The organism is Legionella sp., assembly GCF_049790535.1.
GTDB lineage: Bacteria > Pseudomonadota > Gammaproteobacteria > Legionellales > Legionellaceae > Legionella.
The window spans coordinates 1-46,834 of the sequence record NZ_JBAQZB010000136.1; the positions used below are offsets into that span (position 1 = coordinate 1).

Below are 46,834 nucleotides of genomic sequence, written 5' to 3' on the forward strand. Positions count from 1 at the left end.
GTCTGATTCATTGATTTTTCAGGTCTAAAACTGACAGCTTGTTCACGGTTTGCAGCATAGTTACTGGAATCACTATAGAAAATTAAATCTTCACCAGAATCTGCTAATACTTGGAACTCATGAGAAGCGAAACCTCCAATGGCTCCCGTGTCTGCTTCTACTGCACGATATTTCAAACCCATGCGATCAAAAATACGGCAATAAGCCTGGTACATTTCTTCATAAGTATTCTGTAAACTTTCCAAATTTAAATGAAAAGAATAGGCATCCTTCATAATAAATTCTCGTGCACGCATAACACCAAAACGGGGTCTGATTTCATCACGGAATTTAGTTTGAATTTGATAAAAACACATTGGCAATTGTTTGTAAGATTGTAATGCATTGCGCATAATATCGGTAATCACTTCTTCATGTGTGGGACCATAACAATATTCTCTATCATTTGAGTCTTTCATGGTGAGTAGTTGTTCACCAAAAGTTTCCCAGCGTCCTGTTTCTTGCCAGAGTTCCGCAGGTTGTATCGCTGGCATGAGTAGTTCCATAGCATTAATGCGATTCAATTCTTCACGGACGATTTGTTCCACTTTGCGAAGCACCTTCAGACCTAAAGGCATCCAAGTGTAGAGGCCTGAGCCTAGTTTATGAATCATGCCTGTTCTTAGCATCAGTTGATGAGAAACAATTTCAGCATCGTTAGGCGTTTCTTTTATAGTCGTTAAAAACCAATGTGAGGCACGCATTTATGTTCCTGAATTTAACTGCTTACAGATGAACGCATTATACATTAGTTCATGTTCAAAACCAGTTTGGAGTAGAGCCTAGAGGCTAATCTTTGCCTCTTTTAACACATGCGCTATTTTAGATGCTAGATTATTATTCTTTTTGCTATCTAATTGATTAAGCTCGTGTTCATAGTCACTGTAATGCACCGAACCACTTTGTACATCATAAATCGCGCCAACCAGTGCAATTTCATTGTGGTCAATTAATTGATTCAGACTTGAACTGCGCTCATATATATTTTGCATGGTATTAGCCACATTTAGTTTGGTAACATGATTAACAAACGTTATATTTGTACTGTTGCGATCATTTTTTGTTATTGTTTCAGCAGCAATGGCAGGCTTTATTTTTTCCAACAATTGCGTAATATGTCCTTGTTTAACATCATCACAGGCGGATTGAATAGCGCCACAACGCGTGTGTCCTAGTACCACAATTAGTTTAACTCCAACGACGTTGCAAGCATATTCGATACTGGCCAAGATGTCATTATTGACGACATTCCCAGCAACACGTACACAAAAGATATCGCCAAATGTCATGTCAAAAATTGTTTCTACAGGTACACGTGAATCAATACAGCCCACTACCACAGCAATAGGATGTTGTCCCTTTGCAGTATATTTTACGTCCATGTGAGTCATCCTGTGGATTCGTTCATTATTTAAAAAACGTTGATTTCCTTCATTAAGTATATTTAACACTTGTGCTGGAGACAGATGTGTTTGTACGTCATAGGTAGTCACATTAATAAAATCAATGTAATTATGAATTTTATAATGCTCTTTGAATCCAGTTAAATTCAAAGCAATTTTTTTATTAACTGCTTGCTCTTCTTTAAATTCTTTTAATAATTCTGAAATTTCTTTATCAATATATTGAGTATAGTGTGCATCAATAATTAGCTGGGAGCCTTTAGGAATAGAATTCAGTTCCGCAATTAAAGGGGCTTTATTAAGAAAAGTCACCTGTTGGGGAAGTATCAGTCGATTAGTTACGCCATTAGGATAAATTTCCTTGATGATGTTAATACGAGTTTGGCTGTTTAATTTTAATATATAAAAGAGACTGACCGCCAGACCTATCAAAATACCAGTTAATAAGTTAAAGACAATAATACTAACAACTGTAGCTAGAAACGGAATAAAACGATCCCATCCTTGAGCATAAACGGAGCGATAAATCGAGGGTTGATTCAATTTATAACCGGTATACATCAGAATGGCAGCTAAAGAAGATAATGGGATTTTATTTAAGGCACCAGGTATTAGCATCACGGCAAGCAGAATGAATATACCGTGCAAAATAATAGACATTTTAGTTTTGGAGCCTGCTTGGATGTTAATAGATGTCCTAACAATTACAGAGGTAATAGGAATACCACCGATAAAGCCTACGGTCATATTGCCCACCCCTTGGGCTATTAATTCACGGTTAGTTGACGCATGTCGTTTTTGCTTATCAAGTCGTTCACCTGCTTTGAAATTGAGCAAGGTTTCAAGGGAGGCAACAATAGCTATGATGCATGCATAAACATAAACTTGAATATTAGTCCAAGCAGCCCAGTTAGGATATTCCAGTTTATCGAATAAATCCTGGAAGTTACTTGTTTGAGGGATATTTACTAACTGTGGTGAGTTCTGCATTAATGCAGAATTGGTCCAAATGTAGAATTCATTTAAAATTACTCCGAAGATTACTACGATGATAGGGGCTGGTATTTCTTTTAGTATTTTATTTTTGGTCTTATCAAAATAAATTAAAATTGCCAAAGAAATTACTGTAATGATTAAGGCCCCAGTGTTTATATGATTATATAAGGCAAGAATAGGACTTAAGGTAATTACATCAGTCGTTTCTAATAAATGAGTTTTTAATTCATTAAAATCTGCGGAAAGGGTAAATGCCAAAGGTAACTGTTTGATTATTAACAAAATGCCAATCGCGCAAAGCAACCCTTGTACTACGTTAGAAGGAACATAATCTGCCACAAATCCTGCTCGGAGACTACCAATAATAATTTGTAATAAACCAGCAAGTAGTAGGGCAAGTAAGAAGGTGTTAAAGTCGCCTAGCTGGGTGATGGCAGTTACTACTACTGCGGCCATGCCTGCTGCAGGGCCACTAACGCTGACTTGTGATCCACTTAACCAACCAACAAGCACGCCGCCAATAATGCCACTTAGAATACCAGAAAATAATGGTGCTCCTGATGCTAAGGCAATGCCTAAGCATAATGGAATAGCGACGAGAAATACTACTATTCCGGCAACAAAATCAAATTTTAAATAGTGTTTAGTGTAAGTTTGAAATTTACCCAAATCAAATGTCGTTTCTGTTTGCATGGGATAGCTCCTATATTAAAATTTATTTCTTCTTAGTTCTCTTTTCGTAAGAGCATTAATCTTTGCATTACGACTAAAATATTGTTAATTTTAGACGAGAATTGTAGTTTATTAAAACATAAATGTAACAAAAACGTAACAAAAATGTAACGCTTTTGTTAAGATTTTTTAAAAGAAGAGATTTATGGTGACAGGATAAGTTTTACAAAAAACTAGGATTCTTCAGTTAAATCAAATTCTTCCACAGAAAAAAGCTCGTCTGATTCATTTGTATTCGTAATTAACTCATGTTCAAGATTTTTAAAATTCCATAAGCTTTGATCCATAAGCTGGCTGGGTTTAATGCTTTGTAATGCATGAAGGATATTACTTGGAACTTTAGGATTTTCCTCTGCAAGTTGATCAATTAAACGCGTTACTTTTTTACGCATTAAGTTTTCTTGTGAACCGCAAAGAGTGCAGGGAATAATTGGGAATGCTTGTTCTCTAGCAAATGCTATAATGTCTTTTTCTTGAACATAACTGAAAGGTCGGATGACAATATGTTTCTTATTATCACTTAACAACTTAGGTGGCATGGATCGAATATCGCCATTATATAAAATGGACATCATTAATGTACGCACTAAGTCATCGCGATGGTGGCCCAAGGCTATTTTATTATAGCCATTTTCTTCTGCATAACGATAAATAATGCCGCGGCGTAAGCGAGAACATAAGGAACAATAAGTTTTACCCTCGGGAATTTTTTCTTTAACAATGCTGTAGGTATCACGAGTCAAAATCTCATATTTAAATGAACGCTCTTCCAACCATTGGCGTAAAGAAGAATCATCCCAACCAGGTTGAGCTTGATCCAATGTAAAAGAAAAAAGTTCAAATTTATTGCCTGAACGACGACGTAACTGATCCAAAATCGTTAACAAGGTGAACGAATCTTTTCCCCCTGATAAACAAACCATTACGCGGTCCCCACGTTGGATCATATTAAAGTCTGCAATAGCTTTACCAGTATAATGCAATAATTTTTTTTCAATTTGAGCAGGATTGGACATTATAAAACCTTGTTTAGAATGAGGGGGTTGGCTTGATGAAGTTCTTTTCTCTTATTTGCCCAAAAGGGCTTGATTGCTTAAACTTATTTTTTAAAATTCAAATTCTTTTGTTTTACAGTTGTTAATTAGTAAAGGAATACAGGTTTCAAAAACTAAAGATTGATGCCATTTTTCTTGATGATCTAATTGATGTACACGAGCTTGCATTATAGGAAGTTTGCCTTCAATAGCAAAAAGTTTTCCACCAGGTAATATTTGCAACATATGCGTTTTAGTTAATTTTTCTAGTGCACCGGAAAATATAATAACATCATAAGGGGCATTTTCTAACCATCCTTGACTTGCATCACCAGTAATTAATTCTACATTATTACAGTGATGTGCTTGAAGTTTATGTTTTGCTTTAGCAGTAAATTCAGAATAGTAATCTATACTAATTACTTTTTTACATAATTTACTTAACAAAGCAGTAAAAAATCCACTACCCGTACCTATCTCTAAAACAGTTTCATTTCCGTTGAGTGCCAATGTTTGTAAAATTGTTCCTTCTTCCGTCGGAGTAAGCATACGTTGACCGTGACCAAGTGGAATTTGCATATCTGAATAGGCAAAATGGCAGTATTGTTCGGGAACAAACTCATGTCTTGGCATAATATAATACAAATTAAGTATTGATTCCTCTAAAACATTACCGGTGCGTAATTGCTGTTTGATCATATTAGTGCGCGCATTTTGATAATTCATTTTCTTTACCATCTTAATTGTTTTTATGATTTAAAACTTTGCGTCAATCTTAGCAAAAAATTAACTCAGGTGCTAAGAAATAATGTTCTCTTCCTTAATTTCATGGTGACTGTGCTTAAAATTTGTTATGATTCACGCCCTTGGGGAAAGTCTTTGCTTATGAGTAATTAATAAATTTGACGTATAGGAGGATACTGTGCTTGAGCGATTTAGCGATTTTTTGCAAACTGAATTAGAAACATTGAAAAGTGAAGGTTTATATAAGTCAGAGCGAATTATTACCAGTCAACAACAGGCTGATGTCACAGTGAATCACAAAGAAGTGATTAATCTTTGTGCAAACAACTACTTAGGGTTGGCTAATGATCCGCAATTAATTGCAATAGGAAAAAAAGCTCTGGAACAATACGGTTATGGAATGGCCTCTGTACGTTTTATTTGTGGAACACAAATGCCACATAAGCAACTTGAGCAAAAAATAAGCCAATTTTTAAGTAAAGAAGATGCCATATTGTATTCTTCATGTTTTGATGCGAACACTGGTCTTTTTGAAACTCTGTTAGGTGAAGAGGATGCAATTATTAGCGATGCCTTGAATCATGCAAGTATCATTGACGGAGTCCGTTTATGTAAGGCAACCCGTTACCGTTATGCTAATAACGACATGAAGGCATTAGAAGAACAACTTATTGCTGCCAAAAATGCTCGTTTTCGTTTGATTGCTACTGACGGTGTTTTTTCAATGGATGGTATTTTGGCTGATTTGCCAGCAATTTGTGAATTAGCCGATAAATACGATGCGATGGTAATGGTGGATGACTCACATGCCGTTGGCTTTATGGGTAAAAGTGGACGTGGAACGCCAGAGCATTTCGGTGTTCTCGATCGTATTGACATTATTACGGGTACTTTGGGTAAAGCTTTGGGTGGCGCTTCTGGTGGTTATACAGTGGCAAATGCAACGGTGATTGATTGGTTACGTCAACGTTCCAGACCCTATTTGTTCTCCAATACACTCGCTCCGGTGATTGCGCATACGTCATGCACAGTTTTAGATAATTTAATGAAAGATAATCATTTGTCCGAAAAATTAAAACGTAACAGTCATTACTTTCGTGACGGCATGACACGTCTGGGCTTCAACTTGATTCCTGGGGAACATGCAATTATTCCAGTAATGTTGGGTGATGCAAATTTAGCAGGGCGCATGGCGAATCGTTTGCTGGAATTAGGGATTTATGTAGTCGGTTTTTCTTACCCAGTAGTACCTAAAGGATTAGCACGAATTCGCACTCAAATGTCTGCTGCTCATGAATTGCACCATTTAGACAAAGCGATTCGGGCCTTTGAAATCGTAGGTAAGGAATTTTCCGTTATTTAAGTAACTACTCACTCAGTAGCATCATGCGACAAATCTGGCCGTTCGCCAAGATTTTTATCTAGCGACTGAGTAGTTACATTGAAGTTAAGACAATCACATCCATACACTTTCAATGATTGTATGAGCTGTAAAATAATTTATTATTTTGAGGTATTTTAATGAAATCTTTAGTCAAAGCAAAAAGAGAACCTGGCATTTGGATGGAAGAGGTTCCTATTCCTAATTATGGCGTGAATGATGTTTTGATTAAAATAAAAAAAACTGCAATTTGTGGTACAGACATTCATATTTATACTTGGGATGAGTGGGCGCAAGCAACTATCCCCGTTCCCATGACTGTAGGTCATGAATTTTACGGCGAAATTGTTGCAATAGGTAAGGAAGTTCAAGGATTGAGTGTTGGGCAGCGTGTTTCAGGTGAAGGACATATAACTTGTAGCTATTGTCGTAATTGCCGCGCGGGAAAACGCCATCTTTGTCGTAATACGTTAGGTGTTGGAGTCAATCGACCTGGATGTTTTGGTGAGTATTTCTCTCTTCCTTCCTCAAACGTTATTGTACTTCCTGATAACATTACTGATGATCAGGCAGCAATTCTTGATCCTTTTGGTAATGCCGTACACTGTGCTTTGTCCTTTGATGTAGTTGGTGAAGACGTTTTAATTACTGGTGCTGGTCCTATTGGTATTATTGCTGCAGCAATAGTTCGTCATATTGGTGCTCGACATGTGGTAATTACTGATGTGAATGAGTACCGGTTGCAATTAGCGCGTCAAATAGGTGTAACCCGTGCTGTAAATGTACAGCATGAAAAACTGTCTGAAGTAGTTGCTGAATTAGGAATGTTGGAAGGTTTTGACATAGGTTTAGAAATGTCGGGTAATCCAATGGCCTTAAACGAAATGATGGCGGCAATGACTCATGGTGGACATGTAGCCATATTAGGTATTCCACCACATGAAACCTCAATCGATTGGAGCCAGGTTATTTTTAAGGGCCTGATGATTAAGGGGATTTATGGACGTGAAATGTTTGAAACCTGGTATAAAATGATTGCTATGTTACAAAGTGGATTAAGTATTTCTGCAGTAACTACACACTATTTCAAAGTGGATGATTATCAACATGCATTTCAGATTATGGCATCCGGTCAATCAGGAAAAGTAATTCTTGATTGGTCCTAACAAAGCAGATTTAAAAGAAACGGAGTATTTATGTCACAATATATTTTTACTATGAATCGGGTTAGCAAGATGGTTGAGAATCAGCGATTTATTCTAAAAGACATTTCATTAAGTTTTTACCCAGGCGCCAAGATTGGTGTGCTCGGTTTAAATGGATCAGGTAAGTCCACATTGTTGCGTATTATGGCTGGTGTGGATAAGCAGTTTGAAGGGGAGGCAAGACCACAATCTGGAATTAAAATTGGTTATCTTGAGCAAGAACCGCAATTGCATCTGGATAAAACAGTACGTGAAGTGGTTGAAGAAGGTGTGATTGAAATGAAGCAGCATCTAGCCCGTTTCGATGAAATCAGCATGTGTTTTGCAGAGCCAATGAGCGATGATCAAATGAATGATTTGCTTACAGAGCAAGGCGAGTTGCAAAATCTTATTGAATCTGGGGGGGGTTGGGACTTGGATAGAAAATTAGATATTGCGGCGGATGCTTTAAGATTACCTGATTGGGATGCTGTGGTAAGCAAATTATCTGGAGGAGAACGTCGTCGTGTTGCCTTATGTCGTTTATTGCTCTCTACTCCTGATATGTTATTACTTGATGAGCCAACAAACCATTTAGATGCAGAATCTGTGGCCTGGTTGGAACATTATCTGGAAAGCTTCGCTGGAACAGTAGTTGCAATCACCCACGATAGATACTTTCTGGATAATGCTGCGGAGTGGATTTTAGAATTAGATCGAGGTGAAGGTATCCCTTATAAAGGTAATTATACTTCTTGGCTTGAGCAAAAAGAAGAACGTTTGAACATGGAAAAGAAACAGGAAGATTCTCATCAACGTGCGATCAAAGCTGAATTGGAATGGGTACGTACGGCACCTAAAGGTCGTCACGCTAAAAATAAAGCGCGTCTTGATCGTTTTGAAGAAATGAACTCCAAAGAATTCCAAAAACGTAATGAAACCAATGAAATTTATATTCCGCCAGGCGAGCGTTTAGGTGATTTGGTGCTTGAAGGGGAACAGATTAGCAAATCATTTGGTGATCGAATCCTAATTGATAAATTGGATTTTAAACTTCCTAAAGGGGGTATTTTGGGAATCATTGGTCCTAATGGTGCAGGTAAATCTACTTTTTTGAAAATGATTACCGGTCATGAAGAACCAAATAGTGGCACTATTCGTATCGGTGAAACGGTGAAATTGGCCTATGTAGATCAGATGCGTGATCATCTAGATCCCAATAAATCAGTATGGCAAGAAATTTCTGATGGTCATGACATGATGCAGGTAGGAAGCTATCAAATGCCTTCACGTGCTTATGTAGGGCGATTTAATTTTAAAGGTACTGATCAACAAAAGAAAATGTCACAGCTTTCAGGAGGAGAGCGTAACCGCGTGCATTTAGCCAAATTGTTAAAGAGTGGTAGCAACGTTTTATTACTCGATGAACCTAGTAATGATTTGGACGTTGAAACATTACGCGCCCTAGAGGAGGCGATTCTTAATTTCCCTGGTTGTGCCGTAGTTATTTCGCATGACAGATGGTTTTTAGATAGAGTTTGTACTCACTTAATGGCATTTGAAGGTGAGTCACAAATTACCTTTATTGAAGGAAATTATAGTGATTATGAGGCAGATAGAAAGCGTCGTTTGGGTGATGCCGCAGAGAGACCATCACGAATTAAATATAGGAAGTTAGAGTCTTAAATTGTGATTTCTCAATTTTAGTTCCCTACTATAGATAGAAGAGAAGAGGTTTTTTACTTTGTTGGAGATAAAATCTAAATGAATAAGATATTTTGGGCAGGTTTATTATTATGCCTTGGCTTAACATCTTGCGTTGAATATGATGAATCTACTTTAATTACTGACGACGTAGGTTATGTGCATCGAACAATTCATTATACCAGAGACAAACGTGGGCGTGGTAATTTCCCCACGAAGATTAAAGCAACTGGCGAGAAACGTTTTGTGTTTGATCCTAAAATTTCTGCGTGGGCAGCTTATGATGAAGAAGGAAATCGCTTATTAACTGGAGGTGGTTCCGCAGGTGTGGATAAATGTGAAGAAAACTTAACTCAGTCCTGTAGAACGGTAACGGGTACATTCCGTATTTATAATAAGAGAGGGATTAATTGTCGTTCTGGAGAGTATCCGGTAGCTACGCAAGGGGGAGCCAAGATGCCTTATTGTATGTATTTTTATCAAGGATTTACAATCCATGCGGCATTTGAAGTTCCTGAGCACCCATCAAGCCATGGTTGCGTACGTGTCTTTCCGAGTGCTGCTAAATGGTTAAACGAAAACTTTATGAATATTGGTACTAAAGTAATCATTTTGGCATATCCTGATCAAAATGGTGTGTATAATCAGAATATTCAATCTTATTAATTGTTGACAATTTATCATTAGGCAGAGGAGGCAATATTTGATATGCCCCCAAAAATTCAAGCTAAATTACCAGCCTTCTTACTTTATTGAGATTGATTAATAGGAGGCTGTTTTTGCGGATCGTTAGGACGTGCATCCAGATTTGTATTTTCTGGATTTAAAGGCGCTTGAACAGGTTTCTTCGTAGTCACTGTGCCGCCCGGAGTGGCGATCATTTGGGTTATGCCCAGATCGCCATTGGGTTTGCGAGCCACTATTAAATTTACACTCAGTAATTGACTCACTTTCTCTTTCTCATTCTGATAAGTAACCATCAAAGGCAAAGTTAGTTTCCATTGATTATCTTTTGCTTCATTAATTAAAATTTCTCCAACAATCTGGCTAGTTACTGTTAGTTTTTGCGATTTAATTGTTTGCATATTTCCTGATTTTTGCAGAGCAGTATTAAAGCCGGTCCAACCTTGCTCAGTAAAACACGCTTGCAGTTTTTGCATTTGCAGATCTAAAGAGGCAGGATCGAAATTAAATGCTTGCATGGTTGCGTTCTTTGACCAAGTTAAGATTACTGTCTGTTCTATTTTTTTTGTTTGAGCTGGAATCTTATAATCACAATCAATTACTGGTTCTGAAGAAGAGGTTGAAACGGGCGCATTGGGTATTGACTGATTAGGTTGTGGGTTTTGAGGTGCAACAGGTTGCATTGCGGTTGTTTGTAGTGGAGTTGTTACGGGTAGTGTTTGTTCGGCATATACTTGAGTAACTATTAGAGTGAAAAGTGCACTCCGAAGTAAGGTGTTCTTCATGAAATAAGCTCCTTTAAATAGTATGCAGTAATTCTGCGATAATAAGAGCCGCCAGTCTCGCTGTTTTTTGATCTTGATCCAGCGGTGGCGACAGTTCAGTAATATCTAAACTTACCACTTTGCCACTTTGTATGATGTATTTCAAGAGTGGTAGTATTTGCCAGGGAGTTAATCCTAATGGCTGAGGGGCGCTAACCCCAGGAGCAAAGCACTCTGCAATAACATCCAGGCAAATTGTTAAATAAATATAATCAAGGTTTAACATGAAGTTATCTAGAAATGTCAGATGCCATGCAAGGTTTTGCTCATAAAGATCTTCTGCAGATAAATAACGAACATTTAATTCCGCTGCGCGCTGGAACAAAGACAAGGTGTTTCCCATTTTTTGTATGCCCAGACAACAATATTCAAAGCGGCGCTTATTTTCGCTGCACCACGCTGCGATTTGTGAAAAAGAAGTTCCAGAGGTTCCAGGTTGGTTTTTTTGATTGGGGCGTATGTCAAAATGAGCATCAAAATTAATGATACCTAATTTAGAATAATGTGGTGCTAAACCTTGAAAGTGAGCCCAGGCAATTTCATGCCCACCACCCAAAGCAATGGTTTGATGGCCTTGTTGATGACAAAAACTGATTAAACTTGCGAATTGGCTTTGAGCTAATTCGAGTTCATCTTGTTCACAAACGATAGTACCCAAATCACAATATGTTTTATTAGTAGCACAAGGTAATTTGGCTAATTGGGTTTTTATTTGATCCGGACCCAATTGAGCTCCTGGACGTCCTTGATTGCGTCGGATTCCAGCATCACAGGCAAAACCAAGAAAAATTGTTTTTTTCTCTTCACAAATTAAATCAGTTTGTCGTAGTGGAAAAGTAATTTTTTGAAAGAAACGTTCTGCATTGACAGTATCTTGCCTACCTTGCCAAAGAGAGGGATTAGCGTGTCGATAATTGGAAAGACTTTCAAACATTTAATTTCTCCAGGCGTTTTTCTAAGTTCCAAAATTGATTAGGAGGACAATAATTTTATAATAAAGTATTTGCTATTTAGGGTCCATTATTAGATTGAATCAATTTTAAGCCTGCCTCATCATTGATCTATCCTTTAATCATAATAAACGACAAAAAAGGGAGGGGCTGATTGGAGCTTTTAATTTCTTTTTAAGAGTCAAAATTAAAAAGTTCATAAAGTGTCTCAAAATATCTTCCTAAATTTGGGGGGTAAAATTAGGAAATTGCACTGAGGTTTTTATGCGAATTGTTGTACTTAAAATTGTGCCAACTTGACCTAATGTCTGGTATTATCAAGTCACTTTAAAAAAATGCAGAGGATAGTGTGTTTATTATTACGGGTGGGGGAAGTGGAATAGGGCGCTCCTTAGCTTTATCTTTGGCTAATCGTGGTAAAGAGGTATTAATTATAGGGCGTCGCGAACAAATGCTTCAAGAAACAGCCGCCGCTGTTCCAAATATCCGTTATCTTTGTGCTGATGTGGCAACTCCAGAAGGTTTAAATAACATTAAGCATCATCTAAATTCTGTCTCCCAACTCCATGCTTTAATTAATAATGCCGGTACGTTACATCCTTTGGCTGAATTAAAGGATATAAACCCCACAGAATGGCAAAATGCTTTAAATACGAATGTAAATGCAGCACTTTTTTTGCCACAGATGTTGTATGATAAGTTAATACACGGTCGAGTGTTAAATATTGGTTCGGGAGCAGCTTATTTTGCGATAAAAGGTTGGGGGGCTTATTGTGTTTCGAAAGCTGCTTTAGCCATGTTGTCTAAATGTTGGCAATTAGAGTCTAAGTCAATTGCTTTTGCTAGTGTGATGCCTGGTATTATTGATACCAACATGCAAATATTAGCTCGAAGTAGTTCCAATCCAGATCATGACAAAAGTAATTTTTATCAACGTTTGAACGATCACGGCCGTTTGCTTTCACCCGAAACAGTTGCTTTATTTTTAACCTGGTTGTTATTAGATGTTAATAATGACCAGTATATTTCCAAAGAATGGGATATTTATGATACCAGACATCATGCTGCCTGGTTGAAACCACCACATCAAGTTCTTCACTGGGATTTTTAATGTTTGTTTGCGATAAATTGTTACTTAATGCCACCAGCATTGATGCATTGGGAAATCAGTTACAACACCAGGCTATTGCTATTAGCAATGGGTTAATTTCCTGGTGTGGGGATGAATCAGCATTGCCAGCGCAGTTTAATAGAGCAAAAGAAACGCAAGATTGTCAGGGCCAATTAGTAACCCCAGGACTTATTGATTGTCATACTCACCTGGTTTATGGAGGCAATCGAGCGTTTGAATTTCCCTTGAAATTGGCAGGAGCAAGTTATGCTGAAATTGCTTATGCAGGAGGAGGTATACTGTCCACGGTACAAAGAACGCGTGCTCTCTCTGAGGAGGAACTAATACGTCAATCATTACCAAGAATTCTTGCCTTAAAAAATGAAGGTGTTACTGTGGTTGAAATTAAATCAGGCTATGGTTTGGATTTGCCTAATGAGCTGAAAATGCTAAGGGTTGCCAAACGATTGGGTGAAATGACTGGCTTAAGAGTAAAAAAGACTTTTCTCGGAGCTCATGCCGTAGCCCCTGAATTTAAAGGAAATAGTCAGGCTTATATTGATGTCCTTTGTCAGGAGATGTTGCCTGCATTAAATGAGGCTAATTTAGTTGATGCAGTCGATGTTTTTTGTGAATCCATTGCGTTTTCACTCAAACAAACCGAGCAAGTTTTTCGTGCAGCTCAGGCATTAAATTTACCTGTTAAATGTCATGCGGCGCAATTATCCAATTTAGGTGCTAGTGAACTTGCCGCTGAGTTTGGTGCTTTGTCTTGCGACCATTTGGAATTTCTCGATGAACAAGGCGCTTATGCAATGGCAAAAGCAAATACAGTAGCTGTTTTACTGCCAGGAGCTTTTTATTTTCTTCGTGAACAATGTCTACCTCCAATAGAGTTATTACGTCACGCCGGAGTGGGTATGGCCATTGCTACAGACTGTAATCCTGGATCATCGCCAACGGCTTCTTTACGTTTGATGATGAGCATGGCGTGTCAGCTTTTTTCATTATCTGTACCTGAAGTATTAGCGGCGGTAACCAGCCAGGCGGCCAAAGCATTGGGTCTTCATAAAGAATTAGGGCAGATTGCTTCAGGAATGGCAGCAGATTTGATAGTATGGTCTGTTAATGAAAGTGCAGCACTTTGTTATTATTTTGCACATCCCTTAGCGCATCAGACGATGATAGCGGGGGAATGGATATTCATGAAGGATGGTGACTGATGATTGATCCCCCTTTTATTGCTGCTGATAAAAAAGTAGCTGAATTAACTGTTCGTGCAATTATTTTGGCAGTACTACTGACCGTATTATTAGCCATGTCTAATGCTTACCTTGCTTTGAAGTTAGGGATTTTAACTTCTGCGTCTATTCCAGCAGCGATTATTTCTATGGGAATTTTACGTTTCTTTAAAACATCGACTGTTCTTGAAAATAATGCGGTGCAAACGGCGGCTTCTGCCGGAGAAGCAGTTGCTGGAGGGATTGTTTATACCATACCGGCATTGATTATTATTGGTTATTGGAACCATTTTGATTACCTTACTAATTTTTTTATCGCCGTAAGTGGGGGAGTTCTAGGTGTACTCTTCTCTATTCCTTTACGTTGTATTTTGGTTAATGATCAAAATTTAAAATTTCCCGAGGGGCGAGCTATTGCTGAAGTATTAAAATCTTCGGTTGAAAAAACAGGGATTAACGACATACTACTTGGTGGGATAATTGGTGGTCTTATTGAATTATTGCAAACTGGTTTTAAGCTCGTTGCTGCTGACTGGAGTTATTGGTTTGTAATAAAACGTTCATTGTTTGGCATAGGTGCCGGATTTTCAGCAACAATGATTGGTGCTGGATATCTTGTTGGTTATGATATGGCAATGAGTATTTTTTTAGGAGCTGTGATTTCTTGGTTTCTTGCTATGCCTGTCGTGAGTAAATTTTACCCTGAATATTTGCATCATTATCCTACAAAAGAGGCTGCTTCATTTTTGTGGAATAGCGAATTGCGCTATTTAGGAATAGGGGCAATGTTGTTTGCTGGTGTATGGACTTTTCTAAAGTTAATTAAACCTTTATCTAAAAGTATTCAAACTTCATTCAGCATATTTACATCTAAGGGTAGCATCAAGGCACAATTGCTTCGCACCGATAAGGATATTCCTCTTCCCTATATTTTAATGGGAATAGGTACTATGGCTTCTCTATTGTTTTTATTTTTCCAACAGGTTCTGCCTTTAACGCAAGTAGGATTGGATAATGATTATGCACCTACCTTAATATTTTTAGGGGTGCTTTATGTTTTGTTTATCGGTTTTATCTTTTCGATAATTACTGCTTACTTTTCAGGAATGGTTGGCGTTACTGCAAGTCCTGGAAGTTCTGTGGTTATTTCAGGGATGCTGTTTGCTGCCTGGTTGTTATTGGTTGCTATTGATCATTTTCTACCTTTACCATTGAGTTCCACACAAATACAAGCGGCAGAAGCAATAACGATTATGATTGGTTCTGTTGTTACCGGCATTGCTGCAATTGCCAATGATAATACTCAAGATTTAAAAGTAGGACAATTGGTTGGTGCTACACCATGGAAACAACAATTAATGCTCTTGTTGGGCGTTGTAATTTCCTCTTTGGTTATTCCGCCAGTCATGCAGTTAATGTTTAATGTTTATGGTATTGCTGGGGTAATGCCTCATTCCGGTATGGACATTAGTCAATCTTTACCGGCACCAACAGCTGCTTTAATGGCGGCTATCACAGAAGCAGTATTCAGAAATTCATTACCCTGGGGGATGATGTTGATTGGTTCTTGCATTATTTTAGCGGTAATTTTTTTGAATTATATTTTTAAATTAAGATATTATTTAAACCTGTCCATGCTCGGTGTAGCTATAGGTATGTATTTACCTATTTCTTCTTCTTTCCCTTTGTTCATTGGTGGAATGATTGCGTTACTGGTACAAAAACGTTTAAAACATAAGCAGATGAATAAAAAGGAAGTGATAACTAGGAGACAAAAAGGAACACTCATAGCTTGTGGTTTGGTTGCAGGCTCTGCAATTATGGATGTAGTACTCACCATACCTTTTTCTATCGCCCAAAATCCTAATGTAATGCAATTAGTAGGGCCTGACTGGAAGGGGACGAGTGTTTACCTAGGAGTGTTGTCTACTTTGTTGTTGGCTTTTTGGATTAATCATAGAGTGTGTATTGGTAAAATTTGACTCTTTTTATGAGCGAATATAAATAGGGGAAAACTGTAAAGGAAAAACAAATTATGAAAAACAAAAGCAGGATATTGTGTATATTAATATTCTTTTTCACTCTTCTTTCTGCATGGTCAACCGCATTGGTGCCCACCAGAAAAATAAGTGTATGCCGAACGCTCTTGTTGATTTAGTAATGCGTGGCATCCTCTGCTGATTCCAATTTTCTGACGTATGTAGTCCAAAATAATGGTTGCCCTACGACATTAACACCAGGAGCTAGTTGCTCCATTGCGAGAAAGCTTGAGTTTTCTTGTAACATGAAATTTTTTCCTGTTGCCGTTGGTTCTGGGCTTGGTTTCGATTTTGCTTGCTATAGTTACATCGGTTGCTGGAGGGTGTCGCATGTCCGGGATTCTGGGGCTGGTATCGTGTCCCCCCTACTCAACTATGCTGAAAAATTATGTGGAGAAAAACAAGACGCGCTTGTTGGACTTAGGGAGTCACTGGAGCAAGGCATCTTTTAACAGTGTTTACTTTATTGTGGTGAGCAAATCCATGTGATTCACCTCTACCTCGATCTGTTCGAGCTGAGATGCGGCTAAAGCTGCTCCTCAGTTCGAACGGATTGAAGAAGTAATAACCAAGGTATTAAAAGGCGCGTATTGCAGTAATTAAAGCAAGGCGATTCTAGCTTTATGCTGTATTAGTTTTTCCTTAGCTAGATGAGCCTGAGCTAATTTCTCTTTTTCCTTTGCAATAATTTCAGCAGGTGCTTTATCTGCAAACTGAGGATTATTTAATTTACCTTCAGCAAGGCTAATGTCTTTTTCTAACTTTGCTAATTCTTTAATTAAACGTGCTAATTCTGCTTCTTTATCGATTAAATCAGCCATTGGGATAAGTAATTCAATTTCACCTAATACTGCAGTTGCTGATACGGGTACTTTGTCGTTGATATTTAAGTAATTAATTTGTTTTAATTTACTCAAGGCCTTTAAAGTATGCTGGTATTTCTCAATTTGCTGTTTAAGTTCAGGCGTGATATGGCGAATATACAAGGGGATGAGTTTACCTGGAGGGATAGACATTTCACTGCGAAGAGTACGAATAGTCTGAATCACCGATTTAATCCATTCTAATTCTTCCTCAATAGTGTCATTAAGGAATTCCTCGTTGACTTGAGGATAAGCACTCAACATAATACTTCCCCCATTTTCACTGGTGAATTTTGTAGTTCGTTGCCAAATTTCTTCTGTAATAAAAGGCATTAAGGGATGCAATAATTTAAGAATTTGATCCAATAGATGAATTAAAGTTTGCCGTGTTCCTCTTTTCAATGCACTAAGTGCTTCTTCGTCTTGTAAAATGGGCTTGGATAATTCCAGGTACCAGTCGCAATATTCATGCCAGACAAATTCATAAATGGTGTTTGCTAATAAATCAAAACGATAAGTTTCAAAATAGTGATGTACTTTGCTAGTAGTTCTCTGTAAGCGCGATAAAATCCATTGATCCGCTGGGCTGTATTGAAATGCACCATCGCCAAAGTCAACCTGTTCTTCATCTGTATTAAGTAGTACGTAACGAGCTGCATTCCATAATTTATTACAAAAATTTCGATATCCTTCAACTCGGCTTACATCGAAGCGCACGTTGCGTCCCGTTGATGCCAGCGCGAAATAAGTAAAGCGTAGGGCATCAGTTCCATAAGCTCGAATCCCTTCTGGAAATTCTTTGCGGGTAGCTTTGATAATTTGGTCGCGTATTGATGGTAACATCAGGTTGGAGGTACGCTTTTCTATTAGAGATTTCAGATCAATTCCATCAATAATATCGAGTGGATCAAGTACGTTTCCTTTTGATTTGGACATTTTATGTCCTTCACTGTCGCGGATTAAGCCAGTAATAAATACATCTTTAAAAGGAACTTTTCCCGTAAATTTTAAACCCATCATGATCATGCGGGCCACCCAAAAGAATATAATGTCAAAACCAGTAACTAGCACGGAGGTAGGATAAAATTGTTCCAATTCTGGTGTACGTTCAGGCCAACCTAAGGTTGAGAAAGGCCATAGAGCTGAAGAAAACCAGGTGTCTAGTACGTCTTCATCCTGTTTCAACAGCGTACTTTCTTTAATTTTATATTTAAAGCGTACGTCATTTTCACTATAACCCACATAAATGTTTTTATTGCTGTCGTACCAGGCTGGAATACGATGTCCCCACCATAATTGTCGGCTGATACACCAATCTTCAATATTTTCCATCCACTGAAAATAAGTTTTAGTCCAGTTTTCAGGAATAAAGCGAATCTCGCCGTTCTTAACTGCTGCGATTGCAGGTTCTGCTAAGGATTGGATTTTTACATACCATTGATCCGTTAAAAAAGGCTCAATAACTACATTTGATTTTTCACCGCGTGGTACTTTTAACTTATGTGCTTCTGTTTTGACAAGAAAGCCTTCTGCATCCAGATCTTTGATAATTTGCTCACGAGCAACAAAGCGATCCATGCCCTGATATTTTAAAGGGGCATTTTTGTTAATGGATGCTTTTTTGGTAAATATATTGATTAGAGGTAATTGATGACGTTTACCTACTTCATGATCGTTAAAGTCATGTGCTGGAGTAATTTTCACACAGCCGCTAGCAAATTCTTTATCTACATAATTGTCGGCAATGATGGGAATTGTGCGATCACATAAAGGTAACTGCACCTGTTGGCCAATTAAATGGTTAAAGCGTTCGTCGTCTGGATTTACGGCGATCGCCGCATCACCTAATAAAGTTTCAGGGCGTGTGGTTGCTACCACCATAAATTCAGAAGAATTTACGAGTGGATAACGGATATGCCATAAAAAACCCTCTTCTTCTTCGTACAAAACTTCCAGATCGGAAACAGCTGTTCCTAGTTTTGGATCCCAGTTAACTAACCGTGTACCGCGATAAATAAGTCCTTCATCATAAAGTTGCACAAATACTTTTTGTACAGCAGCCGATAAGCCTTCATCCATGGTAAAGCGTTCTCTGCCCCAATCTACTGAATCACCCAAACGTCGCATTTGCTGGGTAATGGTAGTACCGGATTCATTTTTCCATTGCCAAACATGCTCCAGGAATTTTTCTCGACTTAGGTTTTTGCGCGAAAGGCCGCAAGCCTCTAACTTTCGTTCGACAACGAGTTGTGTTGAAATCCCGGCATGGTCAGTACCAGGCTGCCATAAAGTTCTATCGCCTAACATCCGATGATAACGAGTTAGGGCATCCATAAGGCTGTGTTGAAAACCATGCCCCATGTGCAGATGACCTGTGACGTTAGGGGGGGGTAGCATAATGCAGTATTTTTTACCGTCACCGTGTGGTTGAAAATAGTGATGACTTTCCCATTTATTATAACAAGCGCTTTCAATCGCTTCTGGGGAATAGACTTTATCCATGGTTTTGACCTGTACAAACAAAAGAAAAAAATTTTATCATACATTACATCAGTTTTAAATTTTGGATGGCCAAAAGACATAGATAAACCGTACTTAGATTAAGTGAGAACGGCCGATCTTTGGTGGTCTCGTGAAAATCTAAAGCGACATGGGTTTAGTTGTTCAATTTCTTAGTGGCCCTCTATTAGCTTAGTTGTTTTAATTTTTATTTACCTATGGTTATAAAAATATCCTATTGACTAAATACAACACTTTGTTACTATGCCTCTTTCATCACACAAAAAGGGAGAAACCATGAAGTTGAAGTCCTTGGTGTTTGTTATTTTCATAGGCTTGTTTAGCAATCTTTTCGCAGCAAATGTACATTTGAACTCAAAAGCGGATACTGCAGACAAAAAATCCATTGCTAAAGAAGTAATGTATCCAGGTTACTGTCAAATCGAAATTATTAATGACAGTTTTACCGATGTATATGTATATGGTAATTTTGATGATGGTAGTAGCATCGATTTTAGCATTTACCGTTATGAAGCGCCTCATTACATTAGCTTGTTTTATTATTTCTATTGCCATAGCGGTATGTACCTGACTATTCAATCTCCTTATGGAGTTGTTTATTCGGGTTGGACTAATGTAGACAGTACTGTACATATTGTTCCTTTCCTGAAAAAAGGTGTTAAAGCTCAAATATCAATGAGATAAGTGAATAAGGGGTTGCATGTATGTGTAGCCTCCTTTTTTATTGAGGAGTTGTAAAATGAAACACGTAATTCCTGCACTTTTATTATTGTCTTTGTTTAGTTCCTCCAGTATAGCCCAAGAGCGATATTACGCTCCCGGCTATCCTTCACCACATAGTGAAACTTATCATTATGGTGAACATTGGTATAAGCATTATCATCCTCATTATCCACGAGTGCCGCAGGCAAGAGTGTATCAACGCCATGCTAATAATCATGGGACTGTTCATGGCAATGTTTCTGAGAATACTCGTCTAGGAGGAGCTGCGGCAATAAAACAACCACGGCAAGCTCAAATACAACATAATGTGCATGAGAATGAGGGTACTAATGGTCCGGTTGTTAAGTATCCGACAGAATCGCGACCCAAAATTATTGTTCAACCGAATAGATAAATAGTAAAAGTGGAGAGAATAGGCCCTCACTATCATTAAGTAAACGTGATTTTTGCATAAGAAATCTATTTGGATTCAGTCCCTAGCTTATGAGCGTAAGAGTATGCCTGTAAAACAGGCCTGGATTCGTATCCAACTAAATTTTGTGATAGTCTATTTCTCTGGATCCGCAGGTAAACTTTTAGCGCGTGGTTTTTAAAAGATGAATTGTCAACAGACTCCATTTTTATGTTTAAGGATTACTTATGTTTGGAAGCCATAACTTAGAAAATTTTGATAAAGAATTATTTCAGGCTATTATTGATGAGCAACAGCGGCAGGAAGATCATATTGAACTGATCGCATCGGAAAACTATGTGAGTCCGTGTGTTTTGGAAGCACAGGGTTGTGTGCTAACTAACAAATATGCAGAAGGTTATCCTGGGAAGCGTTACTATGGAGGTTGCGAGTATGTTGACGTAGCGGAAAACTTAGCAATTGCTCGTGCAAAAAAACTTTTTGGAGCCGACTACGTCAATGTGCAGCCGCATTCAGGTTCACAAGCGAATGCAGCTGTGATGATGGCTTTATTATCACCTGGTGATTCAATTTTAGGTATGGCTTTACCTCATGGTGGTCATTTAACACATGGTTCTAAAGTTAATTTTTCTGGAAAAATCTATGAAGCAACTTCCTATGGGGTGGATGAACATACCGGTTTAATTGACTATGATTTTTTGGAACGTTTGGCCATAGAAAAAAAACCCAAGTTAATTATTGCAGGTTTTTCAGCCTATTCGCGAGTTCTTGATTGGCCACGATTTAGAGCAATTGCAGATAAAGTTGGTTCTTATTTAATGGCGGATATAGCGCATGTAGCAGGTCTGATTGCTGTTGGTTTATATCCATCGCCTGTGCCTTACGCCGATGTGGTCACTACAACAACGCATAAAACCTTAAGAGGTCCGCGTGGTGGGTTAATTTTATGCCGTGCGAATGAGGAGATTGAGAAAAAGTTAAATGCCTCGGTATTTCCTGGTACGCAGGGAGGCCCATTAATGCATGTAATTGCAGCTAAAGCCGTAGCTTTTGCTGAGGCATTATTGCCTGAATTTAAAACTTATCAGGAGCAGGTATTGGTGAACGCGAAAACAATGTGTTCTGTCTTAAGAAACCGTGGGTACACCATTGTATCAGGGGGTACAGATAACCATTTGTTATTAGTTGATTTGATTAATAAAGACCTAACGGGGAAAGATGCTGATGCTGCTCTAGGTAGAGCGCATATTACCGTGAATAAAAATTCAGTACCGAATGATCCACGCTCACCTTTTGTAACCAGCGGTTTACGTCTTGGAACTCCTGCAGTGACTACGAGGGGGTTTAAAGAAAAAGAAATCACTCTTCTATCGAATTGGATAGCAGATATTCTTGATGATATTAACAATGAAGCGACCCTAGCCATGGTAAAAGAACATGTAGTGAGTTTGTGTCGTGAATTTCCGGTTTATAGGTGATCATGTATTGTCCATTTTGTCATGAAGAAGAAACTAAAGTTGTTGATTCACGTTTAATGGCTGATGGTGCTCAAGTACGTAGAAGACGAGAGTGTCTTGAGTGTCATGAGCGTTTTACTACATTTGAAACAGCTGAATTAATCATGCCATCAATTATTAAACGTGACGGCACACGTGAGTCATTTAATATTAATAACTTACGTTCTGGTATGTTGCGTGCTTTAGAAAAAAGACCTGTTAGCATTGATGCATTAGAAGAATCAATTATCACGATTACTCAGAAAATCCGTCGTCGTGGGGAGCGTGAAATCGATTCTCGTCTTGTTGGAGAATTAGTAATGCAGGCATTGTTTAGTCTGGATCATGTCGCCTATGTACGTTTTGCTTCAGTGTACAAGCGATTTCAGGACGTGAGTGATTTCAGACAAACAATTGATCAGATGAAAAAAGATTAGAGATAAACCTTGATATTAAATTTTGAAAAATCCCCCGTTTTCTATACACAAAGAGTTCATGAGGTTATAGTGGAAAAGCAGTCAATAAATGGTAAAAGAAAAGCCCGAAAACTAGCCCTGCAGGCACTTTATCAATGGTTAATGTCAGGTAGTGAGCTGCTTGAAATAGAGGCGCAATTTAGAATTATAAACAATATGGATAAAGTGGATGTCGTCTATTTTTGTCGTTTATTACATGGTGTTCCAGAGCATGTTAATGAATTGGAAGGAAAATTTGCTCCCTTTTTAGATAGAGAAGTCCGGGGATTAAATCCAATTGAATTAACGGTGTTACGTATAGGTTCTTTTGAACTCGTTCATAGTCCGGAAATTCCTTATAAAGTGGTTCTTGATGAAGCTATATCTCTAACTAAAGAGTTTGGTTCCCAAGATGGGTATCGTTATGTCAATGGGGTGTTAAATAACCTGGCACAACAGGTTCGTTCCGTAGAAATCAGTCTTGGCAATGGATGAGTTCTCACTGATAGAACAGTTTTTTAAACCTTTGTGTTTAAAGCGCAAGGATGTTTTGTTGGGCATAGGCGATGATGCAGCTTGCTTGCATATTCCCCAAAGCATGAATTTATTGGTGAGCACAGATACACTGGTTGCAAACGTGCATTTTCTTGCTGAATGGGACGCTTATAATATTGCCTACCGATCTGTTATGGTCAATGTCAGTGATTTAGCAGCGATGGCTGCTCAACCTTGTTGGGCAACTTTAGCATTAACCTTGCCAGAAATGAATAGTGATTGGCTTGAGGCATTTGCACGAGGTTTAAAAGATTCTCTGCAACAATTTAATATTGCTTTAATTGGTGGTGATACCACGCGTGGCCCATTATCAATTACGCTGACAGTGTTTGGTCAAACACCTTGTGGTCAAGAGCTTCGTCGCAGCGGTGCGATGCCGGGCGATGTTATTCTAGTTTCTGGGATGTTGGGTGCTGCTGCTTTAGCAGTCAAATTTTTTGATGTAGACCGTATTTCTTCAGCAGATAAAAACGAATTAATGGATAAATTACTTTACCCTAAACCTCGTATTGATTTAAGTAGTTTTTTGCGCACGTATGCAACTGCTGCGATTGATATATCTGATGGATTAAGTGCGGATCTTAATCATATCTGTGTTGCTAGTGGTGTGGGTGCTTGTCTAAATAAAGAAGCAATTCCCATTCACCCCTTACTTAACAAATATTATCATAATGATGCAGTTGACTTAGCTCTTACAGGGGGCGATGATTATGAGTTATGCTTTACTATTCCAGAGCATCAACTTGATTTATTGATAAATGCATTGAAAAAAGCTGGATTGATGTGCTATCCCGTTGGGATAATTGAGGCAATACCCGGATTAAGAATTAAAACAGCCGATAATCAGTGTGAAGCACTAATTCCGCAGGGTTATTCGCATTTTTAACTTAATATGTACCAGCTATGAGAATAATTATGAAACAAATAAATTTAACGCAACGTGTTTGGCAAGATCCGGTTTATTTTGTTGCCTTTGGCTTTGGTAGTGGATTAATGCCTACAGCACCAGGTACTTGGGGAACTTTAGCTGCTTTTCCAGTTTATTTGTTGTTAATGAACTGTCATTGGATTATCTATCTTTTTTTAACTATGATGGCTTTTATTTTAGGCGTATGGGTTTGTGATAAAGTCAGTAAAGAAATGGGTGTTCATGATTATAAAGGAATTGTCTGGGATGAAGTCGTTGGCTATTTATTGACTATGTTTTTGGCACCCAAAGGACTATTTTGGATGCTCTGCGGTTTTATATTATTTCGAATTTTTGACATTTGGAAGCCTCAACCAATAGGTTATATAGACCGAAAAGTGCATGGGGGTTTTGGAATTATGCTTGATGATGTAGTGGCGGCAGTTCCTGCCTGGGTAATAATGCAACTTTTAGCATGGAGCTTTATACGATGAATGAGAATCATAAAGAACTAATGAGTATCGCATTAACGGTAGGAATTATATGTTTTACTTTGTTTATTATTCATCGTTTTATTCCATCGATAGTTTGGGCTTCTATTATCGTTATTGCTACCTATCCTTTATATAAAAGATGGCGTCGTCTGTTTGGTACTCAAGAAAATATATCTGCTTTTCTATTCACTTTACTAATTGGTTTATTATTTTTGTTGCCTTTAAGTGGGTTAGTTAGAATTCTTGTTAAAGAAATACAATTATTTATTAATTTTTTACAAGAAATAAATCAGCAAGGTGGGGAAGCGCCTGCATTTTTAAGAAATTTTCCATTCATTGGGAGTGATTTAGTATCTTATTGGGATGATAACTTTGGTAAGCCAGGGAAAATTAGAGACTTTTTGTCTAATGTGCATATCTCATTAACACCTACTAGCTATTATGTAAAACAAATAGGAACTAACTTGGCACGTCGCAGCGTGCAAGTAGGCTTTACTTTATTAAGTTTATTCTTTTTTTACCGTGACGGTGATAAATTATTAACCCAGGTTTATCAAGTAGGGGAATATTGTCTTGGACAAAGGTGGTTTCGCTATGCGGACCGATTACCTAAAGCGCTTAGTGCCACAGTGAATGGAACAATTGTTGTAGGACTTGGCGTTGGTGTTCTGATGGGGGTATGTTATGGATTAGTGGGTTTTCCTGCGCCTACCCTTGCTGGATTTATTACTGCTCTTGCTGCAATGATTCCTTTCGTTGTTCCCATAGTTTTTGTTACAGTGGCCATGATTTTATTTTCTGTGGGTGGTATGGTTGGCGCGATTATTGTTTTGATATGGGGGACCTTAGTCATGTTTATTGCCGATCACTTTATCAAACCTGTGCTTATTGGCGGTGCTATTGAACTACCCTTTTTAGCTGTGCTGTTTGGCATTCTTGGTGGTGTTGAAACTTTAGGACTACTGGGGCTGTTTTTAGGGCCTGTAGTGATGGTTCTATTTGTTACTTTATGGCAAGAACCTCAAGCGACTCATTACATTAAAAAGCCTGTTAAATTATAATTAAAAAAAGGTCGGGTATCTGCCACCCTAACCTTCCTCCAAGAGTCAAGATCTCTTCCTGAACCAATACTTCAAGCCATACGTGTTATATATAATTGCAGCCGTCAAAACGATAAATAACCCCTACATTACCCATTTGTGCCTGTAATGATCTACCGAAACGGTTACTATTTGTGGTTGTTGTATAGCGATAACTTGCATTAATTGCATAGCTTTCTGAGAAATTATAAGTCAATCCTGCAGTTCCTTGATAAGCAAATGCATTTCCGCTTACGTCAAAGAGTGTTATTCCATAGGGACCAGTACTGTTTAATGTGGTTTTTATGAATGCATAGCCGATACCAACACCTAAAAAAGGTGAAATCGCATTGAGCATATCAGGAAAATCATAATAAAGATTTGCCATAACAACATTAGCTGTAGCACGACCAGAAACACCTAATTGTGATATATGATTTATGCGATAACGCTTAGGCGTTGCATTGATGTAAGTGTATTCGAATTCGTAACGAATAGGATTACTTTGGAAGCCTATTCGTCCGCCCGCGTTATAACCATTGTGATATCGTACATCAGAGTGGAATGCTCCAAAGTAATGGGTATTAACATTTGAAGATAAATAGGAATAACCACCAAAAGCGCTGAGATACCATCCATCGATTGCTACTGAAGCAGAAGCAATACCAGAAGCTAATAAAGCAGTAGAAAAAAGTGCAAATTTCATGATGTCCCTTTATTATTATTTTTTTATCAAGTCATGTTATCGTTTTACTTTAAATTTGCAAGTCTTTCGTGTGCAAATACTTTATTCTGATGTAAAAGCTCTTCACTAAGTTTTTTCATGAGACAAAATTATCTGTCTTCATTTGCAATGGAATTATTTTCTTCAGCTCACATTGTTGCTGTAGTTCCACATGACTTCTATTTAAATTAGATAGGGTTCCTTTTTGGTCACGTTTTAGCAGTTTTAGGTACTTTAATTGCTATTGACCTAAAAAATCACCTATTTCTATAGAGGTATATCTTAATGTTTTCTTAAGTATGATATTCTTGCCACGACCATTCACTATAACAGGAGAAATAGCATATGACTGTCTTAATTAAACCCTTACTACCTAAAAAACCTTTTGAATCAACAATGCATCGCTACAAAAGTCTGTTTACACCTATTCAAAAAACCAAAGAGAAAGAGTCAGATTTTCTAGCCTTCATAGCTACTCCACTGTTGGATTATTTTGTATTAAATGCAGCATTTACTTTGGATGCGTTAATTCGTATTATCAATGTTACTGCAACTTTATTAAAGGCAGTTTATTTATGGACTATGAATCAACAAAGATCAGAAGAATTAATTGATAAGAGGACCAACGATGAGCTGGAGGACGTCATTAAAAATGTGATTTGTATTGCTTCCTCAATGCTTGCACAATTTGCCAATATTCTTCTTTCTACGGCTTGTTTGTTTACCAGACCGATTGCCAGTTTTTGTAATGCAGCTGGGGATTGCGTGGAAAATGAGCACAATATAAGCATGCACTTGACCTAAACCTCTAGAACATCCTTTAGTAGCACAGTTATCAAACTCGCTAACTGTGCTGTAAATTACTAAATTTTTCGATCACAACTATACCGAAAAGTTACCTCGAAATTAATTCATCAAGGTGGTTATCGATATACTTTTATCCTTATTAATATTCAATTTAAACAAATAATTATCTATTTATTTAAAAATATTAATACAATGATAAATTTTCTATTTTGAAACCTTTATTAGTGATTTCTAATGATTTTGTCGAAAAAGTTGTGCATCTTATCACTGATGACTCCGTTGAAGGAGCGCATTTGGAACAATTAAAACTTCATCTGAGAAATGTAAATACATCTCAAGCACTCAGCCCAACTGAAGTAAATGTACTCAATAGTTTAATAGCTCATCGATTTAAAAAAACATACTCGGAGCAATCAGCACAATCTTCTCCTGCGTCATTAATAGAAACTAGGCCGCAAGTTTAGCAAAATTACCTTCTTTATTGCAAAAGAAAAGACAAATGGATCATCAAAAAGAGAAGCTGGAAAATGATGACGTACAATTATTTTCTACAATGGAGTAACTTGAGGGTTACTCCTCATTATAAATTTTTAGTTAAATCCATTTGTTATGGGGTAGCGCCAATCTTTACCAAAAGCCATAGAACTGATTTTAATACCTGGAGGAGCTTGGTGTCGCTTGTATTCATTTTGTTTGATCAACTGAATTACTTGGGTGACCTCTTCAGGCTTGAAACCTTGCTTGATTAGCTCATCAGGACTTAGGTTCTTTTCCATGTAAGCGACAATGATCGCATCTAAGACTGCATATTCAGGCAGACTATCTTGATCGGTTTGATTAGGCCTTAATTCAGCAGAAGGTGCACGGGTTATTACCCGCTCAGGAATGATGTTTGATAGAGTATTGCGGTAGCGTGCTAGTTCGTAAACTTCGGTTTTAAGTACATCTTTTAATGCAGAAAATCCACCACACATGTCTCCGTATAAAGTAGCATAACCTACAGCAGATTCACTTTTATTTGAGGTATTCAGTACCATTTTACCACTTTTATTAGACATTGCCATGAGCAATAAACCCCGTATCCTGGCTTGAATATTTTCTTCTGTAGTATCCGTAGGTAGATCATGAAATAAGGGCTCAACCATTGCTATTAACGTATTAAATGCAGGTTCAATAGACAAAACAGAATGCGATACACCCAGTTGTTTTAATTCTTTGATGGCATCTTCATAACTAATATCAGTAGTATACCGTGAAGGCATTAGTACTGCATGAACTCTTTTTGCTCCTAAAGCATCTACTGCGATTGCCAAAGTTAATGCGGAGTCAATGCCTCCCGAAAGTCCAACTAAAACACCAGGGAAATGATTTTTAGTAACATAATCCTTTGTTCCACAAATTAACGCTTCATAAAGTAAAGCCTCTTTGCTAAGCAGAGGAGCAAGGGGTCCTACGACTCGTTTTCCTTCTAATTTAACGGTGCATAAATCTTCTTTAAAAGCAGGTGCTCGCGCACAAATAATACCATCGTGATCCATTGCTAATGATTGTCCATCGAATAACAACTCATCCTGGCCGCCAATCTGATTGACATAAATAATAGTTACCCCACGTTGGGCATAAGTTTTTAATAATTCTTCTCGTTTTTGATATTTATGTTTATCAAAGGGAGAAGCATTCAAGCTAAGTATTACAGTAGCTCCATGGTCAATTAAATCATCCACGGGACCTGGTTGCCAGGCATCTTCGCAGATGCAAATCCCTATTTTGTAATTGTTAATTTGCAGAATACATGGATTTTTGGGACCGGGGGTAAAATAACGTGCCTCATCGAAAATTTCGTAATTAGGTAAATTCTGTTTATGGTATTCACTAATTATTTTTCCTTGATAGAGAATGCTGACACTGTTGTAACAAATACCTTGGTCTACACTTGAATGACCGATTAATACATGACAGTCTTTCGTTACTGCTTCGATTTGTTTTAAATTGTCTCTAACCGCTTGTTGAAATTCTTTGCGAAAGAGTAAATCTTCTGGTGGGTAACCAATTAATGCTAATTCAGGAAAAATAATAACATCATGATCTTCTTGTTTGCTTTTTATAATTTCAATGATTTGATTGCAGTTGGCTGTCAAAGCACCAACAGTTGGGTTGGTTTGTGCCATAAGAATTCTAAGCTTATTTTGCATGATGTTTAGTCATCCTAAAGGAAAAGTGCCTTAAATTATTACAAAGTTCTTAAAATTGGAAGATATAATTGTTAATTAGATGCAAAATTGAATAAAATAAACCCTTTTTCTCAGGTAATTCAACATTATGTTAAACGAAGCACTATCTAAAATGCCGGAAGTTTTTGAGGCGAAAGTATTATTACGTGGGCAAGAATACTTTGAAAATGGTCATGTGCTTAACATTCGTTTTAGTGATGGGCTGTTAAAAGGTCGAGTTAAAGGTGGTTCCAGTCAAATTTATGATGTACATATGGATTTGAAGGCCTGGCCCAAAAAACGTGCTAATTGTACTTGCACATTTCAATCGAATTGCAAACATGCTGTGGCATGTTTATTTGCTTTGCGTGATCGTGAACAAGTAAACACTATCTCACATCCGGCGCATAAATTAGATAAACGCTTGGATACTTGGTTAAAAAATCTGCGTGTTCAAGAAGCTGCAGTGGTTAAGACCCACGAATCCACCTATCATTTGATATATCTTATAGAGATTAAAATGATCGGCCATAGCCATAAGGTAGTGATTAAATTAGCCTTAGCCAAGTTATTAAAACGCGGTGGCTATGGAAAAATGATTATCTTTAATACACTTTCTGACTCTAAGAAACAACATTTTATTGCTGATGATAATGATTTGGTGGCGCAATTATTATTTAAGTGTAATGTTTCTAGTTGGTTTGATTCTTTAACTATTCGAAATAGTGAATTATTAGCACGAATTATTGCTACGAAAAGAGCTTTTTTTATCAAGGACCAGGTAAATGCAATTCAAATGGGAGAACCATTAGTTGGCATTTGCCGATGGATCTTATCACCTAATGGCAGTCAAAATTTATTATTAATGAATGACGATAAGGTAATTACGCCTTTATTGTTGGATGACAGTTGGTATTTTGATTATGTTAAGGGAATGATGGGTTTTTTACAAACACCTTATCCAATCAAACAATTAGGATATTTGTTGGAGGCGCCAGCAATACCGATTGATCAAGCGGCGTTATTAGCAAAAAAAATGACCACAACGTGCCCAAAGTTCCCTGTGCCACAAGTTTTTGATACACAGGAGTTACGCCAGGTTACTCCTATACCGGTACTGATTCTCGACGCAATTAGTGAGCATAGAGATCAGCTATCCTGGCTTTATGAAGAAGAATTTCACACTTTATTTACTGCAAAAATTTTTTTTGATTATTCCGGTATAGTAATTGCCAGTACTGAAGAAGGTGACACGGTAGTTTCTCAGCAGAATGATGTGTTAATCCAATACCAACGTGATCATGAATTTGAAAGAGAAAAATTAGATGAAGTACTGCAGATAGCGCAATTAAGAGCGATTAAAATTTCGGAAAAGACCCAATGGGATGTCCCTAAAAATGCTGATTTCATTTTGGAGAATATCAATCAATCAGCGGATTTGGAGTTCCTTTATAATCAGATAATACCTCAATTAAAAAATCAAAATTGGCAGGTAGAGTTTGCCAGTTCTTTATATCAGAAAGCAGTCAAAGCAGATGAAGTGGAATGGTATTCTGATCTGCAAGAGGTGACGACGGATTTCTTTTCATACCAATTAGGGATTTTAGTAGAAGGCAAACCGGTTAGCATTGTGCCTTTGATTGCTGACTTGATTCATCGGTATCGTAATGATGATCTGGATAATCTTTCTGATGAGCAATTAGTGCAATTCCTCTTAGATGATGGACGTGCTTTGCGATTGGAAATGGGACGGATTAAGCCACTTGTTCGTTTACTGTTGCAATTTGGTTTACGCCATATCGATGAAAACCAAAATCTACAAATTAATAAATACCAACTTATATTAATGCAGGAAGCAGAGTTAGCTCTCGAGGCCACAAAGTCACGATGGCAGGGCGTTGAAACATTAAGAGATAAATTAAAACGCTTGGTTAAAGCAATGGATATTCCTGAAGTAGAGGTTCCCCAGGGTTTAAAGGCGCAATTAAGAGACTATCAACGTTATGGCTTAAATTGGTTACAATTTCTGCGTGCCATCCGGTTTAGTGGTATTTTAGCTGATGATATGGGCTTGGGAAAAACGGTTCAAACGTTGGCACATTTACAATTTGAAAAAGAACAAGGGCGTTTAAAAACAGCAACATTAATCGTGGCTCCCACTAGTCTGGTGGGAAATTGGCAGGCAGAGGCCAGACGTTTTACCCCTGAATTAACTGTTTTGGTTTATCATGGAAGCGAACGCCATCAGGATAATTTTGATGATTATGATTTAGTAATTTCGACGTATGGATTAATTCATCGCGATAAAAAGAAATTTGTTAGTTACCCGTTTTACTATCTTATTTTAGATGAAGCTCAATTTATTAAAAATTCGCGCACCAAAACAACACAGATCATTCAGCAATTGCACGCAGTTCATCGTTTGTGTTTGACTGGTACACCGTTGGAAAATCATTTAGGTGAATTGTGGTCTTTATTTCATTTTTTAATGCCTGGTTTGTTGGGTGATGCAAAACAATTCAGACTTTGGTTTAGAACACCTATTGAAAAATATGCAGATTTGACTCGCCGTGAAGTACTGGCAAACCGAATTAAGCCTTTTATTTTAAGAAGAACAAAAAATCAGGTTGCCAGTGAATTGCCACCTAAAACGGAAATGACCAGGACTGTGGAAATTGTTGGAGTACAACGCGACCTTTATGAAGCCATTCGCATGAGTATGGAGAAAAAAATTCGTTATGCCATTGGTAAGAAAGGCCTCGGTAAAAGCCATATTATTATTTTGGATGCCTTATTGAAGTTGCGGCAGATTTGTTGTGATCCACGTTTATTATCGTTACCAGAAGCAACAATTGCCCATGGAACCTCTGCTAAACTTGAGACTTTGATGGATCTTTTAGATAATTTAGTAGAAGAGGGTAGGCGAGTATTAGTATTTTCACAATTTACATCTATGTTGAAATTAATAGAAAGTGAGTTACAAGCACGACGTTATGAGTATTTAAAACTAACCGGACAAACGCAAAACAGACAGTCTATGGTAGAGAAATTTCAGGAAGGGAAGATACCTGTCTTTTTAATTAGCATGAAGGCTGGGGGGACTGGATTAAATTTAACTCGTGCTGATACGGTAATTCATTATGATCCTTGGTGGAATCCTGCAGTGGAAGCTCAGGCTACGGATAGAATGCATCGAATTGGACAGGAAAATCCTGTATTTGTTTATAAATTAATTACTTCAGGTACGGTTGAGGAAGCGATTTTAAGTATGCAGAAACGAAAACAACAGCTAATGGATGGAATTTTATCTGCACATCCTGCTAAGGCGATAAGTTTGAGCGAAGAGGATCTTGAGAAATTCTTTATGCCATTAAGATAAATAAAGGCTGGTGAGAAATCCTTGTTCACTCAAGAAGCATTCAAGAACAAACAAATATATCTTCATAAGGCAGTCTGATATCAAGTATTAATTGTATGCAAAAACAAGTGGGTTTTAAATCCCTCTGAATAGATTTGCAAACTAGCAAATAGATGCCTGCTAAAGAGAGTTTCTCTCTATTTAAATCGTGTTTATTTTTAATAATGTGTTCTGTTTTTGAGTGCATGTTATTTCTGGGTATTATTTATATCTGGGGTTATCGCATGTCAGTATTTTAAATGAGTTTTTGATGAGCAATACTTTTTATAGACTTGATAATTTTGTTTAACCAAACAATATGGATAGAAAAGAATGATAAATTTTATCAAGAAATTTTTTAATTAAAAACTAGCATAGTTTTTAATCCTAGCATAAGCTATAAGTTGATTTTATTCATGGAGAAAATTATGAATTTAGGGAAAACAATTTGTGCTTTAGTTTTAGCCGTGTTTTGGATATCAGGTACAATTGCAGCATCGGAGTCTCCATTAGGTAACTGGACAACAATTGATGACAAAACTGGGGAAAAAAGAGCAGTTATAACTATTAGTGAATCGGATGGTACTTTAAGCGGAGTAATTGATAAAATTTACCCACAACCTGGCGATAGTGGAATGTGCGATAAATGCCCAGGTGCGTTTAAAGATAAAAAAATTGAAGGTTTGCGCATTTTATGGGGTTTGAAAAGTGAAGGAGATAAAGAATGGGGTGGTGGTTCTATTCTTGATCCTAAATCAGGTAAAATTTATAAAGTAAAAGCAACTCTGGAAGGGAATAAATTACATGTTAGAGGGTATTTGGGTGTGTCTCTATTAGGCCGTACTCAAATCTGGGTTAGATAATCTTTTTTCATCCTCTCCTGTCAATAGGAGAGGTATTATTATTGTTACTTTCCTGCTGTTCAGGATGACAATGTCCTAAAAGACTATTACAATAGTTTTCGTTTCAAACTGTCATTGTGTATCTAAACTATGCTCGAGTTGAAAAATTCTCAAAAAACTGTCGATCCATTAAAGCGACCTCCCCATTCTGTCGAGGCAGAACAATCTATTATTGGTGGCTTAATGCTTGACAATCAGGTTTGGGACAAAATTAGTACCAAGTTATGTGAAGCTGATTTTTATCGTACAGAACATCGCATCTTATATAGAGCAATTGCTGCTTTATCAAAAAAAGATCAGCCTTTTGACGTGGTTACCTTACTGGATACTTTAAAGTCTCATAATGAATTAGACGATGCAGGCGGTGAAGCCTATTTATTTGAATTAGCTAATAATACACCCAGCGTTGCTAACGTAAATGCTTATGCGAACATAGTCAGAGAGAAATCAGTACAAAGACAGCTTATTTCGGTAGCTACTGAAATTGCGGATTCAGCATATAATCCGGCTGGTCGAGAGGTGCCGGAATTGTTAGATATAGCTGAAACCAAGGTTTTTGCAATAGGCGAACAAACTGGGGGAGATGGTGGTCCCGAGAATATTAAATCAATTTTAGTGCGTACTGTAGAAAAAATTGATGCACTATACCATAACAGCGAAGCACTTACAGGTCTTGCGACAGGACTATCTGATTTAGATGAAATGACTTCAGGTTTGCAGGCTTCGGATTTGGTTATCGTTGCTGGTCGTCCTTCTATGGGTAAAACCACTTTGGTAATGAATATGGCAGAACACGCAGCAATTAAATCAGGAAAACCGGTGCTTGTCTTTTCTATGGAAATGCCAGCTGATTCCTTAGCAATGAGAATGATGTCTTCTTTGGGACGTATTGATCAACACAGGATTAGAACGGGTAAGTTAGATGATGATGATTGGCCTCGTGTGACCTCTGCGGTACACATGTTGTCTGAAGCCTCTTTATTTATTGATGATACTCCAGCATTAAGTCCTTCAGAAATGCGGGCTCGCGCTCGTCGCTTGGCAAAAGAACACGGTTCTCTAGGTCTTATTGTGGTGGACTATTTGCAATTGATGAAAGTACCGGGATTTAATGCTGAAAATCGAACTGCTGAAATTTCAGAAATTTCACGTAGTCTTAAGTCACTTGCCAAGGAGTTGCAAGTGCCTGTAGTTGCTTTATCGCAGTTAAATCGTAGTTTGGAACAACGTGCAGATAAACGACCAGTGATGTCTGATTTAAGGGAATCGGGTGCGATTGAACAGGATGCGGACTTAATTTGTTTCATTTATCGAGATGAAGTTTATAATGAAGAGAGTCCTGATAAAGGTACGGCAGAGATTATTATTGCCAAGCAAAGAAATGGCCCGATTGGCAAAGTCAGGGTGGCCTTTATTGGTAAATATACTCGTTTCGAAGATTTAGCTTTTAATGGTTATCAAGGGGTAAAATAGTGTCAAGACCCACCAGATTAGTCATTGAACCTACTGCTTTGTTACATAATCTTGCGCGAATAAGGCAATTTGCGCCTGGAAAGAAAATAATTACTATGGTCAAAGCAAATGCCTATGGCTGTGGTTTGCATACAGTAGTGCCAATTTTAGAAGGAAAAGTTGATGCATTTGGCGTGGCGTGTATTGAAGAGGCTATGGTTATTCGTAAAATGGGGAGCCGGACTTATTGTATTCTTTTTCAGGGGGTATTCAGTCCGGAAGAATTTAAACTGGTTGCTCTATATCAATTAGGCTGTGTCCTTCATCAACGTCATCAAATACAGTGGCTTTTAAGTACCCCTTTAGATACGCCTATTAAATTATGGATAAAAGTAGATACAGGGATGCACCGTTTAGGGTTCAAACCTGATGAATTGCAGGAGGTAATGAATGCATTGCAAAATTGCCCTTGGATCGATAAAGATATTGGTTTGATGACACATTTAGCTTGTGCAGATGAACCGGAACGCATCGAGAATTTTCAGCAAATTTCCATTTTTGACAAAATTTCAGTGACGGGTTTTAGTCAGCGCAGTATCGCCAATTCAGCAGCGATTATATCATTTCCACAAACTCATGCAGATGTGATAAGACCAGGTATTATGCTTTATGGGGTTTCTCCTTTTGCTAATCAGACGGCTATAGATTTGGGATTATTGCCGGTAATGCGTTTTGTATCAGCCATTAGTGCGGTTCATGATAATCCTCCTGGGGTACAGGTAGGTTATAGTGGTACCTGGAGCAGCAATAAACCTTCACGAATTGGTATTGTTGCGGTGGGATACGGTGATGGTTATCCACGCCATATTGCAAAGAATACACCTGTTTGGATCCAGGATAGAGAAGTAATGATTGTGGGCCGCGTGTCAATGGATATGTTGGCTGTTGATTTAACGGATCATACTGACATAAAGCAAGGAGCTTCTGTGGAACTTTGGGGACCTCATATTTTAGTGGAGCGTATAGCACATGCTGCTGGAACTAGCGGATATGAGCTGTTGTGTCAGATTTCAGAGCGAGTGCGTCACAATTAGCTCTTCCATTTAGGGTATAGATACTAAACTCATGTGGTGTTAAAATGACCTGTTTTTAAAATTTTTCAATCTGGTGATAATCATGAAAAAGTTAACTGTTACATCATTATCTTTATCTTTGTTGTTGGTAGGTTGTGCTAACATGAATAATGAAGGTGTAGGTACCATTTCAGGTGGTGTTATTGGTGGTTTGCTGGGAAGTCAGTTTGGTGGTGGTTCTGGAAAAGTTGTAGCGGCAGCTGGCGGTGCACTGGTGGGTGCCTTTTTAGGTGGCCAAATTGGCAAAAATATGGACAAAGTAGACCGGATGGAAATGCAACGTGCCTTAGAAACTGCACCTACAGGTAGGGCCGTCGTTTGGTCAAATCCAGATACTGGGTATCGTTATACTGTTCAACCAACCAGAACTTATTATCGTGAACGCCTACCTTGTCGTGAATACACTACTAAGGCTTGGATCGATGGCCGGACCCAAATCATTCGTGGTAGCGCATGTCGTCAACCTGATGGTTCCTGGCGTGTTGTAAGTTAGGGCCCATTTATCTAGCTATTTGTGGTTAAATCGGTTAATTTTCTCTGTTCCGAGGTTCGAATACTCCAGTATATCGAGCTTCGGTAGTTGAACATTACCCGATTTTGGTAATAGCTAGCAAAAACTATTCCGACGTACACATAAAATCGTATACGAGCTTTTCGTAAGTAAGTAGATTGAGCTTTGCAGCTCAATCAGAAAAACTTATTTTTTTGTGGTCTTTTTTACTTCTTTAGTGTCTTTATAACAACAGGGGCAATAACAGTGACTAAATTTATTGTATAACCAGCCAATCAAAAAGCCCATAATAAATGCATCAATAAATGCTATAATCCCACCTAACAAACTACCTTTGATTGAGGGAGTATAGCCCGGATATAAATTTCCCATGGATGCAACAAATTCATGTCCATAAGCATAATAAGTAGCAACTAACCCCAAGAATAATATGCTTATCCCCCAAAGTACTCCAAATGCCAGACCTAAACCAACAGGACTTAATTTGCAACCGCTCATAATTATCTCCCTATAAAATTGTTTTTCTGATTGGTAAATTAAGGTAATTGAATTAGTACTAATTCAATTACCTTTTAAGATTATAGATCGACTTGTTGTTAAGTAATAGCTTTTGACAAATTGAAAAATAGAGTGACTCTAATTGATGCAGACTGGCCAGGGAAACGCATTCATTGGCTTGATGTATGGTTGCATTAATGGGTCCTAACTCAATGACCTCAACCCCGTAAGGAGCAATAAAACGAGCATCAGATGTTCCTCCACTGGTAGATAGTTCGGGGGAAATGCTTAAATTCTCAATAATGGCTTGTTGTGAACTTTCTAATAAAAATCCCTTGGCTGTTAAGAAAGGTTCGCCACTTAAATGCCATTCAATGCTTGGATAGAGATTAAATTCATTAAAAGTAGCAATAACTTTTTCTTTCAATAAATGGTGTGTGAGTTGAGTTGAGTATCTGAAATTCAAATGCATTAGCAAATCGCCGGGAATAATATTACTTGCAGTTCCGCCAGAATTAATATAAGTGATCTGCATTGAGGTTGCTGGAAAATAAGCATTGCCTTCATCCCAAATTGTAGACGTTATTTTAGCTAATACCGGACTAATTTTATGAATGGGATTTTCTGCTAAATGTGGATAAGCTACATGTCCTTGTTTTCCCTGTAGTTTGATTTTTGCACTTAAAGAACCACGCCTACCAATTTTAATTACATCACCAACCTGAGTTGTACTGGATGGCTCACCAACTACGCAATAATCAATATGAATCCCTTGATTTTTAATTTGCTCCATTACATAAGGTGTGCCTAAATCATAATCATCGCCTTCTTCACCACTCGTAATAAGTAAACCCAATCGTCCTGGAAAATCGGGATAGCTTTGGGTGAAACGTTTTGCCATGAGCATCATGCATGCAAGGCTTCCTTTCATATCAGCCGTTCCTCGGCCATAAAGCAAGTCATCTTCTTCCTTCATAATGAATGGATCAGTCAGCCATTTTGTAACATCACCCACTGGCACAACATCAGTATGGCCAGCAAAAACCAGCAAAGGACCAGTTTCACCATAGATGGCAAAGAAATTAGAGACAACTCCTTGATTCATTCGTTGACAACTAAACCCTATATCTTGCAAAAATTGAATCATGAACTCCTGACAACCTGCATCCTTAGGAGTAATGGATGGAAAACGTATGAGTTCAAAGAGTAATTGTTTTAATTCGTCCATGTTAATTAGCTCTCAGTAGTTCATTAATACTTACTTTAGCCCGAGTTTTTTCATCTACTTGTTTAATAATAATGGCACAATACATACTGTGACTTTTATCCTCGCTAGGTAAGTTTCCGGCAACCACAACAGAGCCGGCTGGAATGCGGCCATAGCTGATTTCCCCAGTAAGACGATTGTATATTTTGGTACTTTGTCCCAGATACACACCCATGGAAAGCACCGAGTTACTCTCGACAATTACCCCTTCAACTACTTCAGAACGTGCGCCAATAAAACAATTATCTTCAATGATTGTTGGATTAGCCTGCAAGGGCTCCAAAACTCCGCCAATCCCAACGCCACCAGAGAGGTGAACATTTTTACCTATTTGTGCACAAGAGCCTACCGTGGCCCAGGTATCAACCATAACTCCTTCATCAATATAGGCACCTATATTCACATAAGACGGCATTAAAATACTGTTCTTAGCAATATAAGAACCTTTCCGTACTATGGCATGGGGTACTATTCTCACCCCTGATTTTTGGAGTTGTTCTTCAGTATAATTTTGATATTTTAGAGGAACTTTATCATAAAATTGACAAAATCCAGCGTCGACTATTTGATTAGGAAATAGCTTAAAAGATAAAAGAACTGCTTTTTTGATCCATTGGTGCACTACCCATTCATCATGTATTTTTTCTGCGACACGATATTGACCACTGTCAAGGCAAGAAAGTACTTCATTAACAGCTGCAAATAATTCGGGTGTCGCAGTATTTATAGATAAAGTTTGGCGTTGTTCAAAAGCTTCCTCGATAATCGTTTTTAATGAGTTCATATGTATTCCTATTTAAATTATGCCGTAAGGGCCTGTTGTAAATCCGCCTGTAAATCATCTACATGTTCAATACCTACAGAAAGTCGAATGAAGCCATCTTCAATTCCTAGCGCTTTACGTTGAGCAGGTGGTATCGAGGCATGGGTCATGATGCCTGGATGTTCAATTAAACTTTCTACACCACCTAGGCTTTCAGCCAAGGTAAATAAGTGACAATGAGATAAAAACCGTTTTGCATCTTCTAAATCACCATTGATGACCATAGAAATCATGCCGCCAAATCCATGCATTTGTTCTTTGGCTAATTGATATTGTGGATGATTGGCAAGGCCAGGATAAATGACTTTTTTAATTTTCGGATGACTACTAAGCCAATTTGCCAAATAGTACGCATTTTCGCAATGTTGTTCCATACGTAATGGAAGCGTTTTTAAACTTCGCAGTACGAGAAAACTATCAAAAGGACTGGCAATACCTCCGCATGAATTATGCAAAAAAGCAATTTGGTCCGCTAAATCAGTATTATCACCAACAACAACGACACCACTGATTACATCTGAGTGTCCATTTAAATATTTTGTTGCTGAATGCAGAACAATATCAAATCCTGATTCTATAGGGCGTTGAATCCAGGGAGTAGCAAACGTATTGTCGACCACACTAATGAGGTTATGACGTTTTGCTATTGCTGCTATTTTCTGTAAATTAACCAATTTTAACATGGGGTTTGAAGGTGTTTCTACCCATAGTAAACGTGTTTTAGGAGTAATTGCTGCTTCAATGATGCTCGGATTGCTCATATCAATAAAAGAAAAAGATAAATTGGATGAACGAGTTTTGACTTTATCAAATAATCTGAATGTACCACCATAAAGATCATCCATAGCGAGTACATGATCCCCTGCATTGAGCAAATCAATCACTGTGTTGATTGCAGCCATACCTGAAGCAAAAGCAAAACCACGTTGTCCTGACTCTAAATCAGCGATGCATGCTTCATAGGCAGCGCGAGTAGGGTTGTGGGTACGAGAATATTCATAGCCTAAATGCTCACCTGGGGCACTTTGTTGATACGTTGAGGTGGCATAAATAGGGGTCATTACGGCACCGGTACTTGGGCAAGGTGTTTGACCTGCATGAATGGCACGAGTATCAAAGTGATTTTTTTTCATTAAGATAAATTCCTTATATTTTTAACTTCAATTTATGTGCTGAGATTAAATTTTTTGTTCAGTTGCCAGAGGTTATATGGGGTATTCGTAACTTCTTAATAACATGGGACAAAGTATCATCTAGAATCTGCGGACAAGCCGTTAAACTTACATATCTTGGTATTGCCACTTAGAAGTTACAGATATTCTAGTCGGGGTTCTAAGTATAGGCAAGGTATCAATTTATGCTAAATTCAGAGAGAATAGGACTAATTTAAAAAACTAATCAAAGGTATTTTAAACATGAAATTGGATATTCATTATTTATTGTCAGATAAATATGCTAAATGGATTGGTTTTGTTTTAATTGTTCTTTTTTTAGGATTAATTATTGGTGAATTTTTTTCTTTGCGCCATTCATCCGTTCCTGTTACAACGATACCGGAAAAAAATATACCTGTGAGTACAAAACAGGATTCTTTCAATGCTATTTTAACCTCATCTTTATTTGGTGTATATGTTTCTAATGATTTAAATGTGCGTAGTGTTAAACAATCTTTGTTAAATGTTACTCTAGTAGGAATATTATTTTCAGGTAACATAGATGACTCACAAGTGATAATTCGTTATGCGAATGCCGAAGAAAAAACTTACGGGCTAGGTGATACGATACCAGGAGATGCGCTGATTAAACGGATTATGGCTACTGGTGTACTTGTAGAACGACAAGGTGCTTTAGAGAGTTTAAGTTTACCTCAAGATGTATTAACCTTTATACCTGTTGCAGAGCCGTTAAGAGAGGAATAAATTTTTTATGAAGCATTTATTTAAGTTATTAATTGTTGTAATTTTTATCCCTTTATTAGCTGCTTGCATGTCGCGTGCTGTTAATTTCCGTGAAGGCGTCAATAGTTTTCGGGTTGAGGATTACCGTACAGCTTTCGTTCGTTTGAAGCCCGCGGCTGAAAGAGGGCAGCGTGATGCTCAATATGCTGTGGGTTATATGTATTATTATGGTAAGGGAGTTGTTGAAGATCGTAAAAAAGCCTGGTTTTGGATTAAGGCCGCTGCGAATTTAGGGCAACCTGATGCAAAAGTAGCAGTTCAAATTTTAGATGGTAATATGAACACTAAATGACGAACATGATGGGTATTCCCTATGCACAGGGGTGAACGATTACAATAAAGATAAGATCTTACTTGTAGGTTTAGCTAATCCGAGCGAACATAATTTATTCTTAGCAAACCATTGTCCTTTTGCTTCCCCTAATTTATTTCCTAGAACCTGAGTTTTTATAATAAAGGAATTAATTTCCAAAAGAAAATGGCTAAAACGGTGCTTGAACGCAATAAGCTGTTGGGGATTTTCACCAATCAAATCGTATTTTTCCCGTATAAAATCAAGAGGACATGCTCCTTCATCTAAAGCAGGTAAACACCATAAACCGCCCCATAATCCAGCCGGCGGCCTTTTTTCCAAATAAATGTGACCGTGATTATTACATAAAACTAAAAACTGTTGTTGTTGTACCGGCACTGGCTTTTTTATTTTTTTAGTTGGGTACAGATGTTGTTCTTGATGCTTAAATGCCAGACAATTATTCTGTAAGGGGCAATTAGGACAATCAAAATTTCTGGTGGTGCAACAGATGGCTCCGAGATCCATAATGGCCTGTGTATAGTCAGCACACTGCGCTTGTGGCATACACGCATTAGCCAGTTCCCATAATTTTTTTTTCACTTTAGCTTGTTCAGGATGACCTTGAATTCTAAAAAAACGAGTTAATACTCTTTTAACATTTCCATCTAAAATTGCAGTAGGTTGATTAAAGGCTTGTGACAAAATGGCTGCTGCAGTAGATGGGCCTATTCCTGGTAATTCATTGACTGATTTAAGATCTTTCGGGAAGTTACCTTGATACTTTGTGGTAATTATTTTAGCTGTATGATGCAGATTTCTGGCGCGACTGTAATAACCTAGTCCTGACCACAAAGAAAGTATTTCATCGTCACTAGCTTGCGCTAAATCCTGAATGTTGGGAAAACGTTGTATAAAGCGTTCAAAATAGGGAATAACGGTTTGTACTTGTGTTTGTTGTAGCATAATTTCTGAAATCCAAACTCGATAGGGGCTACGTGGTAATTGCCAAGGTAAATTTTGGCGTCCCTTAATGGTAAACCAGTGGAGCAAAGGTTTGCTAAATTGTTCGGATAAGTTCTGCATTTTAATAGGTACTTGTTTAAATTAGGGAAAATAGTACCTTAATTTTTATATGATTAATACATGCTCATGATGAAGAAAAAATTTGAACTGCTTACTTTGTTCGCTAAGATTTTTATATAAGCAGTGCTCATTTATTCTCTTATTCTCTTTTATCACCTTACGAAGATATTAACGTAGATTTGCATTCTCATACTAATGAACTAGACAACCAAGAAACCTTCGTCTGAAACATAACCGTTTTTGACTCTTTAATGTGGGATGTGATAAGTAATTTGTTGTAATACGGATTTGGTGTTCATAGTCTAAATTCAATATTAAATTGAGTAGAGAGGGGACTACGGGGGGACAATGATTAATTGCCTTTAGTAAAGGATTATTCAGGGTTATCGGCTTATCTAGTTGCAAAATAGATAATTGATCATTAATTTTATAATTATTCGCGAAGTATGCCTCTATGGTCTATCGTTTTATTAGACCCTGGTGAATTGGAAGTAGCCTCAAATACCCGCAAAAAAACTCCTACCCGTAAAGGAATTTTTTATAGGAATAGAAGGTAGAGATCTTTTTGTGTTATTTAGTCGAATATTTAAGATTGGATTATTCAAATCAAGGAGAGTAGGATGCGCCAAACGTATGAAATTGTGGTATTAAAACCCACAGCTGTGTTTCTATCATTCCTGGCATCACAATTACCAGGGATTAAATTACCTGATCTTCGTTTATTACAAATTGACAACACAGCTTATACGTTACCTAAAAAAAATTCAGACGAGGCCACTCTTGATGAATTAGAAAAATATTTCTCAATCATGTTTCGTCATGAAATTTGTCGTTGGTTAGGGGATAAAGCTCGTTCCGTAATAGAAACTAATTTTCTTGATTTTCTCTGTTGTTTTAAAGTGAAATTGCATAATCATATTATTCTTATGGAGCCTTCCATCGAAGAGGGGCGTCAATTATTACTCTTTAAACCACGTATGGCTTTGCTTAACTGGATCAAGTCCATGGTAGAGAGCGAGAATGATCTAATGGATGTTATTGATCGAGTAGAATTATCTAATTTAGAAGAAAACGCTACGGTTATGGTTAAGAATTTTGCTAATTTAACGCAAATTAAACCTTTTATAAAACACTTTTATTACCCCATATTTTCAACTGCGATGAGTCGCATTACGCATCAATCGGATCAATGGCCTGCAATCGATTCATTTGCAGCATTTAAAGAGTATTTTTCTGTTGAGATACATACTCAATTGATTCATTTATACCATTAAGGAGCGAACCATGAATCCGTTGATTATTGCGTTAATTTGTTCAGCAGTATTTGGATCGTTAATGGTTATCTCTACATTTGTGAGGCAATTATTGCTTAGTCGTGATAAAAAATTAAATGATGAGGCTCAAAGCAGGGCAATGTCTCAGGAAGCTGCTGAGCTGGAGAAAATACGTATACAAATGCAAAGCACGAAACGCTTTGAGATACATTATCAAATGCTTGGAGTTAACAAAGATGCAATTAAAAACGCAGATACACAAATAGAAGAACTATTGCATAAAAAAATGGAACTAGTAGAGCGTTATGGCCGAATTACTATACAGGAATCAGGGGCGATTATTAGTAGCGGAGGGGTTTCTGAAGAGCGTAAAGCAATTTGTGATAAATTAAGAGCGGAAATTGATGTGAAAATGGAGTTTTATGACAGCGAGATAAAAATTTTTCAAAAAAGAAGGTCCACTTTATGGAATTCTCAAAGTGATTTTGAGCGTTATTTTTTGGCACAAGAAATGGCTCGTAATGCGAGTTTGGATTGGATATACAAACAACATTCTGCTTTATTAGAAAAAATTTATTTGCGTCATATTGCGGATACTGAGAGTGTTGCCGTTGAGACAATTAAAGCGGGTACTTTATCATTTAAAGATATTGTGATGACACCATTTCAATTCTTAATACAATTTTTTGCTGGGATTAGTTCTCCTATACCTCTACCTAATATTTCATTTGTGCAAACAAGGATAGAGCGGGAAGCCAGAGTAGATATAGATCATGTAGAGCAAGATATCAATCAAGCTGCGGTTGATGAACCTGCTTTTTGCTCTAAGCCTAATCCAATCAATAAGGAACAGGATGAGGATGGAGCATATAACAACCAATCCTCTATTTCCTGTGTTTCTTAATTATTATTAAAAGTTAAGATTATTGATTTAAAATTAATCTTTTAAGACAATTGATGACATTTTTGCTGATGTATATTACAATCATGCTGCATTTAGGAGGATGCAGCATGATTCATAATAAATTGATGTGGAGTTACAATAATGAAACAACGTAGTTTATGGTTTATTTTATGTTCTATTTTGGCTTTTCCAGGATATAGCATAAATGTAAATACACTTCTTCAGGATGAGCAGAATACAGTAGAGGTATTTCAAAAAGCATCACCTAAGGTGGTATATGTTCATCGATTAGCAACCATTACTAATCATTATTCATTCAAAAAAATGCAAGTGCCTGATGGGGCCGGATCTGGAATTATTTGGGATGATAAAGGACACGTAGTGACCAATTACCATGTCATTAAAGATGCCGATAAGTTAGCAATTAGTCTGGGTAATATGACTGTGCCAGCAAAAGTAATCGGAGCGGAACCACGAAAAGACATTGCTGTTTTACAAATTGATTCAAAACATGCATTATCGTTCTTAAAAACATTTAAACCTTTTGAAGTAGTACATCTTAATGATTTGATGGTAGGTCAAAAAGCAATTGCAATTGGTAATCCTTTTGGTTTAGATCACAGTTTATCGAAAGGCGTTATTTCTGCCTTAGGCAGACAAGTTCCAGGAATTGGCGGCGTGACAATTCGTAACATGATTCAAACGGATACACCAATTAATCCCGGGAATTCAGGTGGTCCTTTATTAAATAGCGCCGGACAATTAATTGGTTTAAATACAATGATTTATTCCCGTTCTGGCTCTTCTGCAGGCGTTGGTTTTGCTGTTCCTGCTGATGATATTCAGCGTATTGTATCGCAAATTATTCAACATGGACGTGTGGTATTATCAGGTATTGGTATTCAAAGCATTGCACCTAATATTGCTCAACGATTAGGAGTGCACAAGGGGATTTTGATTGCTGATGTGTTACCAAATACCCCAGCCTCAAAATTACATTTAAAAGGCACTTATCGTGATAATTGGGGACGTGTTGTATTAGGAGATGTTATCGTAGCACTTAATGGTCATTCTGTTGATAATTATGATGCTTTATATAATTTACTTACTGAAATCAAGATAGGTGAGAAGATTACTTTATCTGTTCAGCGTGGTAGCAAGCAAATGGATGTAGCAATGAAGACTATTGATATTGCAGGAGTTTAGGTTATTGCTTCTGCGATAGTGTCGCCTATTTCTTTAAGGAGAATAAGGATGTTACTTAATAGAGACGATTCAATTTTATTATTGATTGATGTACAAGAAAAACTAATATCTGCAATATTGAACAATAAAGAATTTATTGCTCGTTGCGAATGGATGTTAAAACTAGCCCGAAAAATAAGTGTTCCCATTCTTGTGAGTGAACAGTATCCCAAAGGACTTGGTTCAACTCTGGATCAATTGCGTGTTTATTTCAAGCAGGAAGAATGTATTGCTAAAGTACATTTTTCGTGTATGAGCGATGAAAATTATGTTCACCGTTTAAAAGAGTTTCATAAAAAGCAATTAGTCTTGATTGGAATTGAAGCCCACGTTTGCGTCTTGCAAACTGCGTTGGAAATGACAGAACAAGGTTTTGATGTATTTGTCGTTGTTGATGCTGTGAGTAGCCGAGGGGATCAAAATTTGAAATACGGTTTAAAACGCATGAAACAAGAAGGTGTTCATTTGGTTACTTCTGAAATGGTATTTTTTGAATGGCTAAAAAAAGCTGGCACCCCTGAGTTTAAAGAATTGAGTAAGGAATTTTTATAGGTTTATAAGGAGAGTTATAGTGAATTTTACACATCACATTGCATTAGTTACAGGTGGTGCTTCAGGCATGGGTAAGGCCTGTGTTCAGTATTTACAGCAACAAGGCATGCGTGTTGTTATTTGGGATAAACAGACAGAGAATCAAAGCGAAGCAGATTTATTTATTTCTTGTGACGTAACCAGTGATGAAGCTGTAGAACAAGCCATGCAGCAAACTATTGTTGAGCTT

At 37.6% G+C, this 46,834-nt stretch carries 43 protein-coding genes; 29 read left to right on the forward strand and 14 right to left on the reverse strand.

The window, feature by feature from the left end:
- From proS to WA877_RS09155, 4 genes are all read right to left on the reverse strand, one after another.
- Positions 1-743, reverse strand: a 743-nt coding sequence (gene proS, locus WA877_RS09140) for a proline--tRNA ligase (RefSeq protein ID WP_425170609.1), incomplete at its 3' end; no start/stop codon positions are given.
- Positions 744-821: 78 nt separating this feature from the next.
- Positions 822-3,131 carry a bifunctional SulP family inorganic anion transporter/carbonic anhydrase gene (locus WA877_RS09145; RefSeq protein WP_425170610.1) on the reverse strand — a complete coding sequence of 770 codons (2,310 nt, stop codon included), beginning with the start codon at positions 3,129-3,131 and terminating at the stop codon, positions 822-824.
- Between the two features lie 212 nt (positions 3,132-3,343).
- Positions 3,344-4,186: a tRNA 2-thiocytidine(32) synthetase TtcA gene (gene ttcA / locus WA877_RS09150; protein ID WP_425170611.1), complete on the reverse strand. Its 843-nt coding sequence runs from the start codon at positions 4,184-4,186 to the stop codon at positions 3,344-3,346.
- A 90-nt stretch (positions 4,187-4,276) separates the two neighbouring features.
- The gene (locus WA877_RS09155) at positions 4,277-4,930 is read right to left on the reverse strand and encodes a protein-L-isoaspartate O-methyltransferase family protein (protein ID WP_425170612.1); all 654 of its coding nucleotides are present in this window, start codon (positions 4,928-4,930) and stop codon (positions 4,277-4,279) included.
- Between the two features lie 196 nt (positions 4,931-5,126).
- Here WA877_RS09155 and WA877_RS09160 point away from each other — a divergent pair, with 196 nt between their 5' ends.
- The 4 genes from WA877_RS09160 (at position 5,127) to WA877_RS09175 (ending at position 9,883) form a co-directional block, all read left to right on the forward strand.
- Positions 5,127-6,311: a glycine C-acetyltransferase gene (locus WA877_RS09160; RefSeq protein ID WP_425170613.1), complete on the forward strand. Its 1,185-nt coding sequence runs from the start codon at positions 5,127-5,129 to the stop codon at positions 6,309-6,311.
- Between the two features lie 158 nt (positions 6,312-6,469).
- Positions 6,470-7,495 carry an L-threonine 3-dehydrogenase gene (gene tdh / locus WA877_RS09165; RefSeq protein WP_425170614.1) on the forward strand — a complete coding sequence of 342 codons (1,026 nt, stop codon included), beginning with the start codon at positions 6,470-6,472 and terminating at the stop codon, positions 7,493-7,495.
- Positions 7,496-7,525: 30 nt separating this feature from the next.
- A complete protein-coding gene (gene ettA / locus WA877_RS09170; protein ID WP_425170615.1) occupies positions 7,526-9,199 on the forward strand; it encodes an energy-dependent translational throttle protein EttA in 1,674 nt (557 codons plus the stop codon).
- Between the two features lie 78 nt (positions 9,200-9,277).
- Positions 9,278-9,883, forward strand: a complete 606-nt coding sequence (locus tag WA877_RS09175) for a L,D-transpeptidase (protein WP_425170616.1) — start codon at positions 9,278-9,280, stop codon at positions 9,881-9,883.
- Positions 9,884-9,966: 83 nt separating this feature from the next.
- Here WA877_RS09175 and WA877_RS09180 read toward each other — a convergent pair whose 3' ends face one another.
- Both WA877_RS09180 and hutG read right to left on the reverse strand, forming a co-directional pair.
- Positions 9,967-10,686, reverse strand: coding sequence for a DotI/IcmL family type IV secretion protein (locus WA877_RS09180; RefSeq protein WP_425170617.1), 720 nt, complete (start codon positions 10,684-10,686; stop codon positions 9,967-9,969).
- 13 nt (positions 10,687-10,699) lie between these two features.
- Entirely contained in the window at positions 10,700-11,659 is a 960-nt protein-coding gene (gene hutG / locus WA877_RS09185) for a formimidoylglutamase (RefSeq protein ID WP_425170618.1), read from the reverse strand.
- Between the two features lie 365 nt (positions 11,660-12,024).
- Between hutG and WA877_RS09190 the strand changes: the two genes are divergently transcribed.
- The 3 genes from WA877_RS09190 to WA877_RS09200 are packed head-to-tail and all read left to right on the forward strand — an operon-like array spanning position 12,025 to position 16,009.
- Positions 12,025-12,786 carry an SDR family NAD(P)-dependent oxidoreductase gene (locus WA877_RS09190; protein WP_425170619.1) on the forward strand — a complete coding sequence of 254 codons (762 nt, stop codon included), beginning with the start codon at positions 12,025-12,027 and terminating at the stop codon, positions 12,784-12,786.
- Positions 12,786-14,009 (forward strand): imidazolonepropionase, encoded by a 1,224-nt coding sequence (hutI, locus tag WA877_RS09195; protein ID WP_425170620.1) that lies wholly within the window; start codon positions 12,786-12,788, stop codon positions 14,007-14,009. The genes WA877_RS09190 and hutI overlap by 1 nt, the downstream gene beginning before the upstream one ends.
- A complete protein-coding gene (locus tag WA877_RS09200; protein WP_425170621.1) occupies positions 14,009-16,009 on the forward strand; it encodes an OPT family oligopeptide transporter in 2,001 nt (666 codons plus the stop codon). Before hutI ends, WA877_RS09200 begins: the two co-directional genes overlap by 1 nt.
- Before the next feature lie 656 nt (positions 16,010-16,665).
- Here the strand turns inward: WA877_RS09200 and WA877_RS09205 are convergent.
- Positions 16,666-19,431, reverse strand: coding sequence for a valine--tRNA ligase (locus WA877_RS09205; RefSeq protein WP_425170622.1), 2,766 nt, complete (start codon positions 19,429-19,431; stop codon positions 16,666-16,668).
- Positions 19,432-19,725: 294 nt separating this feature from the next.
- On the opposite strand from WA877_RS09205, the gene WA877_RS09210 reads away from it, so the two are divergent.
- The 8 genes from WA877_RS09210 (at position 19,726) to WA877_RS09245 (ending at position 25,552) form a co-directional block, all read left to right on the forward strand.
- Positions 19,726-20,133 (forward strand): hypothetical protein, encoded by a 408-nt coding sequence (locus WA877_RS09210; protein WP_425170623.1) that lies wholly within the window; start codon positions 19,726-19,728, stop codon positions 20,131-20,133.
- A 55-nt stretch (positions 20,134-20,188) separates the two neighbouring features.
- Positions 20,189-20,566: a hypothetical protein gene (locus tag WA877_RS09215; protein WP_425170624.1), complete on the forward strand. Its 378-nt coding sequence runs from the start codon at positions 20,189-20,191 to the stop codon at positions 20,564-20,566.
- Positions 20,567-20,811: 245 nt separating this feature from the next.
- Positions 20,812-22,062 carry a serine hydroxymethyltransferase gene (gene glyA / locus WA877_RS09220; protein WP_425170625.1) on the forward strand — a complete coding sequence of 417 codons (1,251 nt, stop codon included), beginning with the start codon at positions 20,812-20,814 and terminating at the stop codon, positions 22,060-22,062.
- 2 nt (positions 22,063-22,064) lie between these two features.
- Entirely contained in the window at positions 22,065-22,517 is a 453-nt protein-coding gene (gene nrdR / locus WA877_RS09225; RefSeq protein WP_425170626.1) for a transcriptional regulator NrdR, read from the forward strand.
- A gap of 69 nt (positions 22,518-22,586) precedes the next feature.
- Positions 22,587-23,030 carry a transcription antitermination factor NusB gene (nusB, locus tag WA877_RS09230; RefSeq protein ID WP_425170627.1) on the forward strand — a complete coding sequence of 148 codons (444 nt, stop codon included), beginning with the start codon at positions 22,587-22,589 and terminating at the stop codon, positions 23,028-23,030.
- The gene (thiL, locus tag WA877_RS09235; protein WP_425170628.1) at positions 23,023-23,976 is read left to right on the forward strand and encodes a thiamine-phosphate kinase; all 954 of its coding nucleotides are present in this window, start codon (positions 23,023-23,025) and stop codon (positions 23,974-23,976) included. Before nusB ends, thiL begins: the two co-directional genes overlap by 8 nt.
- Positions 23,977-24,005: 29 nt before the next feature.
- Positions 24,006-24,491, forward strand: coding sequence for a phosphatidylglycerophosphatase A family protein (locus WA877_RS09240; RefSeq protein WP_425170629.1), 486 nt, complete (start codon positions 24,006-24,008; stop codon positions 24,489-24,491).
- Entirely contained in the window at positions 24,488-25,552 is a 1,065-nt protein-coding gene (locus WA877_RS09245; RefSeq protein ID WP_425170630.1) for an AI-2E family transporter, read from the forward strand. Before WA877_RS09240 ends, WA877_RS09245 begins: the two co-directional genes overlap by 4 nt.
- A gap of 85 nt (positions 25,553-25,637) precedes the next feature.
- Here WA877_RS09245 and WA877_RS09250 read toward each other — a convergent pair whose 3' ends face one another.
- Positions 25,638-26,276, reverse strand: a complete 639-nt coding sequence (locus WA877_RS09250) for an outer membrane protein (protein WP_425170631.1) — start codon at positions 26,274-26,276, stop codon at positions 25,638-25,640.
- Between the two features lie 363 nt (positions 26,277-26,639).
- Here WA877_RS09250 and WA877_RS09255 point away from each other — a divergent pair, with 363 nt between their 5' ends.
- Both WA877_RS09255 and WA877_RS09260 read left to right on the forward strand, forming a co-directional pair.
- Positions 26,640-27,098: a hypothetical protein gene (locus tag WA877_RS09255; RefSeq protein ID WP_425170632.1), complete on the forward strand. Its 459-nt coding sequence runs from the start codon at positions 26,640-26,642 to the stop codon at positions 27,096-27,098.
- 212 nt (positions 27,099-27,310) lie between these two features.
- Complete coding sequence (locus WA877_RS09260) at positions 27,311-27,565, forward strand: hypothetical protein (RefSeq protein WP_425170633.1); 255 nt, start codon at positions 27,311-27,313, stop codon at positions 27,563-27,565.
- A 126-nt stretch (positions 27,566-27,691) separates the two neighbouring features.
- On the opposite strand, the gene WA877_RS09265 is transcribed toward WA877_RS09260, so the two are convergent.
- A complete protein-coding gene (locus WA877_RS09265; protein WP_425170634.1) occupies positions 27,692-29,293 on the reverse strand; it encodes an NAD+ synthase in 1,602 nt (533 codons plus the stop codon).
- A gap of 127 nt (positions 29,294-29,420) precedes the next feature.
- On the opposite strand from WA877_RS09265, the gene WA877_RS09270 reads away from it, so the two are divergent.
- The 5 genes from WA877_RS09270 to WA877_RS09290 all read left to right on the forward strand — a co-directional run bounded on the left by WA877_RS09270 (position 29,421) and on the right by WA877_RS09290 (position 36,688).
- A complete protein-coding gene (locus tag WA877_RS09270; RefSeq protein ID WP_425170635.1) occupies positions 29,421-32,690 on the forward strand; it encodes an SNF2-related protein in 3,270 nt (1,089 codons plus the stop codon).
- A 446-nt stretch (positions 32,691-33,136) separates the two neighbouring features.
- A complete protein-coding gene (locus WA877_RS09275; RefSeq protein ID WP_425170636.1) occupies positions 33,137-33,571 on the forward strand; it encodes a DUF2147 domain-containing protein in 435 nt (144 codons plus the stop codon).
- 129 nt (positions 33,572-33,700) lie between these two features.
- Positions 33,701-35,083: a replicative DNA helicase gene (gene dnaB / locus WA877_RS09280; protein ID WP_425170637.1), complete on the forward strand. Its 1,383-nt coding sequence runs from the start codon at positions 33,701-33,703 to the stop codon at positions 35,081-35,083.
- Positions 35,083-36,156: an alanine racemase gene (gene alr, locus WA877_RS09285; RefSeq protein ID WP_425170638.1), complete on the forward strand. Its 1,074-nt coding sequence runs from the start codon at positions 35,083-35,085 to the stop codon at positions 36,154-36,156. Before dnaB ends, alr begins: the two co-directional genes overlap by 1 nt.
- A gap of 82 nt (positions 36,157-36,238) precedes the next feature.
- Positions 36,239-36,688 carry an RT0821/Lpp0805 family surface protein gene (locus tag WA877_RS09290; RefSeq protein ID WP_425170639.1) on the forward strand — a complete coding sequence of 150 codons (450 nt, stop codon included), beginning with the start codon at positions 36,239-36,241 and terminating at the stop codon, positions 36,686-36,688.
- Positions 36,689-36,892: 204 nt separating this feature from the next.
- Here WA877_RS09290 and WA877_RS09295 read toward each other — a convergent pair whose 3' ends face one another.
- The 4 genes from WA877_RS09295 to WA877_RS09310 all read right to left on the reverse strand — a co-directional run bounded on the left by WA877_RS09295 (position 36,893) and on the right by WA877_RS09310 (position 40,427).
- Entirely contained in the window at positions 36,893-37,204 is a 312-nt protein-coding gene (locus WA877_RS09295) for a bacteriophage holin (RefSeq protein WP_425170640.1), read from the reverse strand.
- Positions 37,205-37,271: 67 nt separating this feature from the next.
- Entirely contained in the window at positions 37,272-38,432 is a 1,161-nt protein-coding gene (gene dapE / locus WA877_RS09300) for a succinyl-diaminopimelate desuccinylase (protein ID WP_425170641.1), read from the reverse strand.
- Between the two features lies 1 nt (position 38,433).
- A complete protein-coding gene (gene dapD, locus WA877_RS09305) occupies positions 38,434-39,255 on the reverse strand; it encodes a 2,3,4,5-tetrahydropyridine-2,6-dicarboxylate N-succinyltransferase (RefSeq protein WP_425170642.1) in 822 nt (273 codons plus the stop codon).
- A 17-nt stretch (positions 39,256-39,272) separates the two neighbouring features.
- Positions 39,273-40,427: a trans-sulfuration enzyme family protein gene (locus WA877_RS09310; RefSeq protein WP_425170643.1), complete on the reverse strand. Its 1,155-nt coding sequence runs from the start codon at positions 40,425-40,427 to the stop codon at positions 39,273-39,275.
- A gap of 282 nt (positions 40,428-40,709) precedes the next feature.
- Here WA877_RS09310 and WA877_RS09315 point away from each other — a divergent pair, with 282 nt between their 5' ends.
- Complete coding sequence (locus tag WA877_RS09315; RefSeq protein ID WP_425170644.1) at positions 40,710-41,213, forward strand: type II secretion system protein N; 504 nt, start codon at positions 40,710-40,712, stop codon at positions 41,211-41,213.
- A 7-nt stretch (positions 41,214-41,220) separates the two neighbouring features.
- Complete coding sequence (locus tag WA877_RS09320) at positions 41,221-41,544, forward strand: tetratricopeptide repeat protein (RefSeq protein WP_425170645.1); 324 nt, start codon at positions 41,221-41,223, stop codon at positions 41,542-41,544.
- A 39-nt stretch (positions 41,545-41,583) separates the two neighbouring features.
- Here the strand turns inward: WA877_RS09320 and mutY are convergent, their stop codons facing one another.
- A complete protein-coding gene (mutY, locus tag WA877_RS09325; RefSeq protein ID WP_425170651.1) occupies positions 41,584-42,636 on the reverse strand; it encodes an A/G-specific adenine glycosylase in 1,053 nt (350 codons plus the stop codon).
- Positions 42,637-43,250: 614 nt separating this feature from the next.
- Between mutY and WA877_RS09330 the strand changes: the two genes are divergently transcribed.
- The 5 genes from WA877_RS09330 to WA877_RS09350 all read left to right on the forward strand — a co-directional run.
- Positions 43,251-43,904: a hypothetical protein gene (locus WA877_RS09330; protein WP_425170646.1), complete on the forward strand. Its 654-nt coding sequence runs from the start codon at positions 43,251-43,253 to the stop codon at positions 43,902-43,904.
- 10 nt (positions 43,905-43,914) lie between these two features.
- A complete protein-coding gene (locus WA877_RS09335) occupies positions 43,915-44,808 on the forward strand; it encodes a hypothetical protein (protein ID WP_425170647.1) in 894 nt (297 codons plus the stop codon).
- Positions 44,809-44,949: 141 nt separating this feature from the next.
- Complete coding sequence (locus WA877_RS09340) at positions 44,950-46,014, forward strand: S1C family serine protease (RefSeq protein WP_425170648.1); 1,065 nt, start codon at positions 44,950-44,952, stop codon at positions 46,012-46,014.
- 48 nt (positions 46,015-46,062) lie between these two features.
- A complete protein-coding gene (locus tag WA877_RS09345) occupies positions 46,063-46,605 on the forward strand; it encodes an isochorismatase family protein (protein WP_425170649.1) in 543 nt (180 codons plus the stop codon).
- A gap of 19 nt (positions 46,606-46,624) precedes the next feature.
- Positions 46,625-46,834, forward strand: a 210-nt coding sequence (locus WA877_RS09350) for an SDR family NAD(P)-dependent oxidoreductase (RefSeq protein ID WP_425170650.1), incomplete at its 3' end; no start/stop codon positions are given.

What these genes read in the sequence shown, in the direction of transcription:
- WA877_RS09145 (WP_425170610.1), bottom strand. Translation starts at nt 3,131, where the DNA reads ATGCAAACAGAAACGACATTTGATTTGGGTAAATTTCAAACTTACACT.
- ttcA (WP_425170611.1), bottom strand. Translation starts at nt 4,186, where the DNA reads ATGTCCAATCCTGCTCAAATTGAAAAAAAATTATTGCATTATACTGGT.
- WA877_RS09155 (WP_425170612.1), bottom strand. Translation starts at nt 4,930, where the DNA reads ATGAATTATCAAAATGCGCGCACTAATATGATCAAACAGCAATTACGC.
- tdh (WP_425170614.1), top strand. Translation starts at nt 6,470, where the DNA reads ATGAAATCTTTAGTCAAAGCAAAAAGAGAACCTGGCATTTGGATGGAA.
- ettA (WP_425170615.1), top strand. Translation starts at nt 7,526, where the DNA reads ATGTCACAATATATTTTTACTATGAATCGGGTTAGCAAGATGGTTGAG.
- WA877_RS09175 (WP_425170616.1), top strand. Translation starts at nt 9,278, where the DNA reads ATGAATAAGATATTTTGGGCAGGTTTATTATTATGCCTTGGCTTAACA.
- WA877_RS09180 (WP_425170617.1), bottom strand. Translation starts at nt 10,686, where the DNA reads ATGAAGAACACCTTACTTCGGAGTGCACTTTTCACTCTAATAGTTACT.
- hutG (WP_425170618.1), bottom strand. Translation starts at nt 11,659, where the DNA reads ATGTTTGAAAGTCTTTCCAATTATCGACACGCTAATCCCTCTCTTTGG.
- hutI (WP_425170620.1), top strand. Translation starts at nt 12,786, where the DNA reads ATGTTTGTTTGCGATAAATTGTTACTTAATGCCACCAGCATTGATGCA.
- WA877_RS09200 (WP_425170621.1), top strand. Translation starts at nt 14,009, where the DNA reads ATGATTGATCCCCCTTTTATTGCTGCTGATAAAAAAGTAGCTGAATTA.
- WA877_RS09205 (WP_425170622.1), bottom strand. Translation starts at nt 19,431, where the DNA reads ATGGATAAAGTCTATTCCCCAGAAGCGATTGAAAGCGCTTGTTATAAT.
- WA877_RS09210 (WP_425170623.1), top strand. Translation starts at nt 19,726, where the DNA reads ATGAAGTTGAAGTCCTTGGTGTTTGTTATTTTCATAGGCTTGTTTAGC.
- WA877_RS09215 (WP_425170624.1), top strand. Translation starts at nt 20,189, where the DNA reads ATGAAACACGTAATTCCTGCACTTTTATTATTGTCTTTGTTTAGTTCC.
- glyA (WP_425170625.1), top strand. Translation starts at nt 20,812, where the DNA reads ATGTTTGGAAGCCATAACTTAGAAAATTTTGATAAAGAATTATTTCAG.
- nrdR (WP_425170626.1), top strand. Translation starts at nt 22,065, where the DNA reads ATGTATTGTCCATTTTGTCATGAAGAAGAAACTAAAGTTGTTGATTCA.
- thiL (WP_425170628.1), top strand. Translation starts at nt 23,023, where the DNA reads ATGGATGAGTTCTCACTGATAGAACAGTTTTTTAAACCTTTGTGTTTA.
- WA877_RS09240 (WP_425170629.1), top strand. Translation starts at nt 24,006, where the DNA reads ATGAAACAAATAAATTTAACGCAACGTGTTTGGCAAGATCCGGTTTAT.
- WA877_RS09245 (WP_425170630.1), top strand. Translation starts at nt 24,488, where the DNA reads ATGAATGAGAATCATAAAGAACTAATGAGTATCGCATTAACGGTAGGA.
- WA877_RS09250 (WP_425170631.1), bottom strand. Translation starts at nt 26,276, where the DNA reads ATGAAATTTGCACTTTTTTCTACTGCTTTATTAGCTTCTGGTATTGCT.
- WA877_RS09255 (WP_425170632.1), top strand. Translation starts at nt 26,640, where the DNA reads ATGACTGTCTTAATTAAACCCTTACTACCTAAAAAACCTTTTGAATCA.
- WA877_RS09265 (WP_425170634.1), bottom strand. Translation starts at nt 29,293, where the DNA reads ATGCAAAATAAGCTTAGAATTCTTATGGCACAAACCAACCCAACTGTT.
- WA877_RS09270 (WP_425170635.1), top strand. Translation starts at nt 29,421, where the DNA reads ATGTTAAACGAAGCACTATCTAAAATGCCGGAAGTTTTTGAGGCGAAA.
- WA877_RS09275 (WP_425170636.1), top strand. Translation starts at nt 33,137, where the DNA reads ATGAATTTAGGGAAAACAATTTGTGCTTTAGTTTTAGCCGTGTTTTGG.
- dnaB (WP_425170637.1), top strand. Translation starts at nt 33,701, where the DNA reads ATGCTCGAGTTGAAAAATTCTCAAAAAACTGTCGATCCATTAAAGCGA.
- WA877_RS09290 (WP_425170639.1), top strand. Translation starts at nt 36,239, where the DNA reads ATGAAAAAGTTAACTGTTACATCATTATCTTTATCTTTGTTGTTGGTA.
- WA877_RS09295 (WP_425170640.1), bottom strand. Translation starts at nt 37,204, where the DNA reads ATGAGCGGTTGCAAATTAAGTCCTGTTGGTTTAGGTCTGGCATTTGGA.
- dapE (WP_425170641.1), bottom strand. Translation starts at nt 38,432, where the DNA reads ATGGACGAATTAAAACAATTACTCTTTGAACTCATACGTTTTCCATCC.
- dapD (WP_425170642.1), bottom strand. Translation starts at nt 39,255, where the DNA reads ATGAACTCATTAAAAACGATTATCGAGGAAGCTTTTGAACAACGCCAA.
- WA877_RS09310 (WP_425170643.1), bottom strand. Translation starts at nt 40,427, where the DNA reads ATGAAAAAAAATCACTTTGATACTCGTGCCATTCATGCAGGTCAAACA.
- WA877_RS09315 (WP_425170644.1), top strand. Translation starts at nt 40,710, where the DNA reads ATGAAATTGGATATTCATTATTTATTGTCAGATAAATATGCTAAATGG.
- WA877_RS09320 (WP_425170645.1), top strand. Translation starts at nt 41,221, where the DNA reads ATGAAGCATTTATTTAAGTTATTAATTGTTGTAATTTTTATCCCTTTA.
- WA877_RS09330 (WP_425170646.1), top strand. Translation starts at nt 43,251, where the DNA reads ATGCGCCAAACGTATGAAATTGTGGTATTAAAACCCACAGCTGTGTTT.
- WA877_RS09335 (WP_425170647.1), top strand. Translation starts at nt 43,915, where the DNA reads ATGAATCCGTTGATTATTGCGTTAATTTGTTCAGCAGTATTTGGATCG.
- WA877_RS09340 (WP_425170648.1), top strand. Translation starts at nt 44,950, where the DNA reads ATGAAACAACGTAGTTTATGGTTTATTTTATGTTCTATTTTGGCTTTT.
- WA877_RS09345 (WP_425170649.1), top strand. Translation starts at nt 46,063, where the DNA reads ATGTTACTTAATAGAGACGATTCAATTTTATTATTGATTGATGTACAA.